This window comes from Lysobacter defluvii IMMIB APB-9 = DSM 18482 (assembly GCF_000423325.1).
GTDB classification, from domain to species: domain Bacteria; phylum Pseudomonadota; class Gammaproteobacteria; order Xanthomonadales; family Xanthomonadaceae; genus Novilysobacter; species Novilysobacter defluvii.
Genome location: NZ_AUHT01000011.1, coordinates 161979 through 217029 on the forward strand (window position 1 = coordinate 161979; position 55051 = coordinate 217029).

Annotated in this window: 49 protein-coding genes, 9 tRNA genes, 1 other RNA gene and 2 pseudogenes (2 of these 61 only partly in view); 24 read left to right on the top strand and 37 right to left on the bottom strand. The window is 71.3% G+C overall.

What is annotated here, in order from left to right; all coding sequences use genetic code 11:
- The 5 genes in view from G545_RS0110045 to G545_RS0110065 are tightly spaced (at most 50 nt apart) and all read right to left on the bottom strand, a layout consistent with a single transcriptional unit that may run on beyond the window.
- A protein-coding gene (locus G545_RS0110045) for an endonuclease/exonuclease/phosphatase family protein (protein WP_052106769.1) crosses the window boundary here: on the bottom strand, window positions 1–9 show its 5' end (the start). The gene continues 1263 nt to the left of window position 1, outside the view; only the first 9 of its 1272 coding nucleotides appear in the window; the start codon lies at window positions 7–9; the stop codon falls past the left edge of the window.
- A complete protein-coding gene (locus tag G545_RS0110050; RefSeq protein ID WP_027070270.1) occupies window positions 6–743 on the bottom strand; it encodes an arginyltransferase in 738 nt (245 codons plus the stop codon). Before G545_RS0110050 ends, G545_RS0110045 begins: the two co-directional genes overlap by 4 nt.
- Before the next feature lie 50 nt (window positions 744–793).
- Window positions 794–1627 (bottom strand): hypothetical protein, encoded by an 834-nt coding sequence (locus tag G545_RS15665; protein ID WP_052106770.1) that lies wholly within the window; start codon window positions 1625–1627, stop codon window positions 794–796.
- Between the two features lie 3 nt (window positions 1628–1630).
- The gene (tesB, locus tag G545_RS0110060) at window positions 1631–2527 is read right to left on the bottom strand and encodes an acyl-CoA thioesterase II (protein ID WP_027070271.1); all 897 of its coding nucleotides are present in this window, start codon (window positions 2525–2527) and stop codon (window positions 1631–1633) included.
- Between the two features lie 31 nt (window positions 2528–2558).
- Complete coding sequence (locus tag G545_RS0110065; protein WP_027070272.1) at window positions 2559–3164, bottom strand: N-acetylmuramoyl-L-alanine amidase; 606 nt, start codon at window positions 3162–3164, stop codon at window positions 2559–2561.
- Between the two features lie 45 nt (window positions 3165–3209).
- Between G545_RS0110065 and G545_RS0110070 the strand changes: the two genes are divergently transcribed.
- Window positions 3210–3764 (top strand): alpha/beta hydrolase, encoded by a 555-nt coding sequence (locus G545_RS0110070; protein WP_036137200.1) that lies wholly within the window; start codon window positions 3210–3212, stop codon window positions 3762–3764.
- Window positions 3761–5983, top strand: coding sequence for a bifunctional 23S rRNA (guanine(2069)-N(7))-methyltransferase RlmK/23S rRNA (guanine(2445)-N(2))-methyltransferase RlmL (gene rlmKL, locus G545_RS0110075; protein ID WP_027070274.1), 2223 nt, complete (start codon window positions 3761–3763; stop codon window positions 5981–5983). Before G545_RS0110070 ends, rlmKL begins: the two co-directional genes overlap by 4 nt.
- Window positions 5984–6015: 32 nt before the next feature.
- Here rlmKL and G545_RS0110080 read toward each other — a convergent pair whose 3' ends face one another.
- Genes G545_RS0110080 through G545_RS14410 form a run of 4 tightly spaced genes read right to left on the bottom strand, consistent with a single transcriptional unit; the run spans window position 6016 to window position 10118 of the window.
- Window positions 6016–6819 (bottom strand): ABC transporter permease subunit, encoded by an 804-nt coding sequence (locus tag G545_RS0110080; RefSeq protein WP_027070275.1) that lies wholly within the window; start codon window positions 6817–6819, stop codon window positions 6016–6018.
- Complete coding sequence (locus tag G545_RS14405) at window positions 6816–7808, bottom strand: ABC transporter permease subunit (protein WP_154656567.1); 993 nt, start codon at window positions 7806–7808, stop codon at window positions 6816–6818. The genes G545_RS0110080 and G545_RS14405 overlap by 4 nt, the downstream gene beginning before the upstream one ends.
- The gene (locus G545_RS0110090) at window positions 7805–8983 is read right to left on the bottom strand and encodes an ABC transporter ATP-binding protein (RefSeq protein WP_052106575.1); all 1179 of its coding nucleotides are present in this window, start codon (window positions 8981–8983) and stop codon (window positions 7805–7807) included. Before G545_RS0110090 ends, G545_RS14405 begins: the two co-directional genes overlap by 4 nt.
- Before the next feature lie 4 nt (window positions 8984–8987).
- Window positions 8988–10118, bottom strand: a complete 1131-nt coding sequence (locus tag G545_RS14410) for a polyamine ABC transporter substrate-binding protein (protein ID WP_081677844.1) — start codon at window positions 10116–10118, stop codon at window positions 8988–8990.
- A 235-nt stretch (window positions 10119–10353) separates the two neighbouring features.
- On the opposite strand from G545_RS14410, the gene G545_RS0110100 reads away from it, so the two are divergent.
- Complete coding sequence (locus G545_RS0110100) at window positions 10354–11085, top strand: TorF family putative porin (protein ID WP_027070277.1); 732 nt, start codon at window positions 10354–10356, stop codon at window positions 11083–11085.
- A 105-nt stretch (window positions 11086–11190) separates the two neighbouring features.
- Window positions 11191–12042 carry a pirin family protein gene (locus G545_RS0110105; protein ID WP_027070278.1) on the top strand — a complete coding sequence of 284 codons (852 nt, stop codon included), beginning with the start codon at window positions 11191–11193 and terminating at the stop codon, window positions 12040–12042.
- A 27-nt stretch (window positions 12043–12069) separates the two neighbouring features.
- On the opposite strand, the gene G545_RS0110110 is transcribed toward G545_RS0110105, so the two are convergent.
- The 7 genes and pseudogenes from G545_RS0110110 to G545_RS0110135 form a co-directional block, all read right to left on the bottom strand.
- Window positions 12070–12531, bottom strand: a complete 462-nt coding sequence (locus G545_RS0110110) for a hypothetical protein (RefSeq protein ID WP_027070279.1) — start codon at window positions 12529–12531, stop codon at window positions 12070–12072.
- A gap of 98 nt (window positions 12532–12629) precedes the next feature.
- Window positions 12630–14801: pseudogene (gene mfd, locus G545_RS16125) on the bottom strand (transcription-repair coupling factor); the annotation flags it as partial.
- 132 nt (window positions 14802–14933) lie between these two features.
- A pseudogene (locus G545_RS16130) lies at window positions 14934–16217 on the bottom strand (transcription-repair coupling factor); the annotation flags it as partial.
- Between the two features lie 99 nt (window positions 16218–16316).
- Window positions 16317–16895: a GNAT family N-acetyltransferase gene (locus G545_RS0110120; protein WP_027070281.1), complete on the bottom strand. Its 579-nt coding sequence runs from the start codon at window positions 16893–16895 to the stop codon at window positions 16317–16319.
- Window positions 16896–16954: 59 nt separating this feature from the next.
- On the bottom strand, window positions 16955–17812 hold the full coding sequence (locus tag G545_RS0110125) for a 23S rRNA (adenine(2030)-N(6))-methyltransferase RlmJ (RefSeq protein WP_027070282.1): 858 nt from the start codon (window positions 17810–17812) through the stop codon (window positions 16955–16957).
- A gap of 57 nt (window positions 17813–17869) precedes the next feature.
- A complete protein-coding gene (locus G545_RS0110130; RefSeq protein WP_052106574.1) occupies window positions 17870–18418 on the bottom strand; it encodes a phosphatase PAP2 family protein in 549 nt (182 codons plus the stop codon).
- Window positions 18396–19541 carry a glycosyltransferase family 4 protein gene (locus G545_RS0110135; protein WP_036136246.1) on the bottom strand — a complete coding sequence of 382 codons (1146 nt, stop codon included), beginning with the start codon at window positions 19539–19541 and terminating at the stop codon, window positions 18396–18398. The genes G545_RS0110130 and G545_RS0110135 overlap by 23 nt, the downstream gene beginning before the upstream one ends.
- A gap of 199 nt (window positions 19542–19740) precedes the next feature.
- Between G545_RS0110135 and G545_RS0110140 the strand changes: the two genes are divergently transcribed.
- Together G545_RS0110140 and mdoH are read left to right on the top strand one after the other, a co-directional pair.
- Entirely contained in the window at window positions 19741–21264 is a 1524-nt protein-coding gene (locus G545_RS0110140; RefSeq protein WP_027070285.1) for a glucan biosynthesis protein, read from the top strand.
- The gene (mdoH, locus tag G545_RS14415; RefSeq protein WP_231553167.1) at window positions 21264–23180 is read left to right on the top strand and encodes a glucans biosynthesis glucosyltransferase MdoH; all 1917 of its coding nucleotides are present in this window, start codon (window positions 21264–21266) and stop codon (window positions 23178–23180) included. The genes G545_RS0110140 and mdoH overlap by 1 nt, the downstream gene beginning before the upstream one ends.
- Here mdoH and G545_RS0110150 read toward each other — a convergent pair.
- From G545_RS0110150 to G545_RS0110170, 5 genes are all read right to left on the bottom strand, one after another.
- On the bottom strand, window positions 23137–24645 hold the full coding sequence (locus G545_RS0110150) for a Ppx/GppA phosphatase family protein (protein ID WP_036136243.1): 1509 nt from the start codon (window positions 24643–24645) through the stop codon (window positions 23137–23139). The genes mdoH and G545_RS0110150 overlap by 44 nt on opposite strands.
- Before the next feature lie 35 nt (window positions 24646–24680).
- Window positions 24681–26801, bottom strand: coding sequence for a polyphosphate kinase 1 (gene ppk1 / locus G545_RS0110155; RefSeq protein ID WP_081677845.1), 2121 nt, complete (start codon window positions 26799–26801; stop codon window positions 24681–24683).
- Window positions 26802–26812: 11 nt separating this feature from the next.
- Window positions 26813–28168, bottom strand: coding sequence for a phosphate regulon sensor histidine kinase PhoR (gene phoR, locus G545_RS0110160; protein ID WP_027070288.1), 1356 nt, complete (start codon window positions 28166–28168; stop codon window positions 26813–26815).
- 51 nt (window positions 28169–28219) lie between these two features.
- Window positions 28220–28927, bottom strand: coding sequence for a phosphate regulon transcriptional regulator PhoB (gene phoB, locus G545_RS0110165; RefSeq protein ID WP_027070289.1), 708 nt, complete (start codon window positions 28925–28927; stop codon window positions 28220–28222).
- A 79-nt stretch (window positions 28928–29006) separates the two neighbouring features.
- Window positions 29007–30605 (bottom strand): tetratricopeptide repeat protein, encoded by a 1599-nt coding sequence (locus G545_RS0110170; protein WP_052347313.1) that lies wholly within the window; start codon window positions 30603–30605, stop codon window positions 29007–29009.
- A 127-nt stretch (window positions 30606–30732) separates the two neighbouring features.
- Here G545_RS0110170 and grxC point away from each other — a divergent pair, with 127 nt between their 5' ends.
- The 3 genes from grxC to G545_RS0110185 all read left to right on the top strand — a co-directional run bounded on the left by grxC (window position 30733) and on the right by G545_RS0110185 (window position 33626).
- On the top strand, window positions 30733–31008 hold the full coding sequence (gene grxC / locus G545_RS0110175) for a glutaredoxin 3 (RefSeq protein ID WP_027070291.1): 276 nt from the start codon (window positions 30733–30735) through the stop codon (window positions 31006–31008).
- Between the two features lie 143 nt (window positions 31009–31151).
- A complete protein-coding gene (locus tag G545_RS0110180; RefSeq protein ID WP_027070292.1) occupies window positions 31152–32159 on the top strand; it encodes an isocitrate dehydrogenase in 1008 nt (335 codons plus the stop codon).
- 135 nt (window positions 32160–32294) lie between these two features.
- Window positions 32295–33626 (top strand): Na+/H+ antiporter NhaC family protein, encoded by a 1332-nt coding sequence (locus tag G545_RS0110185; protein ID WP_027070293.1) that lies wholly within the window; start codon window positions 32295–32297, stop codon window positions 33624–33626.
- Here the strand turns inward: G545_RS0110185 and G545_RS0110190 are convergent.
- The 6 genes from G545_RS0110190 to G545_RS0110215 all read right to left on the bottom strand — a co-directional run bounded on the left by G545_RS0110190 (window position 33615) and on the right by G545_RS0110215 (window position 35034).
- Window positions 33615–34370 carry a Bax inhibitor-1/YccA family protein gene (locus tag G545_RS0110190; RefSeq protein WP_027070294.1) on the bottom strand — a complete coding sequence of 252 codons (756 nt, stop codon included), beginning with the start codon at window positions 34368–34370 and terminating at the stop codon, window positions 33615–33617. The genes G545_RS0110185 and G545_RS0110190 overlap by 12 nt on opposite strands.
- 29 nt (window positions 34371–34399) lie before the next feature.
- Window positions 34400–34486, bottom strand: a tRNA-Leu gene (locus G545_RS0110195).
- A gap of 111 nt (window positions 34487–34597) precedes the next feature.
- Window positions 34598–34673: transfer RNA gene (locus G545_RS0110200), tRNA-Lys, on the bottom strand.
- A gap of 84 nt (window positions 34674–34757) precedes the next feature.
- A tRNA-His gene (locus G545_RS0110205) sits at window positions 34758–34834 on the bottom strand.
- Window positions 34835–34860: 26 nt separating this feature from the next.
- Window positions 34861–34937, bottom strand: a tRNA-Arg gene (locus tag G545_RS0110210).
- A gap of 20 nt (window positions 34938–34957) precedes the next feature.
- Window positions 34958–35034: transfer RNA gene (locus tag G545_RS0110215), tRNA-Pro, on the bottom strand.
- A gap of 280 nt (window positions 35035–35314) precedes the next feature.
- Here G545_RS0110215 and tig point away from each other — a divergent pair.
- The 9 genes from tig to G545_RS0110260 all read left to right on the top strand — a co-directional run bounded on the left by tig (window position 35315) and on the right by G545_RS0110260 (window position 44497).
- Window positions 35315–36613, top strand: coding sequence for a trigger factor (gene tig / locus G545_RS0110220; RefSeq protein ID WP_027070295.1), 1299 nt, complete (start codon window positions 35315–35317; stop codon window positions 36611–36613).
- A gap of 116 nt (window positions 36614–36729) precedes the next feature.
- Complete coding sequence (gene clpP, locus G545_RS0110225) at window positions 36730–37356, top strand: ATP-dependent Clp endopeptidase proteolytic subunit ClpP (protein ID WP_027070296.1); 627 nt, start codon at window positions 36730–36732, stop codon at window positions 37354–37356.
- A gap of 152 nt (window positions 37357–37508) precedes the next feature.
- Window positions 37509–38801: an ATP-dependent Clp protease ATP-binding subunit ClpX gene (gene clpX / locus G545_RS0110230; protein ID WP_027070297.1), complete on the top strand. Its 1293-nt coding sequence runs from the start codon at window positions 37509–37511 to the stop codon at window positions 38799–38801.
- A gap of 212 nt (window positions 38802–39013) precedes the next feature.
- Window positions 39014–41449 (top strand): endopeptidase La, encoded by a 2436-nt coding sequence (gene lon, locus G545_RS0110235; RefSeq protein ID WP_027070298.1) that lies wholly within the window; start codon window positions 39014–39016, stop codon window positions 41447–41449.
- Between the two features lie 193 nt (window positions 41450–41642).
- Complete coding sequence (locus G545_RS0110240) at window positions 41643–41942, top strand: HU family DNA-binding protein (protein WP_161625787.1); 300 nt, start codon at window positions 41643–41645, stop codon at window positions 41940–41942.
- Window positions 41943–41993: 51 nt separating this feature from the next.
- Window positions 41994–42068: transfer RNA gene (locus G545_RS0110245), tRNA-Val, on the top strand.
- A gap of 31 nt (window positions 42069–42099) precedes the next feature.
- Window positions 42100–42176: transfer RNA gene (locus G545_RS0110250), tRNA-Asp, on the top strand.
- 86 nt (window positions 42177–42262) lie between these two features.
- Window positions 42263–42339 (top strand) — tRNA-Asp (locus tag G545_RS0110255).
- A 181-nt stretch (window positions 42340–42520) separates the two neighbouring features.
- Window positions 42521–44497 carry a SurA N-terminal domain-containing protein gene (locus G545_RS0110260; protein ID WP_027070300.1) on the top strand — a complete coding sequence of 659 codons (1977 nt, stop codon included), beginning with the start codon at window positions 42521–42523 and terminating at the stop codon, window positions 44495–44497.
- Between the two features lie 91 nt (window positions 44498–44588).
- On the opposite strand, the gene G545_RS0110265 is transcribed toward G545_RS0110260, so the two are convergent.
- The 3 genes from G545_RS0110265 to gloB form a co-directional block, all read right to left on the bottom strand.
- Window positions 44589–45386: an enoyl-ACP reductase FabI gene (locus G545_RS0110265; RefSeq protein WP_027070301.1), complete on the bottom strand. Its 798-nt coding sequence runs from the start codon at window positions 45384–45386 to the stop codon at window positions 44589–44591.
- A gap of 63 nt (window positions 45387–45449) precedes the next feature.
- Window positions 45450–46430: a lytic transglycosylase domain-containing protein gene (locus G545_RS14420; RefSeq protein WP_154656568.1), complete on the bottom strand. Its 981-nt coding sequence runs from the start codon at window positions 46428–46430 to the stop codon at window positions 45450–45452.
- Window positions 46427–47197, bottom strand: coding sequence for a hydroxyacylglutathione hydrolase (gene gloB, locus G545_RS0110275; protein ID WP_027070302.1), 771 nt, complete (start codon window positions 47195–47197; stop codon window positions 46427–46429). Before gloB ends, G545_RS14420 begins: the two co-directional genes overlap by 4 nt.
- Window positions 47198–47300: 103 nt before the next feature.
- Here gloB and G545_RS14425 point away from each other — a divergent pair, with 103 nt between their 5' ends.
- From G545_RS14425 to dnaQ, 3 genes are read left to right on the top strand one after another with little or no spacing between them, the layout of a single operon-like run.
- A complete protein-coding gene (locus G545_RS14425; RefSeq protein ID WP_052347315.1) occupies window positions 47301–48029 on the top strand; it encodes a methyltransferase domain-containing protein in 729 nt (242 codons plus the stop codon).
- A gap of 7 nt (window positions 48030–48036) precedes the next feature.
- Entirely contained in the window at window positions 48037–48498 is a 462-nt protein-coding gene (gene rnhA / locus G545_RS0110285; protein ID WP_027070303.1) for a ribonuclease HI, read from the top strand.
- A gap of 22 nt (window positions 48499–48520) precedes the next feature.
- Window positions 48521–49252, top strand: coding sequence for a DNA polymerase III subunit epsilon (gene dnaQ / locus G545_RS0110290; RefSeq protein WP_027070304.1), 732 nt, complete (start codon window positions 48521–48523; stop codon window positions 49250–49252).
- A 12-nt stretch (window positions 49253–49264) separates the two neighbouring features.
- On the opposite strand, the gene G545_RS0110295 is transcribed toward dnaQ, so the two are convergent.
- Window positions 49265–49969, bottom strand: coding sequence for a PP2C family protein-serine/threonine phosphatase (locus tag G545_RS0110295; RefSeq protein WP_027070305.1), 705 nt, complete (start codon window positions 49967–49969; stop codon window positions 49265–49267).
- 137 nt (window positions 49970–50106) lie between these two features.
- Window positions 50107–50197, bottom strand: a tRNA-Ser gene (locus tag G545_RS0110300).
- A 136-nt stretch (window positions 50198–50333) separates the two neighbouring features.
- Here G545_RS0110300 and G545_RS0110305 point away from each other — a divergent pair.
- Window positions 50334–50768 carry a DUF6165 family protein gene (locus tag G545_RS0110305; protein ID WP_027070306.1) on the top strand — a complete coding sequence of 145 codons (435 nt, stop codon included), beginning with the start codon at window positions 50334–50336 and terminating at the stop codon, window positions 50766–50768.
- On the opposite strand, the gene G545_RS0110310 is transcribed toward G545_RS0110305, so the two are convergent.
- Entirely contained in the window at window positions 50717–51802 is a 1086-nt protein-coding gene (locus tag G545_RS0110310) for a glycosyltransferase family 9 protein (RefSeq protein ID WP_036138363.1), read from the bottom strand. The two genes, G545_RS0110305 and G545_RS0110310, sit on opposite strands and share 52 nt — an antisense overlap.
- An 18-nt stretch (window positions 51803–51820) precedes the next feature.
- Here G545_RS0110310 and G545_RS0110315 point away from each other — a divergent pair, with 18 nt between their 5' ends.
- Window positions 51821–52570 carry a 3-deoxy-D-manno-octulosonic acid kinase gene (locus G545_RS0110315; RefSeq protein WP_027070308.1) on the top strand — a complete coding sequence of 250 codons (750 nt, stop codon included), beginning with the start codon at window positions 51821–51823 and terminating at the stop codon, window positions 52568–52570.
- Window positions 52570–53340 carry an MBL fold metallo-hydrolase gene (locus G545_RS0110320; RefSeq protein ID WP_027070309.1) on the top strand — a complete coding sequence of 257 codons (771 nt, stop codon included), beginning with the start codon at window positions 52570–52572 and terminating at the stop codon, window positions 53338–53340. The genes G545_RS0110315 and G545_RS0110320 overlap by 1 nt, the downstream gene beginning before the upstream one ends.
- A 16-nt stretch (window positions 53341–53356) precedes the next feature.
- On the opposite strand, the gene G545_RS14430 is transcribed toward G545_RS0110320, so the two are convergent.
- The 4 genes from G545_RS14430 to G545_RS0110335 form a co-directional block, all read right to left on the bottom strand.
- A complete protein-coding gene (locus tag G545_RS14430; protein ID WP_052106797.1) occupies window positions 53357–53869 on the bottom strand; it encodes a hemerythrin domain-containing protein in 513 nt (170 codons plus the stop codon).
- A gap of 77 nt (window positions 53870–53946) precedes the next feature.
- An RNA gene (gene ffs, locus G545_RS15405) (signal recognition particle sRNA small type) lies at window positions 53947–54043 on the bottom strand.
- Between the two features lie 55 nt (window positions 54044–54098).
- Entirely contained in the window at window positions 54099–54722 is a 624-nt protein-coding gene (locus G545_RS15060; RefSeq protein WP_052106798.1) for a TetR/AcrR family transcriptional regulator, read from the bottom strand.
- Window positions 54719–55051 carry the end of an efflux transporter outer membrane subunit gene (locus tag G545_RS0110335; protein ID WP_081677846.1) on the bottom strand. It continues 1095 nt past the right edge of the window, so 333 of the gene's 1428 nt are visible here — the last part of the coding sequence; its start codon lies beyond the right edge, outside the window — the gene reads right to left on this strand; it ends in the stop codon at window positions 54719–54721. The genes G545_RS15060 and G545_RS0110335 overlap by 4 nt, the downstream gene beginning before the upstream one ends.

Sequence of the window (55051 nt, forward strand, 5' to 3'; positions counted from 1 at the left end):
CAGGGTCATGCAGTGTCTCCGGGTTCCAGGTCGCGCCAGGCGCGTCCGTCGTGGATCTCAAGCGGGCGGAAGCGACGCTTGTACTCCATTTTCGGATGCCCGGCGATCCAGTAGCCCAGGTACAGGTGGCGATGGCCCTGCTGGCGGGCCCACTCGAGCTGGCGCAGGATCGCCAGCGTCCCCAGCCCGCGTCCTGCCATGCCGGGCTCGTAGAACGTATAGACCGCCGACAGCGCAGACTCGACCACGTCCGTCACCGCCACCGCGAGCAGGCGCCCGTCCTCGCGCAGCTCCAGGAAGCGGCCGTCGTTCCAGCTTCCGGAGAGGAACTGGTCGAATTCCGCCGCGCCGTGGGTGTCCATGCCGCCGTCGCGGTGGCGGGCACGCAGGTAGCGCTGGTACAGGGCGAGCTGTTCGTCGGTACGGGTGGCCGGCTGCACCCGCAACTGCACCGACGCGTTGCGTGCCAGGCAGCGGCGCTGGCTGCGGCTGGGCCGGAAGCGCCGCACCGGGATGCGCGCCGCGACGCAGGCACGGCAGCCCGCGCAGTGCGGCCGGTAGAGGATGTCGCCGGAGCGGCGGAAGCCCCAGCCCAGCGCCATCGGGTACCAGCGCGGCAGGCGCGGGTCGCGCGGGTCCAGCACCAGGTCGCGGGCGGTCCGCTCCGGCCAGTACCCGCAGGAGTGCGCGCCGGTGTGGAACAGGCGCAGGTCGCCGGGGTCCTGGTACGCGTCGGTGCCCATGCGGCGCAGCATAGCCACGCCCGGTGAGGACTACATGTACGGGCGGCGGGCTAGAAACCGATCAGCCCGCGGCTCTCCACGTGCCGCAGGGTGTCGGTGACCTGCCATTGGCCGTCGATGCGGTCCACCTGCAGCGTCTTGTAGGTCGCCCAGCCACGGTGGTGGTAGGCCTCCATCTCCACCGTTGCGGACTCCTCGCCGGAGGCGCGGAAGGCGGACACGCGAAGCAGGGTGGCCGGCAGGCCGGTACCCGGGTGGAAGCTGCCCTGCTCCTCGTCGGCCACCTCGACGCAGTGGTTGGCCGGCACCAGGACCACGTCCGGGCGCCGCAGCGGGTCGATGATGGCCGGGGTCGCACTGGCCCCGTCCACGCCCAGGCACGCGATCGGGGTCCCGACCTCGTCCAGGGCCTGCGCCAGCACCGCGCGCGCGGCGCCGGGCACGGTCGCGCCGACGGTTCCGTCGAAGGGCCCCGCCGCCAGTTCCGGCTCGCGCGGCCCCTGGGTGGCGAGCTTGAACAGCAGGGTGCCGCCGATCGCCGCGATCACCAGCAACAGCCCCGTCTTGACCAGCAGCATGCGGCGGCGCGCGGGGCGGTCGGCTTCCTCCTGGCGGCTCTGGAAGGTGTACACCGGCGCACCCGCGCGCGTGGTGTCGAGCAGCCCGGCCTCGCGCAGCATCTCCCGCGCACGCGGCTGCTGGTCGGACTGGATCACCCACACCGACGCGCGCTGCGGGGCGCGGTCGCTGTAGCTGAAGTTGCTGCGGCGGTTGCCGCGGTAGGAGCGCCCGTTGGTGATGCGCACCTCGATGCCGGCGTCGCGCAGCAGCTTCGCGACCTGCTCGACGTTCTCGAGCCGCGGGCTGGAGAAGACCTCGCGCACCGCTCAGCCCTTCGCCGGGACGGCGCGCGCGGCCGCGGGATCGTCGACCACCCGGATCAGCCCCTCCTGCGCGGTGCTGGCGACCAGCCTGCCGCTGCGGTCGAAGACCTGGCCGCGGGCCAGGCCGCGGGCACCCTGCGCGCTGGGGCTGTCGATGGAGTACAGCAGCCACTCGTCCACCCGGAACGGGCGGTGGAACCACAGCGCGTGGTCCAGCGACGCCATCTGCACGTTGGGCTGGTAGTAGCTGATGCCGTGCGGGAAGGTCGCCGTGCCCAGCAGCTGGAAGTCGCTGGCATAGGCCAGCAGCGCCTGGTGCAGCTGCGGGTCGTCGCCGACCTTGTCGCACAGGCGGAACCAGACGTGCTGGTGCGGCGGGCGCCGCGGCGGGTTGAGCTCGTCGCGCGGATAGACGTGGCGGAACTCGAACGGCCCGGTGCGGGACAGCCAGCGCTGCACCTTGGTCGGCAGCGTCGCCAGCACCTTCTCGGGCACCGCATCGGCCGGCTCGATGTCCTCCGGCGGCGGGACCGTGGGCATCGGCAGCTGGTGCTCGGCGCCCTTTTCCTCTTCCTGGAACGAGGCGGCCATGAAGAAGATCACCTGGCCATGCTGGATCGCGGTGACCCGGCGCACCGAGAAGCTGCCGCCGTCGCGGGTGCGGTCGAGCTGGTAGACGATCGGCGCGTCGATGTTGCCGGCGCGCAGGAAATACGCGTGCAGCGAGTGCGCCGCGCGCGGCGAGCCAAGCGTGGCCTGCGCGGCCGCCAGCGCCTGCCCGAGCACCTGGCCGCCGAACACGTACTTGGTGCCGATGTCCCGGCTCTGGCCCCGGAACAGGTTGTCCTCGAGGCGTTCGGGGGCGAGCAGTTCGACCAGCTCGGTGGCGGGAGGGGTCATGCGCGGGGCGGGCCGGGTGGGGGACCGCGCATTATAGCGGCGCGGGTGCGGCGCCCCCGGGGAACCAGCGCGCAAGCGTGGTGCGGGCGAGCAGTTCCGGCCACGGGAACATCGGGCCCGGGTCCAGCTTGCGCCGCACCAGGGTGCCGGGCGCGTCGGTGGCCTCCACGGTGCCGGTGTCCAGGTCCTCGTGGCCGGTGATCCGCCGCAGGTTCGGACACTCGTCCTGCAGCTGCGCCAGCAGCGCCGCCAGGGCGTCGAGCTGGGCAGCAGGGTAGGGCTCCGTCATGGCCTGCCGGCGCGAGTCCCACCAGTCCGGGTAGCGCCCTGAATTCACCAGTTCGATGCCGATGCTGCGGGCGTTCCAGTCGCGCACGTGGTGGGCGGTGCGCTCCACCGGCACCCAGCAGTGCACGCTGCCGTCCCGGTCCACGTAGAAGTGGCCGCTGTTGCCGGTGCCCGACCCCGGGTGGACGATTTGCTCGCCGTACTCGCGCGCCATGGCCAGGTCGGGCAGTTCGGTGCAGTGGAGGACCACTAGGTCGATGGTGGCCGGGTCGCGCGGCTGCAGCCGGTCGGCATAGGGCAGCGGCCGATGCTGGATCTGCAGGCCGGGCGGGTGCGGGTCGGGCGGCATGCGGCGGATGCTAGCATCGCAACCCCCTCGATCCCCGGTCCCGCCATGCCTGGCCACTGCATCCTTTCCCATGGTTTCGAGAGCGGCCCGGACGCCACCAAGGTGACCGCACTCGCGGAAACCGCGGAACGGATGGGGTGGACCCACGAGCGGCCCGACTACACCGACCTGGATGCCCGGCGCGAGGCCAGCGAGCTGGGCGACGTCCCGGCGCGGCTGCAGCGGCTGCACGGCCTGGCGAAGGCCGCCGCGTCGCGTGGCCCGCTGGTGCTGGCGGGCTCCAGCCTCGGTGCCTACATCTCCGGACACGTCTCGCGGCTGGTGCCCGTGGCCGGGCTGTTCCTGATGGCGCCCCCGGTGCGGCTGGAGGAGGCGCACCCGATCGATGCCGACGTGGTGCCGACCAGCATCATCCATGGCTGGGACGACGAGCTGATTCCCGCGGCGGATGTCGTCGCGTGGGCGCACGCGCGCCGTGCCACGCTGCTGATGGTGGACGACCGGCACCGGCTGTCCGGCCACGTGGAGGCCAGTGCGCTCGCCTTCGGCGAGCTGCTGCGCCGCCTGGATTCCGGCACCGGCCCGGCGGCTGCGCGATGAAGTTCTTCGCCAGCTGCGGCAAGGGCCTGGAGTACCTGCTCGCCGACGAGCTGCAGGCCCTGGGCTGCGAGCGCGCCACCGCCACCATCGCCGGGGTGAACGTGGAGGGCACCCTGGCCGACGCGCAGCGGGCGGTGCTGTGGTCGCGCCTGGCCAGCCGCGTGCTGTGGCCGCTGGCGGAGTTCGAGTGCCCGGACGCGGACGCCCTGTATGCCGGGGTCGGCGCCGTTGCCTGGCCGGAGCACCTTGGCGCGGGCGACACCCTCGCGATCGACGCCCATGTCTCCGGCGAGGGCATCACCCACGCGCGCTACGCCACGCAGCGCGCCAAGGACGCGGTGGTGGACGTGATGCGCCAGGCCACCGGCGCCCGCCCCGACGTCGACCCCGAGCACCCGGACCTGCGCCTGAACCTGGTGGTGCGCAAGGGCCGGGCGGTGCTGTCGGTCGACCTCGGTGGCGGGCCGTTGCACCGCCGCGGCTGGCGCGCCCACCAGGGCGAGGCGCCGCTGAAGGAAAACCTCGCCGCCGGCGTGCTGCTGCGCGGCCGCTGGCCCGGGGTGTACGCCGCCGGGGGCGGGCTGCTGGACCCCATGTGCGGCAGCGGCACCCTGGTGATCGAGGCCGCGCTCATGGCCGCGGACGTCGCCCCGGGGCTGCTGCGCCATGGCGGCTTCCCGCCCTCGCGCTGGCTGGGCTTCGACGAAGCCGAATGGCAGCGTCAGCTGGAAGACGCGCGAACCCGCGAGTCCACCGGACGGGCCGCGCTGCGCCCGGTGTTCGCCGGCCGCGACATCGACCCGCGGGCGATCGCCGCCGCGCGCGACAACGAGGTGCTGGCCGGACTGGCCGGGCTGGTCGACTGGCAGGTGGCGCCGGTATCGCGGCTCGCGCTGGCTCCGCGCTCCCGCGAAGGCGGGAACCCGGGGGCGCCGGAGGATGGCGGGGACGCGTCCATGGATTCGCGCGTGCGCGGCAACGACGGTGACGCTCCCGGCCTGGTCGTCTGCAACCCGCCGTACGACCTGCGCCTGGCGGCGGATCCGGCGCTGTACCGGGAACTGGGTGACGCGCTGCGCCGCGCCGTGCCCGGCTGGAGCGCCAGCCTGCTGTGCGGCGACGCCGAGCTCGCCCACGCCACCGGGCTGCGTGCGAAGAAGAAGTACCAGCTGTTCAATGGCGCGATCGAGTGCACGCTGATCGTGGCCGACCCGGTTGCTCCTGTCCGCCCGGCGCGCGACGACGCGCCCGTGCAGCTGGGCGAGGGCGCGCAGATGGTCGCCAACCGGCTGCGCCGGAACCTGCGCCGGCTCAAGGCGTGGCGCCGGCAGGAAGGCATCACCTGCTTCCGCGCCTACGACGCGGACCTGCCCGAGTATGCCGCCGCCGTCGACGTGTACCAGACCGCCGAGCCCGTCCCGCGCACCTTCCTGCACGTGCAGGAGTACGCGGCCCCGGCCTCGATCCCGGAGGACGTGCAGCGCCGTCGCCTCAACGAGCTTCTGGCCGGCGCACGCGAGGTGTTCGGGGTCCCGCGCGAGCAGGTGGCGCTGAAGACGCGCGCCCGCGGCAAGGGCGGCAGCAAGTACGGCCGTTTCGACCAGCGTGGCGAGTTCCTGGAAGTGCGCGAGGGCGACGCGCTGCTGCGGGTGAACCTGTTCGACTACCTGGACACCGGCCTGTTCCTGGACCACCGGCCGATGCGCCTGCGCATCGCCGACGAGGCCGGGGACACCCGCTTCCTCAACCTGTTCGGCTACACCGGCGCAGCCACGGTGCACGCCGCGGTGGGGCGGGCGAGGTCGACCACCACCGTCGACCTGTCGGGTACCTACCTGCAGTGGTGCGCCGACAACCTTGCCCTCAACGGCATCGGCGGCAGCCGCCACCAGCTGGTGCAGGCCGATGCCCTGGCCTGGCTGGAGGCCGACCGCGGCCAGTACGACCTGGTGTTCTGCGACCCGCCGACCTTCTCCAACTCCAAGCGCGCCGGCGACTTCGACATCCAGGCCGTCCATGCCCGGCTGCTGCGCGCGGCGGTGGCGCGGCTGGCACCGGGGGGCGTGCTGTACTTCTCGAACAACTTCCGCCGGTTCCGGCTCGACGAGGCCGCGGTGGCGGAGTTCGCCCGGATCGAGGAGATCACGGGCTCGACCATCCCGCCCGATTTCGAGCGCAACGGCCGCATCCACCGCAGCTGGCGGCTGACCCGCGCGTAGGGGCTGCTGCGGACCCCGCGGCGGGGTGGGCGTCAGGGTACGTTGCGGGCGCGGCGGTGCATTGCGATGCCGGCCAGGCTGACGCCCAGCGCCACGGCGACCACGATGATCGTCGCCAATGCATTGATCTCCGGGGTCACGCCGAGCTTGACCTTGGAGTACACCACCATCGGCAGCGTGCTCGAGCCCGGTCCGGAGGTGAAGCTGGCGATCACCAGGTCGTCCAGGGACAGGGTGAAGGCCAGCAGCCAACCGGCCAGCAGCGCCGGTGCGATCAGCGGCAGGGTGATCACGAAGAACACCCGCCAGGGCCGCGCCCCCAGGTCCATCGCCGCCTCCTCCAGGCTCTCGTCCATGGAGGTCATGCGCGAACGCACCACCACCGTGACGTAGCAGGCGGTCAGCGTGATGTGCGCCAGGGTGATGGTCGTCATCCCCCGGCTGGGCCAGTCGAAGGCCTGCTGCAGGGTCACGAACAGCAGCAGCGAGGAAAGGCCGATCATCACGTCGGGCATGACCATGGGCGCGGAGTTCATCAGGCTCAGCAGCCCGCGCCCGGGGAAGCGCCCGAAGCGCGACAGCGCCAGCCCGCTCGCGGTGCCCAGCGCCACCGCCGCGGTGGCGGTGATGGCGGCGATGGTGAAGCTGCGCTGCACCGCGTCCAGCAGCTGTTCGTTGGCCAGCAGCTCGCCGTACCAGCGCAGCGAGAAGCCGCCCCACACCGTCGACACCCGCGAGGCGTTGAACGAGTAGGCGATGACCGAGAAGATCGGGATGTACAGGAAGGCGTAGCCGACCAGCATCGCGGTATAGAGGGCGAACGGCCGGCGGTTCATGTGTTGGCCGCCTCCCGGTCGGCCCTGCGGTTCTCCACGTACTCGAACAGCAGGGTCGGGGCGACGATCAGTACCAGCATGGCGATCGTCACCGCCGCCGCCAGCGGCCAGTCACGGTTGGTGAAGAACTCGATCCACAGCACCCGGCCGATGGTCAGCGCATCCGGTCCGCCGAGGATGTCGGGGATCACGAATTCGCCGACGGACGGGATGAACACCAGCAGCGCGCCGGCGATGATGCCCGGCATGGACAGCGGCAGGGTGATGCGCATGAAGGCGTGCCAGGGTTTCGCCCCCAGGTCCTCGGCCGCCTCCAGCAGGGTGAAGTCCAGCCGCATCAGCGTGGCCGTCAGCGGCAGGATCATGAAGGGCAGGTAGTTGTAGACGATGCCCACGTACACCGCCGCGTCGCTGTAGAGGATCCCCCAGCCCGGCTCCACCAGCCCGATGGCCGACAGCACCTGCCCGAGCAGCCCGTTGGCCTTGAGGATGCCCATCAGCGCATAGGTGCGCAGCAGCGAGCTGGTCCAGAACGGCAGCACCACCAGCACCAGCAGCACCAGCCGCATGGACGGGCGCGCCCGGGCGATCCCGTAGGCGATCGGGTAGCCGAGCAGCAGGCAGAACAGGGTCGACACCGACGCGAACAGCAGCGACTTCACGTACGCATGCACGTACAGCGGGTCGGTCAGCAGCATCGCGTAGTTGGACGCATGCAGGCGCAGCGAGACCGCGCCGTCGGCCGCGGTTTCCACCAGCTCCGTGTACGGGGGCACCTGGCCGAACACCGCCTGCGAGAAGCTGATCTTCAGCACGATCAGGAACGGGACCAGGAAGAACAGCCCCAGCCACAGCATCGGCAGGCTGGTCACCAGGAAGCGCCCGCGGCGGGTGCGGAACTCCCGGCCGACCAGGCGGAACCAGCCGAACAGGTTCCGCACCACGTCGAACCAGAACCCCCACGCGCCGGAGGCCTGCGCCGTGCTCATGCCGTCAGCACCACCGCGCTGGCCGCCTCCCAGGACAGCCACAGGGTGTCGTCCCAGTCGTAGTGTGGCTCGGAGCTGCGTTCCACATGGGTTTCCTGGACCCGGATGATCGCCCCGGAGGCGGTCTTCACCCGGTAGATCGACACGTCGCCCAGGTAGGCGACGTCGGCGACCCGGCCCTCCACCACGTTCTCGGTGGCGACGGTGCCGCGCGGCGGCGGCGCCTCGTGCACGTCGATCTTTTCCGGCCGCACCGCGATGCTGACGGAGGTGCCCTCCGGCAGCGGGTCGGTGTGGCGGGCCAGCAGCTCGGCGTCCAGGTGCTCGCACTGGATGCGCACCATCCCGGTCTCCTCGTCGCTGGACAGCACCCGGCCCTCGAACAGGTTGATGCCGCCGATGAACTCGGCCACGAACCGCGTGGCCGGGTACTCGTAGAGCACCGCCGGGGTGGAGACCTGGACGATCGCGCCGGTGTCCATGACCGCGATGCGCGAGGACATGGTCATCGCCTCCTCCTGGTCATGGGTGACCATGATGAAGGTGGTGCCCACGCGCTCCTGGATGTTCACCAGCTCGAACTGGGTGTGCTCGCGCAGGCGCTTGTCGAGCGCGCCCAGCGGCTCGTCGAGCAGCAGCAACTTGGGCTGCTTGGCCAGCGCCCGGGCCAGGGCGACGCGCTGGCGCTGGCCGCCCGACAGCTGGTGCGGCTTTCGGTTGCCCAGCTGCGGCATCCGCACCAGCTCCAGCATGTGCTGCACGCGGTCGCGGATCTCCGCCGACGGCAGCCTGTCCTGGCGCAGGCCGAAGGCGATGTTCTGCGCCACCGTCATGTGCGGGAACAGCGCGTAGCTCTGGAACATCATGTTCACCGACCGCTTGTAAGGCGGCAGGCGGGTGACGTCGACCCCGTCGATCAGGATCCGCCCGCGGTCGGGCTGCTCCAGGCCGGCGAGGATGCGCAGCAGGGTGCTCTTGCCCGAGCCGGAGCCGCCCAGCAGCGCGAAGAACTCGCCGCGGTAGATGTCCAGGCTGACGTCGTCGCAGGCGTAGACCTTGCCGAAGGTCTTGGTCACGCCCTCGATGCGCACGAACGGCTGCGCGGCCGGGTCGCGCCACGGCTCCACGGCCGCCACCGTGACCGCGGTCGGTGGCTGGCCGGTGGTGCCATTCATCGGATCAGCGGCCACTCTTGATCTGCGTCCAGGCACGCACGCGCTGGCGCTGCACGTCGTCCGGCAGCGAGACCGGGTCCACCAGGCGGGCGCGGACTTCCTCGGGCGGGTACACGCCCTCGTCGGCGGCGATCTCCGGGTCGATCAGCGCGTCGGCCGCGGTGTTGGCGTTCGCGTAGGCGACGTAGTCGGTGATGCCGGCGATCACCTCCGGCTCCATCAGGTAGTTGATGAAGGCGTGGGCGGCGTCGGGGTTGCGCGCATCGGCGGGGATCGCGATGACGTCCATCCAGCGGATCGCGCCTTCCTTCGGGATCACGTAGCGGATGTCGGGGGCCGGGTTGCCGGTGTTCTCCGCGGCCTCGGCGGCGACGTCGCGGGCCTGGCCGATGTCGCCGGAATAGCCCATCACCAGGCAGGCGTCGCCGTTGGCCAGCGCGTCCTTGTACTCGGCGTTGTTGAAGGTGCGGATGTACGGGCGGATCGCCGCGTACGCCTGGCGCACCGCCTCGATCTCGTCGGGAGACCCGGCGTTGGGGTCGCGCCCCAGCCAGATCAGGGCGGCGCCGAAGGCCTCCTGGTCGTCGTCGAGCACGGTGATGCCGCAGCTGGCGAGCCTCTCGGCATTGGCGGGGTCGAACAGCAGGTCCCAGGAGTCCAGCGGCGCATCGGGGCCGAGCGCTGCACGGACCTGCGCGACGTTCACGCCCAGGCCGGTGGTGCCCCACATGTAGGGGACCACGTACCGGTTGCCCGGGTCGATGTCGGCCAGGCCTTCCATGATGTCCGGGTCCAGGTGCTGCAGGTTCGGCAGCTTCGTCTTGTCGAGCGGCATGTAGAGGCCGGTGGCGATCTGCCGCTGCGCGAACGGGCGGGCCGAAGGGAAGACCACGTCGTACCCGGCGCCACCGGCGGTCAGCTTCGCCTCCAGCGTCTCGTTCTCCGAGTACACGTCGTAGTTGACGTCGATGCCGGTGGACTGCTCGAAGCCGTCGATCGTGTCCTCGGCGACGTAGTCCGACCAGTTGTAGACGTTCACGACCTGGCCGCCGTCCCCGCCGGCGGAGTCGCCGGAACCGCCGCCACAGGCGGCAAGGAGCAGGGCGCAGGCGAGCGGGGCAAGGCGCAGGGACACGGCGGTTCTCCGGTTGGCAAGGGCAGGGACGGCGGGTTTCACGCGATCGCCGCGCAGGTGCGGGCAGGGTGCGCCGGGACGGGTCGGGCGCGCGTGAGGGCCGCATGTTCGGAGTGGGCCGCGCGGGTGTCAACGCGTCGGGCGCTGCCGCTTCCGCGGGCACCACCGGGGGTGTATCGTGCCGCGCCCCGTCCGTGCGGCCCCGCCGCCGGCCCCCCGTTCCGGAGACCACGCAATGCGCAACACACTGTTCCCGATCCTTGCACTGTCGCTGGCCGTCGCGCCAGGCGAGGCCCTGGCCCAGTCGGGAGGCGAGCCGGCATGGAGCGTCGGCGGAAGCGTCACCGCGGCCACGGACTACGTGTGGCGGGGTGTGTCGCAGACCAACGAGGATCCGGCGCTGATGCTGGACCTGTACGCCGGGCATGAAAGCGGCTGGTACGCCGGCGCCTCCGCGGCCAACGTCGACTTCGACGACCCGGAGGACGGCATGGACTACGAGCTGGCGCCGTACGTGGGCTGGGCCGGGGAACTGGGCGCGGGCACCGAGCTGGACGTGTTCGTCTCGCGGGTGATGTACCCCGGGCACAACGACGGCTACGACATCGACTACACCGAGATCGAGGCCACCCTGGGCTTCGCGGAGTACTACCACGTCGGCGTGGCGTACTCGCCCGACATCTTCAACCTGGGCGAGCACGGCACGTACTACAGCGTCGGCGCCGGATGGCCGCTGGGCGAAAGCGGCGTGGTGCTGGCGGCGCAGGCCGGGTACTACGACCTCGACGATGCCGCCGGCGACAGCTACAGCGACTGGATGGTGGGTCTTACCCGCGGCTTCGGACCCGTCGACGTGCAGCTGCAGTACACCGACACCACCAGCTTCGGCGCCATCCTGGAGGAGAGCGTGGGTGCCCGCGAATGGGCCGATGGCCGTGCGGCACTACTGGTGACCTGGGAGTTCTGATTGGCGTAAGTCGCTCTATCCCTCCGGCGCAACGCGGCGTTCCGTTCATTGCGCCAAGGGTGGAGCGCCCCGATGTAACGGGGTGTCCATCCCCGTGGAGGTCCCATGACCACAGAATTTGCCCGTGTCGGCCGCGTCGTCCCCGGCATGCCCACCTCCGATGGCGCCGGGGTGCGGCTGACCCGGCTCATCGGTACCCCGCAGCTGCCCCAGCTGGACCCGTTCCTGATGCTGGACGAGTTCGGAACCGATCGTGCCGAGGACTACCTGGCCGGCTTCCCGGACCATCCGCATCGCGGTTTCGAGACGGTCACCTACATGCTGGATGGCCGCATGCGCCACCGCGACAACAAGGGCAACGAGGGCGTGCTGGTGCCCGGCAGCGTGCAGTGGATGACCGCGGGGCGGGGGCTCGTCCATTCGGAGATGCCCGAGCAGGAGGAGGGCCGCATGCGCGGCTTCCAGCTGTGGGTGAACCTCCCGGCGCGGCTGAAGATGACCGAGCCCCGCTACCAGGAGTTCGCGCCGGAGAAGATCCCCGTGGTGCGCCCCGCGGACGGGGTCGAGGTGAAGGTGGTCGCCGGCCGGGTGGGCGACGTGCAGGGCCCCATCGACCAGCCGGCGACCGAACCGGTCTACCTGGACGTTGCGCTGGCTGCCGGCGCGGCCTGGGAGCACGTGCTGCCGGAGGGCCACAATGCGTTCGCCTGCGTGTTCGAGGGCAGGGTTTCGGTGGGTGCCGGCGGGCAGGGACGCGAACTGGCCGCACCGACGCTGGCGGTGCTGGATGGCGGCCCGGCCGTGCGCCTGCAGGCCACGGCGGCGGAACCCGCCCGCGTGCTGCTGGTGGCCGGACGCCCGTTGGGCGAACCGGTGGCGCGCCACGGCCCGTTCGTCATGAACACCCAGCAGGAGCTGGTGCAGGCGTTCCAGGACTACCAGGCCGGACGCTTCTGATCCCGGCCGCGCCGCCCTCCGCGGCGCTTACGGTGCAGGCGCGCTTCCGGCCATCTGGCGGTCGGCGCCGAAGCGCAGGTCGCGGGTCAGTTCGAACGCGCGCTGCAGTTGCTCGCCGGTCGGGGCCTGGAACCACAGGTGCGCCATGCGCCCGTCGGGCAGCTTGATGAGCGTCTCGCGTGCGGCGATGTCCGGATGGGTCGCGATCTCGGCGCGGTACCACTGCACCTCGAAGCCGCCGACATGCCCGGTTTCCTCGCGGTTCTTGCGGTGCGGCTCGAATGGCGATTCGTCGGCGATGTAGAGGCCGAAGGCCTCGCTTCCGTCCTCGCGCAGGGCACGGCAGAAGTCCGAGGTCCCGGTCGCGCGGTGTTCCCAGGCCAGGCCCGAGTCGGCCGGCAGCTGCGGGCACCCGGGCGTGGATTGCTGTGCGTGCACGCCCGTCGCGGCCAGCAGCAGCGCGGGCAGGCAGAGTGCGGTCAACTTCATGATTTCCCCCCTGCACCCGCATTGCGCGGGTGCCGGGGCCAACACTAAGGGAAAACCCGGTCATTGACAAACCGGGCGCCTTGGGGCAGCCGCGGCCCTCAGCCCTTCCCCGGGCCAAGTGCGAGCAGGAGCCCGTGGGCGGCGGCGACGCGTGTGGCCGCGTCCGGCAGTTCCAGGGTCATGCGCAACCGGTCCGGCCCGTCCATCCGGTACTTCTTCGGCTGGCCCTGGATCAGCTGGATCACCGCCATCGGGTCGACGCTCGGCTTGTCGACGAACTCGATGCGGCCGCCGTTGGCGCCCAGGTCGATCTTGCGGATGCCCAGCTCCGTCGCCGCCAGCTTGAGCTCGGCGATCGCGAACAGGTTCTTCGCCGGGTCCGGCAGCAGGCCGAAGCGGTCGATCATCTCCACCTGCAGCTCGCGCAGGCCGGCCGCGTCGCGTGCGCCGGAGATCCGCTTGTAGAGCGTCAGCCGGGTGTGCACGTCGGGCAGGTAGTCCTCGGGGATCAGCGCCGGCACGTGCAGGTCGACCTCGGCGCCGCGCGCCTCCTGGGCATCGGCGTCGGGCAGCTTGCCCTGCCGGATCGAACGCACCGCGCGCTCCAGCAGCTCGGTGTACAGGCTGAAGCCGACCTCGGCCATCTGCCCGCTCTGGTCCTCGCCCAGCAGCTCGCCGGCGCCGCGGATCTCCAGGTCGTGGGTGGCAAGGGTGAAGCCGGCGCCCAGTTCGTCCATGGAGGCGATCGCGTCCAGGCGCTTCCGGGCGTCGCTGGTGATCGACTTGCGGTCGGGCACCACCAGGTAGGCATAGGCGCGGTGGTGGCTGCGTCCCACGCGTCCGCGCAGCTGGTGCAGCTGGGCCAGGCCGAAGCGGTCGGCCCGGTTGATGATGATGGTATTGGCGTTGGGGATGTCGATGCCCGATTCGATGATCGTGGTCGACAGCAGCACGTTGAAGCGCTGCTTGTGGAAGTCGAGCATCACCCGTTCCAGTTCCCGCTCGGGCATCTGGCCGTGGGCGATGCCGATGCGCGCCTCCGGCACCAGTGCCTGCAGCTCGCGCTGCATGCGGCCGATCGACTCCACGTCGTTGTGCAGGAAGTAGACCTGGCCGCCGCGGGCGAGCTCGCGCTCGAAGGCCTCGCGCAGCTGCGCATCGTCCCAGGGGACGACGAAGGTCTGCACCGCCAGCCGATGCGCCGGCGGGGTGGCGATGATCGACAGGTCGCGCAGGCCGGCCATGGCCATGTTGAGGGTGCGCGGGATCGGGGTCGCGGTCAGGGTGAGCAGGTGGACGTTGGCGCGCAGCGCCTTGAGCGCCTCCTTCTGGCGCACGCCGAAGCGCTGCTCCTCGTCGACGATCACCAGCCCCAGGTCCTTGAAGCGGACGTCCTTCTGCAACAGCCGGTGGGTGCCGACGATGACGTCGATGGTGCCCTCGGCGACCTTCTCCAGCTCGGCCTTGATCTCCTTGGTGCTCTTGAAGCGCGACAGCACCTCGACCCGGATCGGCCAGTCGGCGAAGCGGTCGTGGAAGTTGCGGTAGTGCTGCTCGGCCAGCAGCGTGGTCGGCACCAGCAGCGCGACCTGCTTGCCCGCCATGGCGGTGGCGAAGGCGGCCCGCACCGCGACCTCGGTCTTGCCGAAGCCCACGTCACCGCAGACCACCCGGTCCATCGGCTGGCTGGACTGCAGGTCGCGCAGCACCGCCTCGATGGCGGCGTGCTGGTCGGGCGTCTCCTCGAACGGGAAGTCGGCCGCGAACGGCTCGTAGGTGGCGCGGTCGACGTCGATCGCCAGGCCGGCACGCGCCTGGCGCTTGGCCTGGATCTCCAGCAGCTCGGCGGCGACGTCGTGGACCTTCTCGGCAGCCTTCTTCTTGGCCTTGGTCCACTGCTCGCCCCCCAGGCTGTGCAGCGGCGCGGTCTCCGGCGAGGCGCCGGAGTAGCGGTTGATCAGGTGCAGCTGGCTGACCGGCACGTAGAGGCGGTCGCCCTTGGCGTACTCGATCTCGACGAACTCGTTCTTCTCGCCGCCGGCTTCCAGCGTCACCAGCCCCCGGTAGCGGCCGACGCCATGGTCCTCGTGGACGATCGGCGCCCCGTCGGACAGCTCGCCCAGGTCGCGGATGATGGCTTCCGGCTCCCGCCCGGCCCGCTGGCGCCGGCGCGGCTGCGCAGCGCGCTCGGGGAACAGCTGGCGCTCGGTGAGGACGGTGAACTGCGGGTCGTCGAAGGCGAAGCCGTCTTCCAGTGGGGCTACGGCGATGCTGAGCTTCCCTTCTCCCGCTTGCGGGAGAAGGTGCCCCGAAGGGGCGGATGAGGGCAGCTTGCCGTGGCCGGGTTTGCGAACACCCTCACCCCGGCCCTCTCCCGCGAGCGGGAGAGGGGGAGGGGAGGGGAGGAAGGTGGCGAAGTCGGGGAGCACCTCCGGCCGCACATCCGCGGCGTGCAGGATCTCCAGCAGCGCCTCGCGCCGCCCGGGGGAGTCGGCCGCGATCAGAACGCGGCCCGGATAGCTGGCCAGGAACCCCTTGAGCGCGTCGGCCGGCACGTGGTCACGCGCCGCCAGCGGCAGCACGGGGGCGGGCTGGCTCGGAAGCACGTGCGCGCGCTCGCGCTGCGGGTGCCCTTCGCCGCAGACCTCGATGCGCGGTCCCTGGTTCAGCCGCTCGCGCAATTGCGCCGGCGGAAGGTACAGCTCTTCGGGGGGCAGCAGCGGCCGCTCCAGGTCATGCCGGCGCTGCTCGTAGCGCTCGCCGGTGTGCTTCCAGAAGGCCTCCGCGGCCTCCAGCGCGCCTTCGCCCACCACCGGCAGCAGGTTGTCGGCGAGGTAGTCGAACAGCGTGGCCGTCTCCCTGAAGAACAGGGGCAGGTAGTACTCGATGCCCGACGGCGCGATGCCGGATTTCAGGTCCTGGTACAGCGAGCTGCGGCGGGCGTCGAAGTCGAAGCGCTCGCGCAGTGCCGCCAGCACGCGGGCCAGGGCGTCGTCCTCCAGCGGCAGCTCGCGCCCGGGCAGCAGGTGGACCGCCTCGATCTTTTCCAGCGAGCGCTGGCTCTCCGGGTCGAAGCCGCGGATCGTGTCGATCTCGTCGTCCAGCAGTTCGACGCGGAACGGCTGGTCCGACCCCATCGGGAAGACGTCCAGCAGCCCGCCACGGACGGCGAAATCACCCGGGTCGAGGACCTGGGGGACGTGCCGGTAGCCCGCCGCTTCCAGGCGCCGCTTCTCGGCGTCGAGGTCCAGCCGCTGGCCCACCTTGACGTCGAACGCGCCCCCGGCCACGTGCCGGGTGGGTGCCAGGCGCTGCAGCAGGGTCTGCACCGGCACCACCACGATCCCGCGCTCCAGCGCGGGCATGCGATGCAGCGCCGCCAGCCGCTGGCTGGTGATTTCCGGGTGCGGGCTGAACTGGTCGTACGGGAGCGTTTCCCAGTCCGGGAAGGCCAGTACCGGAGTCTCGCCATCGGCGCGTGCCTGCGCCCCGAGCAGCGTGCGCAGGTCGTCCTCGAGGCGGCGTGCCGCGTGGTTGTCGCGCGTGATCGCCAGCAGCGGACCCGGGTGCGCCGCCGCGGCGGACGCGAGGTGCAGGGCAAGGGCGGTGACGGAGGCCGGCGCGCGCCACCAGGCGCGCTGCTGTGCGGCCCGCGGGAGCGGCGGGGCGGGAATGGGCAATTGCATCAGGGGTGCAGTGGGAGCCGGCCGATTTTACAGGAGCGTGCCGGAGCAGGCCGGCGCGATGGGTCCCCGCTCATCCGGGCCCGGGGAAAGGCGGGCCCCTCAGGCCTGCATCCTTTGCTCGCCAGCGGCGTCGGCGTCCCCACCCGGCGCCAGGTCCAGCTCCACGCGGACCAGCCCGCCGGCCATCGACTTGCGCTCGAAGCCCAGCGAATCGGCCAGCGAGAGCATGGGCTGGTTGTTCTCGAGCACGTCGCCGTAGATGCGCTTGAGCTTCTTGCCACGTGCCCACTTTACCAAGCGCGTCATGAGGTACCGGCCCAGCCCCTGGCCGGCGACGTAGTGGCTGACCAGGATCGCGAATTCGGCCTGCTCCCCGTCCGGGTCGGCGGTGACCCGCGCGACCGCGCCCACCAGTGCCTCGCCTGGCGGCAGCGGCTCGGCCGCGACGAGGGCGAACTCGGTCTTGGGATTGACCCGGGTGAGCCGCTCCAGCGTGTCCTCCGGGAGCGACTTCATCGACTGCAGGAAGCGTTGGCGCACCTCCTCCGGCTGCAGCAGGGAGAACGAGGCACGCAGCGGGTCGGCATCCTCGGGGCGGATCGGCCGGATCAGGACCTCTCGTCCATTGGGCAGCCGCTGGCGCTCGTGCCAGGGAGGGAGTCGTTCGCGGACAGGCATGTGCGCGATGGTGGCACAGCAGATGTAAAGGATGCCTTCATCGTCCGCCTGGAGCCCTTCTATGGCGGGGATCGCAGCCAGTCCAGCCGCCACGATGCCCCCGGCTCCCCGAGGCGCCCGGCGAGCAGGGGCAGTACCGAAGCCAGGCGCGCGTCCAGCTGCCAGGGCGGATTGAGCAGCAGCATGCCGCTGCCGTTCATGCGCAGCGGCGAGTCGTCGGGCCGCACCAGCAACTCGGCGACCAGCGCGGACTTTGCCGGAAGGCCCGGGATCCGGCGCAGGAACGGGTGCAGCGCACGCCGGCGCTTGATCGGATACCAGATCGCCCAGCAGGCTTGCGGCCAGCGCGCCAGTCCGTCGCGGGCGGCGGCCACCACGGTGTCGAACTCTTCCAGCTGCGCCTCGTAGGGCGGGTCGACCAGTACCAGGCCGCGATGGATCCGCGCCTCGGGGCCGCGCGGTGGCAGCAGGGCCCGCACCGCGTCGTAGCCGTCGCGCGCATGGACGGCCACGCGCGGATCGCCGCCGAACACCGCTTTCAGCTCCGCCGCCTCGCCCGGATGCAGCTCGCAGGTGGCGATGCGGTCGTGGCTGCGCAGGGCGTGCGCGAGCAGCCACGGCGAGCCGGGGTAGCTGGTGTCGCCGTGTGCGGTGCGGCAGGCCTGCAGCGCCTCCAGGTAGCGCGCAATCAGCGGGTGTCGGGGCGGGTCCTCGAGCAGCCGCAGTACGCCGGCGGCGGCCTCGCCGGTGCGCAGGGCCTGCGCGTCGTCCAACCGGTACAGCCCCCGCCCGGCATGGGTGTCCAGCGCGAACACGGCGGCCGGCTTCGCCAGCAGGGCGTCGCAGATCGCGAGCAGCACGATGTGCTTGAGCACGTCGGCGTGGTTGCCGGCGTGGAAGGCGTGGCGATAGTTCATCCGGCAAGCGTAGCGTGCCGCGGCGGCACCCGGGTCCCGGATCCCTGCCGGGCGCCCTCAGGCCAGCGCGCCCGCGGGCACGGCCCAGATGGCGAGGCCACCCAGCATCAGGCCCAGCGCGATGGCGACCAGGACGTCGCTCGGATAGTGCAGGCCCAGCACGACGCGCGACACAGCGACCGCAGCGGTGAAGGGCACCAGCACCCATCCCAGTACCGGGTAGAAGGCGAGGGTGACGGTGGTGAAGGCAACCGCGTGCAGGGTGTGCCCGGACGGGAAGCTGAACTCGTCCAGCGGCGCGACCCAGGCGCGGATGCGCTCGTCGGAGGCGAACGGGCGCGGTCGCCGGGTCCAGCGCTTCATCGCGCGGTAGATGGCCAGCGTGACCACCCCGGTCGCCGCGAGGCGCACGCTCACCTGCAGCCCGTCCAGGCCGTCGACCAGTACCAGCAACCCCATCAGCGCGTACCAGAACGGCCCGTCCCCGAGCCGGCTGGCCACGGCGAAGTAGTGCCGCCACCGGCTGCGGCCACACCAGCCGTTCGCGAGGACGCACAGTGCGGCGTCGCGGCTGGCGAAGCGCCTAAGCGAAGGAACGTGATCCATGCCCTGCCTCCAGTGCCAGTGACTGCAACAGCCGGTCGAAGTCGGCGGCCACGGCGGCCGGGTCCAGGCCGCCGGTCGCCCGGCGCGCCGCCACGCCCATTGCCCGGCGCAGTTCCGCCTCCGTTGCCAGATGGACGCAGGCGGAGACGAATGCGTCCTCCGCGCCCGGCGGGACCGTGACGCCATTGCGCCCGTCGGCCACGTGCTCGCCGGCGGCGCCGGTGGCGTGTGCCACCACGGGCAGGCCGCTGGCCATCGCCTCCAGGGTGACGTTGCCAAAGGTCTCGGTGAGGCTGGGGAATACGAACAGGTCGGCCGAGGCGTAGTGGCGCGCCAGGTCGGCGCCACGGCGGGTACCGGCGAAGACCAGGTCCGGGTGCCGGCGGGCGAGGGCGTCGCGCAGCGGCCCGTCGCCCACCAGCACCATCCGGGCACCCGGAAGCCGTGCCCGCACGGCGCGATGGGCACGGATCGCCAGCGCGAGGTTCTTTTCCGGTGCCAGTCGCCCGACATGCAGCAGCACCGGGTCGTCGGGACCCGCGTTCCAGCCGGCACGCAGGTCGCGATCGCGGTGGGAGGGGCGGAACTGCGCGGTATCGACGGCCCGTGCCAGGCGCCGGACCTGCCGGAAGCCGAGCGCGGCCAGTTCCTCCTGGAGCTCCCTGGTCGGAACCAGGGTCGCCTGTCCGCGGTTGTGGAAGTGGCGCATCCACGCCAGCGCGACTCCCCGCAGCAGCCCGGCACCGTAGGCACCCATGTAGTGGTCGAAACGGGTGTGCAGCCCGGTGGCCACCGGGATGCCCAGGGCGCGCGCGGCATCGAGGGCCGAGTTGCCCAGGGGGCCCTCGGTGGCGACGTACACCGCGTCGGGGCGCTCGAGCCCCCACGCGCGCCGCAGCATCGCGCCGGCGGGACGGCCCATGCGCAGGCCGGGGTAGCGCGGGAGCGGCAGGCTGCCCACCAGGCGGGTTCCCAGGGGCGCGACCTGGTTGCGCGACTGCCGTGGCCGCACCACGGTGACGCGGTGGCCACGCGCCTCCAGGCCCCCGGCCAGCGCCCGCACGGTGAGTGCGACGCCGTTCACCTCGGGAGGCCAGGTCTCGCTGATGATTGCGTAGTGCATGGCGCCCTCCAGTGCACCCAGCGTGGCGGCGGGGCATGACGCGGGGATGGCGTGGGGATGACCGTGCGGTGTCTCCCGGACGCGTTCTTCGCGCCGTCTTTACACCCGTATCGGCAAAGTTCCGCGGTTTGCTTGGGCGTACCCCGGGCACGCCGGTTTTCCCGCTTCCCAGACTGCCATTCCCCACTTTTCGCCTTTGATGAACCGACGAGACCTGCTCGCCGCCAGTTTGTGCCTGCCGATCGCCGCGCTGGGTGGCGGCGGAGCATGGGCGCGCGCCCTGGTGGAGGCCGCGCCGGCGACCGGTGGCGGGTTCGACGAGGGGACGGTGCCGTCGATTGCGCGCGGGCTCGCGGTGCGGCCGTGGCAGGCGCCGGCCGGTTCGCTGCCGTCGTGGCTGGAAGGCATGGATTACGACGCCTGGCGCGACATCCGCTTCGATCCCGCGCGCGCTCTGTGGAACGGCCAGGGGCGCGGGTTCACGGCGCAGTTCTTCCATCCCGGCTTCCTGTTCCGCGAAACGGTCCAGGTGCACGAGGTGGCGGATGGCCACGCGCGCAGGATCGACTACGCGCCGGGGCTGTTCGACTTCGGGGCCAATCCGGTGCCCCGCGGCGCCGGCGGCGCGCCCGCGGACGGGTTCGCGGGCTTCCGCCTGCATGCCGCGCTGAACCGGCCCGACTACCTCGACGAGGTGTGCGCGTTCCTGGGTGGCAGCTACTTCCGCGCGGTCGCCCGCGGACAGCTCTACGGCCTCTCCGCGCGCGGGCTTGCGCTGCGTACCGCGGACCCGGAAGGCGAGGAGTTCCCGCGGTTCACCTCGTTCTGGATCGAGCGCCCGGCGCCCGGCGCCACCCAGGTGGTGGTGCATGCACTGCTGGACAGCCCTTCGGTCGCGGGCGCCTACCGGTTCGCGATCACGCCCGGAGCGGAAACCGTCATGGACGTGCGCTCGCGCCTGTATCCCCGGGTGCGCCTGGACAAGGCGGGGATCGCGCCGCTGACCAGCATGTTCCAGTTCGACGCCAGCGACCGCGGCGGGTTCGATGACTACCGCGCGGCGGTGCACGACTCCGACGGCCTGGCGCTGTGGACCGGCGCGGGCGAGCAGCTGTGGCGCCCGCTGGCGAACCCGGCGGTGCTGCAGGAAAGCACCTTCGCCGACCGCGATCCCCGCGGCTTCGGCCTGATGCAGCGCAAGCGCCGGTTCACCGACTTCGGCGACGCCGAGGCCCGCTACGAGCGCCGGCCGAGCCTGTGGGTGGAGCCCGGGGCCGGCTGGGGCGCCGGCCAGGTCCACCTGGTCGAGATCCCGACCGCGGACGAGTACCTGGACAACATCGTGGCGTTCTGGCGCCCCGACGCGCCGCTGGAGCCGGGGCGCGAGCACCTGTTCGAGTACCGCCTGCACTGGTGCGATGCGCACGACTGGAACCCGGGCCTGGCCCGGGTGACCGCCACCGCGACCGGCGCCCTGCCCGAGGGCGGGCGGCGGTTCGTCGTCGACCTGGCGGCGACCGATGGCGACGCGGAGCCGGTGCCCGAGGTGCTTGCCGACCGCGGCCGCGTCGACAACCCCTCGCTGCAGCGCCTGCCCCACGGCGGCTGGCGCCTTGCCTTCGAACTCCACCCCGGCGGGGAGCCGGTGGTGGAACTGCGCGCCCGGCTGCTGGGCGCGTCCCTCGATCCACTTTCGGAAACATGGTTGTACCGATGGACGTAATGGAACATACGACTGACTCACCCCTGCTGCCGGCGGAGTCCCCGCTGGAGATGCCGGTGGCTTCCCTGGACGAGCACGCACCGGCACCGGTGTCCGTGCCGGGTGCGCCGCGCGACCTGGCCTGGCGCCGGCTGTTCGTGTTCGGCGGCACCGCCGCGCTGACCGGGTACTCCGTCTACCAGCTGTGGTGGGCGCTGCGTCCGGGCGGGGTGGGGGTGCTGGAATGGCTCGCGCTGGTGCTGTTCGCGGCCCTGTTCGTCTGGGTCGCGCAGAGCTTCGTTAGCGCCGTGGCAGGCTTTGCGCTGATCGTGCACGGCTACCGCCGCCCGGAGCGGCTGGGGCTGATCGAGGGCGCCGCGCTGCCGAGGCTGACGACCCGGACCGCACTGCTCGCCCCGACCTACAACGAGGACCCGGACCGGGTCATGGCGGGCCTGCAGGCGATTTATGAGTCCCTGCAGTCCACCGGCCGGCTTGAGCACTTCGACTTCTTCGTGCTCAGCGACAGCACCCGGCCGGAAATCCGCGCCCGCGAGCGGGTGGCGTTCCAGTCGCTGCGCGAGCGCACCGGTGGCCATGCCCGCCTGTTCTACCGGCACCGCAGCGAGAATACCGAGCGCAAGGCCGGCAACATCGCCGAGTGGGTGCGCCGCTTCGGTGGTGCCTACCCGCACTTCCTGATCCTCGACGCCGACAGCCTGATGACCGGCAAGTGCCTGGTGCGGCTGGCGCGGGCGATGGAGCGGCACCCGCGGGTGGCGCTGATCCAGACGCTGCCGATCGTGGTCAACGGCAACACCCTGTTCGCGCGCATGCAGCAGTTCGCCGGGCGCGTGTACGGCCAGGTGCTGGCGGTGGGGAACGCGTGGTGGCACGGCACCGAGGGCAACTACTGGGGCCACAACGCGATCCTGCGCACCCGCGCCTTCGCCGCCTGCGCCGGGCTCCCGACGCTGCGCGGGCCGCGGCCGTTCGGCGGCCACGTGCTCAGCCACGACTTCGTCGAGGCCGCGCTGCTGCGCCGCGCAGGCTGGGCCGTGCATCTGGTCGCCAACCTGGGCGGGAGCTTCGAGGAAGGCCCGCCGTCGCTGACCGACATGCTGGTGCGCGACCGCCGCTGGTGCCAGGGCAACCTGCAGCATGGCGGCGTGATCCCCGCCCGCGGGCTGCACTGGGTTGGGCGCTGGCACATGCTGACCGGCATCGGCCATTACCTGACCGCGCCGCTGTGGGCGATGCTGATCGTGATCGGCCTGCTGCTGACCGGCGCCGGCGGCGCGTTCGCGCCGGCGCAATGGGACGGGCCGGCCGGCGCGGAGCGGTTCCTGGCGGTGTTCGGCCTGACGATGGTGCTGCTGCTGGGGCCCAAGCTGCTGGGCTTCACCCTGGCGTTCTTCGATCCGTGGGCACGGCGGCGCAGTGGCGGCGCCGTCCGGATGCTGGCGAGCATGCTGCTGGAGACCGCGCTGACCACCCTGCTGGCGCCGATCACCATGTACGTGCAGACCCGCGGCGTCGCCGAGGTGCTGGCCGGGCGCGACTCGGGGTGGGAGAGCCAGCGCCGCGACGACGGCACGCTGCCGTGGCCGGTGCTGGCGCGGCGCTATGCCGGCGTGACCGGCGCAGGGGCCGTCGGGGGTGTTTGCGCGCTGCTCATCTCGCCGCCGCTGGCCCTGTGGATGTCGCCGGTGATCGCCGGGATGGTGCTGTCGATCCCGCTGGTCGCGTTCACTACCGCGCCGGGACCCTCGGCGTGGCTGCGGCGCGTCGGCCTGTTCGCCACCGCCGAGGAAACCGCGCCGCACCCGGTACTGGTACGCGCCCACCAGCTGCGCGCGCAGATCGCGCCGGCCCCCGAGCCGCTGCCCGGGGTCAGCGAGTCCGGATCCGCAGCTCCAGCCCGAGCGCTCTCATAGCGGCCGGCTCGTCCTCCAGGTCCGCGCGCAGCAGCGGACGGGCCTGGAGCCAGCGCTCCTGGAACCCGAGCTCGAGCACCTCGCCCTCCGCCCGTGCTTCCAGCAGCGGGATCGGGTCGGCCTCGTGGCCGCGGTGGATCAGCACCGCCAGCCGCAACAGCGCGGCGTTGTGCCGGGCGGCCCGCAGCAGCCGGTCCGGGAGCACGTCGAAGGCGTGCTTGGGGATCTTGCGCCGCTGGGTCCGCACCAGCGCCGCCAGGTACTGCTGCTGCTGGCGCGAGAAACCGGCGATGTCGGAGTGTTCCACCACGTAGGCGCCGTGCACGTGGTACTGGCTGTGGGCGATGGTCAGCCCCAGCTCGTGCAGCCGCGCGGCGCGCGCCAGCAGCAGCCGGTCGTCGTGGTCCAGCAGCCAGGCACCGGCGAGCTGGTCGAACAGGCGCAGGGCCGTGGCCTCGACGCGCAGGGCCTGCTCGCGATCGATGCCGTAGCGCTGGACCATGGCGTCGACCGCCGCATCGCGGGGGTCGTCGGCGCCGCCGCGGCCGACCATGTCGTGCAGCACGCCCTCGCGCATCGCCGCCTTGCTGGTCATCAGCCGCTCCAGGCCCAGCGCCTGGAAGGCGGCCTCCATCACCAGCAGCCCGCCGGCGATGATCGGCCGGCGCTCGTCGTTCAGCCCGGGCAGGTCGATGGCGTCGATCCGGCGGGCGGCCAGCAGCGCGTCGCGCACGCGCGGCAGCGCCGCCGCGGTGATCGCCCCCTTGGTCAGTCCCATCGCGGCGCAGATGGCGCCGATGGCCTTGGCGGTGCCCGACGAGCCGATCGCATCGTCCCAGCCCCGCGCCCGGAAGTGCACCGCGAACTGCTGGAACTCGGCCAGCACCTCGGTCCGGGCGTCCTCCCAGCGGCCGCGGTCCAGCCGCCCGTCGGCGAAGAAGCGGCGGGTGGTGGCGATCGAGCCGGCCTGCAGGCTCTCGCGCTCGAGCGGGTCCAGGCCGCTGCCGATGATGAACTCGGTGGAGCCGCCGCCGATGTCGATCACCAGCCGCAGCTTGCCCGGTGCGGGCGGTTGCGCGTGGGCGACGCCCAGGTACACCAGCCGCGCCTCCTCGCGCCCGGAGACCACCTCGATGGCGTGGCCCAGCGCGCTCTCGGCCGGCATCAGGAAGGCCTGGGGGACGGCGAGCCGGCGCACGGTGTTGGTCGCCAAGGCGCGTACCCGGTGCGGCGGGATGTCGCGGATCCGCTGGCCGAACCGCGACAGGCAGTCGAAGGCGCGGGCCCGCGCCTCGCGGCTGAGCGTGCCGCGGGCATCCAGGCCCTCGCCAAGGCGCACGGTCTCGCGCAGGCGGTCGACCACGCGCAACTGGCCCAGCAGGTACTGCGCCACCACCATGTGGAAGCTGTTGGAGCCCAGGTCGATGGCGGCCACCAGTTCGCCGTCCTGCAGCGGCGTGGCCATCCCGGGCAGGGGGGGCTGCCCCGAAGCGCGTGCGTTCATCCGTTGATCCGGGCCAGCAGCCAGGCCTGGGCGGAGTGCGGAGGCTGGTCGCCGGGCTCGGCCTGGACGTAGCTTCCGTCGGGCTGGAGCTCCCAGGCGTTGACGTTGTCGGCCAGGTAGTTGGCCAGTCCCTCCTCGTACACGCGATTGGCCAGCACCGGGTCCAGGATCGGGAAGCAGGCCTCCACCCGCCGCAGCAGGTTGCGCTCCAGCCAATCCGCGCTGGCGCAGAAGAGTTCCGGCGCGCCGTCGTTGCCGAACCAGTAGATGCGGCTGTGCTCCAGGAAGCGGCCGACGATCGAGCGCACCCGGATGTTCTCGCTCACGCCCGGGATACCGGGGCGCAGCGTGCAGGCGCCGCGGACGATCAGGTCGATCGACACCCCCGCCTGGGAGGCGCGGTACAGCGCCCGGATCACCGCCGGTTCGTTGAGAGCGTTCATCTTGGCGATGATGCGGCCGGGCCGTCCCTCGCGCGCGTGCGCGGTCTCTCGCTTGATCCGCCGCAGCAGCCCGCGGTGCAGGGTGAAGGGCGACTGCATCATCTGCTGGAGCCGCGGCGGCGGCGACAGGCCCGACAGCTGCTGGAAGATCTGCTGCACGTCCCCGGCCACCTGCGGGTGCGCGGTCATCAGCCCGATGTCGGTGTACGCGCGCGCGGTGCCGGCGTGGTAGTTGCCGGTCCCCAGGTGCACGTAGCGGCGCAGCCGGCGGCCCTCGCGCCGCACCACCAGCATCATCTTGGCGTGGGTCTTGAAGCCGAACACCCCGTACACCACCTGGATGCCGGCTTCCTGCATGCGGTTGGCGAAGCCGAGGTTGGCCTCCTCGTCGAAGCGCGCGCGCAACTCGACCACCGCGGTGACGTCCTTGCCATTGCGCGCGGCCTGGATCAGGGCCTCGACGATCTGCGAGCCCTCGCCGGAGCGGTACAGCGTCTGCTTGATCGCCAGCACCGACGGATCCTCGGCGGCCTGCCGGACCAGCTCGAGCACCGGGCTGAAGGAGTCGAACGGGTGGTGCAGCAACACGTCGCCGGCGGCGATCGTGTCGAACATGGCGTCCGAGCCGGGCAGGGAGCGCGGCTGGAAGGAGGGGAACTTCAGGTCGGGGCGGTCGGCCAGCTCGTACACCTTGATGACCCGGTTGAGGTTCACCGGGCCATCGATGTGGTAGACCGCGTCCTCGCCCAGTCCGAACTTCTCCAGCAGGCTGCGTACCAGGGCGGTTGGGCAGTCACGCGCGATCTCCAGCCGTACCGGTCGCAGGAAATCACGGCCGACCAGTTCGTCGCGCAGGGCCATGGCGAGGTTGTCGACCTCCTCCTCGTCGAACTCCAGTTCCGCGCTCCGGGTGAGCCGGAACTGGTACGCCCCATGGACGGTCATCCCCGGGAACAGCTCGCCGACGAAGGTCGACAACAGCGAGGAAAGGAACACGAAATCGTGCGGCCCGCCGCTGACCTTCTCCGGGATCTGGATGATGCGCGACAGCGAGCGCGGCGCCCGCACGATGGCGTACTGGCCCTCCCGGCCGAAGGCGTCGCGGCCCTCCAGGCGGACCACGATGTTGAGCGACTTGTTGAGCAGCTTCGGGAACGGGTGCGCCGGGTCCAGGCCCAGCGGGGACAGCACCGGCATCACCTTGCTGCGGAAGTAGGCGCGCAGCCAGCGGGTCTGGCGGGGATCCCAGCGCTCGCGGCCGAACACGCGCACGCCGGCGCGGGTGAGCTCCGGGCGCAGTACTTCCCGCCAGCACCGGTACTGTGCCTGCACCAGGGCGCGGGCGCGTTCGTGGATCTGCGCCAGCAGGGCCGCGTGCGAAAGCCCGTCCGCGCCCGGCGGCAGGCCAAGCTCCTGGGCCCGCAGCAGGTTGCCGACGCGGATCTCGAAGAACTCGTCGAGGTTGGTGCTGCTGATGCACAGGAAGCGCAGCCGCTCCAGCAGGGGGACCTTGGGGTCCAGTGCCTGGGCCAGCACGCGGGTGTTGAAGTCGAGCTGGGCCAGCTCGCGGCTGGCGTACAGCGCCGGGTCGTGCAGCGGCCCGTCGCCGTCGGCGTCGCTGTACAGGCCGGCGTCGACATCGGCTTCGGCGTCCACGGGTCGCCGTGCATCCATCCTGCGGGGGCTCAAGTGCGTGTCTCCGGCTTTGCCGGCGCGGTGCCGGCGGACTCACGCGACCTTACCCGCGCGGCACCGAAATGGCAGGAGAAGGTACTGCCCACGCCCACCTCGCTGCGGATCTCCAGCCGCGCCTGGTGCAGGTGCAGCGCATGCTTGACGATCGCCAGCCCGAGGCCGGTCCCGCCGCTCTCGCGCGAGCGGCTGGCGGAGACGCGGTAGAAGCGCTCGGTCAGGCGGGGCAGGTGGGCGGGCGCAATCCCGTAGCCGGAGTCGACCACTTCCAGCACCACTTCGCCGCCTTCGCCATGGCGCCAGCGGATCACCAGCTCGCCCTCGTTCCCGGTGTGGCGCACGGCATTGGAGACCAGGTTCGAGAACGCGCTATGCAGTTCGCGCGCGCCGCCCCACAGGTCCACGCCGGCCTGGTCCTCGATGCGGATCCGGTGCCGCCCCTGGCCGAGTGCCGCCGCCTCGCGGCGCAGGGTGTCGAGCATTGCCGCCATCGCGATCCGGTCCTCGCCGGGCAGCTGTTCGGCCGACTCCAGGCGCGACAGCGTCAGCAGGTCCTCGACCAGTTGCGCCATGCGCTGGGACTGCTGCTGCATCTCCCGGATCATCGGCTGGCGCTCCGGGTCCTCCTCGTCATCCATCATGTCCAGGTAGCCGTGCAGCACGGTGAGCGGGGTGCGCAGCTCGTGGCTGACGTTGGCGACGAAGTCGCGCCGCATCCGCTCCAGCCGCAGCAGGCGGGTCACGTCGCGGGCGACCAGCAGCCACAGTGACTCGGAGTAGGGGATCAGCTTCAGGCTCAGGGTCGCGCCGCCGCCGGGCGAGGTGACTTCCAGCGGTTCGGCGTGGCGGCCGGCGGCCAGCCAGTGCGACAGCGACAGCGGCTTGAGGCATTCGGCCAGCGGGGCGCCCAGCGCGGCCGGGTATTGCAGTCCGAGCATCGAGGTGCCGGCCTCGTTGAACCACATCACCCGCTGGCTGTTGCGCTCCACGACCACCACCGCGTCCGGCAGCGCCGCGGCCACGGCGCGGTAGGCGCGCAGCATCTCCAGCAGCCGGGTCTTGCGGCCGCGGGTCTCCACCTGGCTGCGGTGGAGCAGGCGTTCCAGCTCGCTCCAGGCCCCGCGTCCGCGTCCGAGCGCGCGCGTGGGCAGAGGCTGCCGGCGGCGCGCGGTCAGCCGCTCCAGTACGCGCTGCAGCCGCCAGTAGTGCCAGCCGATGACCAGCAGGGCGGCCACCGCGAGTGCTTCCCAGGCATGGCCGGCAAGCGCGCCGCCCAGTGCCGCGAGGGCCAACAGCAGCGCCAGCATCGCGACGGTGCGTGACCAGGCCTTGTAGATCTCCGGTGGCATGGCGCCAGTATCCGCTATGGGGCCGGGCGAGGACGCGGGTGGCGGCGCCGGTCAGGCGTCGATCGCGCCCGAGAACCGGTACCCGGCCCCGCGCACGGTCTGCACCATCCCGTCGAGGCCGAACGGCTCGAGGGTCTTGCGCAGGCGGCGGATGTGCACGTCGATGGTGCGCTCCTCCACGTACACGCTGCCGCCCCAGACGTGGTCGAGCAGCTGAGAGCGCGAATACACCCGGTCGGTGTGGGTCATGAAGAAGTGCAGCAGGCGGTACTCGGTCGGGCCGATCTGGACCGGCTGTTCGCCTTCGGGCGAGTCGGCGAAGACCCGGTGCGCGGCACCGTCGATGCGCAGGCCGCCGACGGTGACGCTGCCATCCTCGTCATCCTCGCGCGAGCGGCGCAGCACCGCACGGATCCGCGCCAGCAGCTCGCGGGTGGAAAAGGGCTTGACCACGTAGTCGTCGACCCCGGACTCCAGCCCGGCGACGCGGTCGTTCTCCTCGCCGCGCGCGGTGAGCATGATGATCGGGATCTCGCGGGTCAGCGCCTCGCGGCGCCAGCGGCGGGCCAGTTCCAGCCCGCTGGTGCCGGGCAGCATCCAGTCCAGCAGGATGAGGTCGGGCACCTTGTCGGCGATCGCGACCTGGGCCTGCTGGGCGTCGCCGGCATGGACGGGTTCGTACTCACCCTTGCGCAGCGCGAAGGCCACCATGTCGCGGATGGCGGGCTCGTCCTCGACGATCAGGATGCGCTTGTGCATTCAATCACCAACGGGCAGGAGGGCACCGCCAGTACACTACCGTTCGGTGACAGCCGCATGACAACGGCAACAGGCGGGTTCAGCGCCGGTCGAGCACCTCGTCGCGGATGCCCTGGCGGTGCAGTTCCAGGACCAGCGGCGTGATGCGGGCGATCCGCGCCTCGATCCGCTCGCGGGCGTAGTAGTCCAGGTCCTCGCGCCGCTTGAGCGTGTTGAGCTGGACCAGGGCCTGCTCGGCGCGCCCGCCCAGCAATGCCGCCTCGGCCCAGGCCTCGCCGGCGCGCACCGGGTCGCCGGCGACTTCGCTCGCGCGGGCGAAGGTGCGCTGGAATGCCAGGCTTTCGGCGGCGCCGGTCGCCATCGGGCGCAGCAGCGCCTGGGCGCGGCGGCCGTCCTCGGGGGTGTCGCGGGCGATGAGGGCCTCGGCCCAGCCCAGGGCCACCGCGCGGTTGTTCGGCGCCCGCCGCGACAGCGCCTGGAAGTGGCGGTCCGCCTCGGCGGCCTTGCCGGCGCGGGCGAGCGCCTCGGCCAGGGCCAGTTCGATCCAGATGTCGCGGGGGTTGCCGGCCAGCAGTTCCTCCAGGATGCCGACCGCCTCGCCGGGCTGGCTGGAGCGCAGCAGTGCCTGGGCCAGGCCGTAACGCGCGGCGTCGTCCAGCGGGCCGGCGGCCTCCATCTGCTCGTATTCGCGGATCGCTTGGCGCGGGGTTTCGGCGGTGAGTACGCGCAGGCGCTCGCGGGCCAGCTCGAAGCGCCCGGTCCCGCTGGACGCCGCGCGGTCCGCGTCCGTGGCACCAGGCCGGGGCACCACGCCCAGCCCGGCGGGGAGCAACGGGTTGCCGCTGCCGAAGGGACCGCTGGTGAACACCGGCGCGCGGTCGGCGAGCTGCTCGGCGCGGCTCTTCGCCTCGCTGATGCGGGTGGTGGTGACCGGATGGGTGCGCAGGTAGTCGGGGAACTCGTAGGCACCCGCCGCGTTGACACGGGAGAGTGTCTGCATGGTGCCGAAGAAGTCCGCCATCGCATGCGGGTCGTAGCCGCTGCGGGCCAGCGTCCGGATGCCGACCCGGTCGGCCTCGTGCTCGTTGGAGCGGGTGTAGTTGATGCGCGCCTGCTGGCTGAGGCCCATCGCCGCGACCATGGCCGCCTGGGTGGCCTCGCCCGAGGAGCTGCCGCCCGCCGCCTGCGCGGCGACGATGGCGCCCAGCATCGCGAGCAGGATCGGCATCTGGTCGCGCTGGGCCCGCTCGACCCCGCGGAGCACATGCTGCTGGCTGACGTGGGCGATCTCGTGCGCGAGCACGCCCGCGACCTCGTCCTCGCGCTCGGCGGCCAGCACCAGGCCGGAGTTGACCCCGATGTAGCCGCCCAGGGTGGCGAACGCGTTGACCTGGCGTTCCCTGAGCATGAAGAAGGTGTACGACTGGTCGGGTGTGTCGCTGTTGGCGCCCAGCCGTCCGCCCAGTGCCGACAGCCACTCGTCGACCAGTGGATCGTCCAGCACGTAGTCGTAGTGGCGCAGCTGCGCCAGCATCATCTGCCCGTACTGGGCCTGCTGGTGGGGCGTGAGCAGTTCGCCGGCCGACGAGCCCATGTCCGGCAGGCGCTCCTGCGCCACGCCGGCGGGGGCGGCCAGCGCGACGACGAGGGCGGCGGTCAGCAGGCGGGTGCGGCGCAATGGGTGCTCCAGTGTCCGGGACGTTCGGTTCGGATGGGCACGGGTGGAAATCCGCACCGGTGGACCCATCTTGGTGTCATTCGACCACAGCCGGCGCCCCGAGTTCACGACAGGAGGGAAACACCCCATGAACGCAAGCGAGCAACCCGCCATCACCATCTATTCCACGGCCGTGTGCCCGTACTGCGTGGCGGCCAAGAACTTCCTGCAGAGCCAGGGCCGCACCTGGACCGAGGTGCGCATCGACCTGGACCCCGCCGAGCGCGAGAAGATGATGGCGCTCACCCGGCGCACCAGCGTTCCGCAGATCTTCATCGGCGAGACCCACGTCGGCGGCTACGACGACATGATCGCCCTGCACCGGGCCGGCAAGCTCGCACCCCTGCTGGACGGCGCCGGCTGAGCGCCCGGGAGGGGCTCCGCGGGCCCGCCGGCACGGACCCCGGCAACTGCACCGGGGACGGGCGTCTGGCATAATCGGGCGGTTCACACACGCCGCCGTACGTTCCCTTCGCGCCGGTGGCCACCAGCTGGAATCCCCCACAAATGACGCAAACCATCACGGTCATCCGCGGCGACGGCATCGGCCCGGAAATCATGGACGCCACCCTGCACGTGCTCGACGCGCTGCAGGTGGGCCTGGACTACGAGTTCGCCGATGCCGGCGTGGTCGCCCTGGAGAAGACCGGCGAGCTGCTGCCGGCCGCGACCCTTGATTCGATCAGCCGCAACCGCGTCGCGCTCAAGAGCCCGCTGACCACCCCGGTCGGTGGTGGCTTTTCCTCGATCAACGTCGAGCTGCGCCGCCGCTTCGACCTGTACGCCAACGTGCGCCCGGCGCGCTCGTACCCGAACACCAAATCGCGCTTCGAGTCCGGCGTGGACGTGATCACCGTCCGCGAGAACACCGAGGGCGCCTACAGCGCCGAGGGGCAGGAGGTGTCGGAGGACGGCAGCAAGGCCGTTTCGATCGCGACCGTGACCCGCAAGGGTTCGGAGCGGGTGGCGCGCTATGCCTTCGAGCTGGCCCGCAGCACCGGCCGCAAGAAGGTGACCATCGTCCACAAGGCGAACATCCTCAAGTCCACCTCGGGCCTGTTCCTCAAGGTCGCCCGCGAGGTCGCGGCCGAGTACCCGGACATCGAGGCCCAGGACATGATCGTCGACAACTGCTGCATGCAGCTGGTCATGCGCCCGGAGCAGTTCGACGTCCTGGTGACCACCAACCTGTTCGGCGACATCATCTCCGACCTGTGCGCCGGCCTGATCGGCGGCCTGGGGCTGACCCCCGGCGCCAACATCGGCAAGGACGCGGCGATCTTCGAGGCCGTGCACGGCACCGCGCCGGACATCGCCGGGCAGGGCAAGGCCAACCCGTGCGCGCTGCTGCTGGGCGCTGGCCAGATGCTCGACCACCTGGGCCTGGCCGAGCATGCCGAGCGCCTGCGCGGCGCGATCGTCGCCACCCTGGAGGCGCGCGACAGCCTGACCGGCGACCTGGGCGGCAGCGGCACCACGATGGGCTTTGCCAGGGCGATCGCCAGCCGCGTCTGACCGGCATCACCGCGAAGTGACCTCCAGCGGGGCGCCCGGGTGGCGCCCCGCTGCTTTTTTGCGTTCCGTCCGTGCGCCTCGACAGGGCGGGGAGGCGGCGGCACACTCGCCTGCCCACTTCATCCGTATGAAGCGATGAACGAGCAGGCCCCGGTTCCCCCCGCTCCCAGCGCACTCGCACTCGTGCCCCTGCTGGTGTTCCTGGCGCTGTTCTTCGGCGCCGGGCTGTACTTCACCCTCGGGGGCGAGGACATGGGCTTCTACCAGCTGCGGGCGCCGGTCGCGGTCCTGCCCGCGCTCGCCCTGGGCGCACTGCTGCTGTGGCGCCGCGGCACCCGGCCGCTGGACACCCTGCTGGAGGGCATGGGCCAGCCGAACGTGATGCTGATGGTGCTGGTGTTCCTGCTCGCCGGCGCCTTCGCCAACGTCACCCGGTCGATCGGGGCGGTCGACGCGGTGGTCGCGCTCGGCCTGGGCGCGCTGCCGCCGCAGTTCCTGCTGCCCGCGCTGTTCCTGGTGGCGGGCTTTGTGTCGCTGGCCATCGGCACCTCGATGGGCACCATCGCCGCGGTGGTGCCGGTGGCGGTCGGCATCGGCGACGCGGCCGGCATGGACCCGGCACTGGTGATGGGGGCGGTGGTGGGCGGTGCGATGTTCGGCGACAACCTGTCGATCATCTCCGATACCACCATCGCAGCAACCCGCAGCCAGGGCGCGCGGATGCACGACAAGTTCCGCGACAACCTGCGGCTCGCGGTGCCCGCCGCGGTCGTCACCGCCGTCCTGCTCGCGATGGCGGGCGAGGTTGCGCCGGTGGAGGCCCCGCAGGCCACCGCCACCTGGCTGGTCCTGCCGTACCTGCTCGTGCTCGGGCTGGCACTGGCCGGGATCAACGTGGTGCTGGTGCTGGCGATCGGGCTGGTCGTAGCGGGCCTGATGGGAGCGTTCGCGCCCGGCGGCTACGATCCGGCCAGCTTCGCGATCGACATCTACGACGGGTTCGGGTCGATGGTGGAGATCACCCTGCTGTCGATCCTGATCGGCGGCCTTGCCGCCATGACCCGGGCCAGCGGAGGACTGGAGTGGCTGTCGCGGGCGATCGCGCGTTTGGCGCGGGGCGGCCGTGGGCCGCGGATGGGCGAGGCCAGCATCGCCGCGCTCGCCGCCGGCAGCGACGTGCTGACGGCGAACAACACCGTCGCCATCCTGGTGAGCGGGGACCTGGCCCGGGACATCGCCCGCCGCCACGGGATCCCGCCCCGGCGCGCGGCGAGCATGCTCGACGTCGCCGCGTGCATCGCCCAGGGCGTGCTGCCCTACGGCGCGCAGATCCTGCTGGCCGGCTCGCTGGCCGGCATCTCGCCGCTGCTGGTGGCCGGGAAGGTCTGGTACTGCTGGGTACTGGCGGGCGCCGCCGCGGTGGCCATCGCCTGGCCGCGGCGGCGCGGCGCGCCGTCAGTCGCGTGACTGCAGCTTGGCCAGCAGCCGCAGGAACTCGACGTACAGCCACACCAGGGTGACCATGATCCCGAAGGCGCCGTACCACTCCATGTACTTGGGCGCGCCGTGCTCCACACCGGATTCGATGAAGTCGAAGTCCAGCACCAGGTTCAGCGCCGCGATGACCACCACGAACAGGCTGAAGCCGATCCCGATCAGCCCGCTCTCGTGGATCATCGGGACCTGCACCCCGAAGAAGCCGGCCACCATCGAGGCCAGGTAGACGAGCATGATCCCGCCGGTGGCGGCGAACACGCCCATCTTGAAGTTCTCGGTCGCGCGGACCAGCCCGCTGCGGTAGGCGAACAGCATCGCGAACAGGGTGCCGAAGGTCAGCAGCACCGCCTGCATGACGATGCCTTCGTAGAGGTGGTTGAACATCGCCGAGATCGCGCCCAGGAACAGGCCTTCCACCAGCGCGTAGGCCGGCGCGGTCACCGGCGCCCACTCCTTCTTGAACACCGTCACCAGCGCCAGCACCAGCCCGCCGATCAGTCCGCCCCACATGTAGGGCGCCGCACCCACGATCCCGGAGGGGGTGGACACCTGGCTCCAGGCGAAGGTCGCCGTCGCCACCGCGAGCAGGAGCAGGAAGCCGGTCTTGTTGACCGTCCCGTTGAGGGTCATGGCGCCATCGGCCCCGCGCACGATCGAGCCGCTGCCGAGGTCCAGGAAGGTCGACTCCTTCAGAGCCGGGTTGCCACTACGGATCATGCGATTCCCCTTGGTCGTCCAGGTGGTGGTGCGAAAGGGGGGACTCGAACCCCCACGAGGTCTCCCTCACTGGAACCTAAATCCAGGGCGTCTACCAGTTCCGCCACTTTCGCGTGCATTGCCGCGACCGATTGTAGGTGCGCGGCGGGCCGGCCGCCACGCACGCGGTGAGCAGCCGGCGGGGCAACAAAAAGGGCCCCTGGCGATGCCAGGGGCCCCGGATTTGGTGGGCCGTCAAGGATTCGAACCTTGGACCAATTGATTAAGAGTCAACTGCTCTACCAACTGAGCTAACGGCCCGGGCTGGAAATTGTAACAGGCAATGCGCCCAGCAACGCAATACCTTTTTTGAACGAAACCGCGCCGGGCGCGCTTCCTGAAGGGTGGGGTGGATGAGGGGATTCGAACCCCCGACCACTGGAATCACAATCCAGTACTCTAACCAACTGAGCTACATCCACCACGGGTGCCGCATTGTCGCATGATCTGGCGCGCCCGGCAGGACTTGAACCTGCAACCACCGGCTTAGAAGGCCGGTGCTCTATCCGGTTGAGCTACGGGCGCCCGGTACTGCGTCCGCCGGATGGTCGGGGCAGAGGGATTCGAACCCCCGACCCTCTGGTCCCAAACCAGATGCGCTACCAGGCTGCGCTATGCCCCGATCCGGGCTTCCATGGCGCGCCAGCGCCGCGAAAGGCCGGTAATTCTGCGCACCCGCCGTCCCGGTGTCAATCATCCGCGCCCGCGTGCGCGCGCTGCCGCCGCCACCGTGGCGCTGGCGGCGGTGGCCGGATTGCGCCAGACTATGCCGTTCGCCGGGAGCAGGGCAGCATCCGCCTGCCCGCGTGCGGTGCCCGCGTGGCGTCCGCCGGCGTGCCAGCCAATCCATCCCAGACAACACTATTCGTGCCGCGGCCGCCGCCGCGGCGGCAGGAGTCGATATGCAAGCCACGGTCGAATCGCTCGGTGACCACGAACGCCGCATGACCTTCAGTCTCCCGGCCGACCGGTTGAAGCAGCAGGTCGACCAGCGCCTGGGCGAGATCGCCCGCACCACGCGCCTGAAGGGCTTCCGCCCGGGCAAGGTGCCGCGCAGCGTGATCGAGCAGCGCTTCGGCAAGCAGGTCCGCGACGAGGTGCGCGAGCAGCTGCTGCGGGAGTCGTTCAACCAGGCCGTGCGCGAGAACGAGCTGCAGCTGGCCGGCAACCCGGACATCCAGCCGGCCGGCGACGACGCCGACGACGGCCGCTACGTGGCCACTTTCGAGCTGGTGCCCGACTTCGGCGACATCGACGTCGAGAAGCTCGAGATCGTGCGCCACACCTCGGAGGTGGGCGAGGACGACATCGACACGATGATCGAGAACCTGCGCGCCCAGCGCCGCACCTGGAGCGCGGTCGAGCGTGGCGCGAAGGCCGGCGACGCCGTCGAGCTGGAGACCTGGTCGCAGGTCGGCGACGAGCGCGTGCCCGCCGAGGGCACCGAGCGCGGCACCAGCATCGTTGGCGCCGGTTCGATGCTGCCGGCGCTGGAGTCGGCCCTGGAGGGCATGAAGGCCGGCGAGGAGAAGCAGGTCGAGGTCGAGTTCCCGGCCGACTGGCGCGCTCCGCAGTTCGCCGGCAAGACCGCCCAGGTGCACCTCAAGGCCGTGAAGGTGTCCGAGCCGGTGCTGCCCGAAGTGGATGCCGACTTCATCCGCAGCTTCGGCGTGCGCAGCGGCGACCCCGAGCAGTTCCGCAAGGACATCCGCTCCAACCTGGAGCGCGAGCTCAAGGGCGCGCTGATGGCCCGCCTGCGCCGCGAGGTCAGCGAGAAGCTGGTCGAAGCCTACGGCTCGGTCGAGATGCCGCCGAAGCTGGTCGAGTCCGAGGCCCGCAACATGGCCTTCCAGGCCGCCGAGCAGGCGCGCCGCCAGGGCCGCCAGGTCGAGCTGCCGGAGAACGCGCACGAGAACTTCATGGACGGCGCCCGCAAGCGCGTGCTGGTCGGCCTGCTGGTGGGCGAGGTCGCCCGCCGCAATGAGCTGCGGCTGGACCCGGCGCGCGTCAACGAGACCCTGAACCTGATCGCCTCCACCTACGAGGAGCCGCAGCAGGTCATCGAGCTGTACCGTCAGGATCCCAAGCTGATGCAGGGCCTGCAGGGCCGCGTGATGGAGGAGCAGGTGATCGACTGGATCGCCGAGCGCGCCCGCCACACCGACCAGGCGCTGCCGTTCGCCGAGGCGATCCGCCAGTAGCACCGCTGAACGGCGGCCGGCGCCCGTAGCCGGCCGCCACGCCCCGGCCTTGCGGCGCCGGGGCGCAGGCCCCAGATTGGCGGCCGGACACACTTGATATTGCAGGCCACGACCGAATGGACAACCAGACCAAAGCCCTGAACCTCGTCCCGATGGTGGTCGAACAGACCAGCCGCGGCGAGCGCGCGTACGACATCTACTCGCGCCTGCTGAAGGAGCGGGTGATCTTCCTGGTCGGGCCGGTCAACGACGCCGTGGCCAACGTGATCGTCGCCCAGATGCTGTTCCTCGAGGCGGAGAACCCCGAGAAGGACATCAGCCTGTACATCAACTCGCCCGGCGGGGTGGTGACGGCCGGCATGGCGATCTACGACACCATGCAGTACATCCGCCCCGACGTGAGCACCATCTGCGTCGGCCAGGCGGCGTCGATGGGCGCGTTGCTGCTGGCCGCAGGCGCCAAGGGCAAGCGCTACGCGCTGCCGAACTCGCGGGTGATGATCCACCAGCCGCTGGGCGGTTTCCAGGGCCAGGCCACCGACATCGAGATCCACGCCCGCGAGATCCTCTCGCTCAAGCAGCGGCTGAACGAGGTGCTGGCCAGCCACACCGGCCAGGCGCTGGAGACGATCGCCCGCGATACCGAGCGCGACAACTTCAAGAGCGCCGAGGCCGCCCGCGAGTACGGGCTGGTCGACGAGGTGCTGGAGCGCCGCCCGGACGAGACCATCCAGGCGGGCTGACGCCCCGCGGTACGCGCAAGTAATTGATTGAACAGCAAAACAACGGTACCCGCAGCGCCCCCGGGGCGTCCGCGGGTGCTGTGCTATTCTCGGCCCGCGACACCCCGGGGATGCGCGCTGCGCTCCCCTGAAAGCTGACATCAGGCAACCGAATGACCGACGACCGACAGGGCCGCAGCACCGGCGACAGCACCAAGATCCTCTACTGCTCCTTCTGCGGGAAGAGCCAGCACGAGGTGCGCAAGCTGATCGCCGGCCCGAGCGTGTTCATCTGCGATGAATGCGTGGAGCTGTGCAACGACATCATCCGCGAGGAGCTGGAGGAGAAGGCCCAGTCCGGCCGTAGCCACCTGCCCAAGCCGCGCGAGATCCTCGAGGTGCTCGACCAGTACGTCATCGGGCAGTCGCGCGCCAAGAAGACGCTCGCAGTGGCGGTGTACAACCACTACAAGCGCATCGAGAGCCGCCAGAAGAGCGACGACATCGAGCTGGCCAAGTCCAACATCCTCCTGGTCGGGCCCACCGGCTCGGGCAAGACGCTGCTGGCCGAGACGCTCGCGCGCATGCTCAACGTGCCGTTCACCATGGCCGACGCCACCACGCTGACCGAGGCCGGTTACGTGGGCGAGGACGTGGAGAACATCATCCAGAAGCTGCTGCAGAAGTGCGACTACGACGTCGAGAAGGCGCAGCACGGCATCGTCTACATCGACGAGATCGACAAGATCTCGCGCAAGTCCGACAACCCGTCGATCACCCGCGACGTGTCCGGCGAGGGCGTGCAGCAGGCGCTGCTCAAGCTGATCGAGGGCACCCAGGCCAGCGTGCCGCCGCAGGGCGGGCGCAAGCACCCGCAGCAGGAATTCCTGCAGGTCGACACCCGCAACATCCTGTTCATCGTCGGCGGCGCCTTCGCCGGGCTGGACAAGATCATCGCCAAGCGCAGCACCGAGGCCGGCGGCATCGGCTTCGGGGCGAAGGTCCGCAGCGGCGAGCGCAAGGCCGAGGTCGGCAAGGTGCTGGCTCAGGTCGAGCCCGAGGACCTGGTCAAGTTCGGCCTGATCCCCGAGTTCGTCGGCCGCCTGCCGGTGGTGGCGACGCTGGAGGAGCTCGACGAGGAGGCGCTGGTGCGCATCCTGACCGAGCCGAAGAACGCCATCACCAAGCAGTTCCGCAAGCTGTTCGAGATGGAGGGCGTGGAGCTGGAGTTCCGCCCGGACGCGCTGAAGGCGATCGCCCGCAAGGCGATCAAGCGCAAGACCGGCGCCCGCGGGCTGCGGACCATCGTCGAGTCGGTGCTGCTGGACACCATGTACGACCTGCCGTCGCTGGAGAACGTCAGCAAGGTGGTGGTGGACGAGTCGGTCATCGACCACAAGAGCGAGCCGTACCTGATCTACCAGACGCCGCCGGCGGCCCCGCAGAAGGCGGCGGCCGGCGACTAGCCCGCGATCGCCGTCCCCGCGCAAAGCCTTGCCCGTCAGCCGCCTGCAACCCAGGCGGCTGACTGCTTTCATGCGCCGGAAAGCCGCGTTGCGGCAGGGTGGGTTGCAACGAAATCGCGCGCCCCCATAACCGTGCTGGACCCCTCCCGACGGGAGGCGCAACCGAATTCCCCGGCTGGCGGAGACCCGCAGGCCGCACCCCGGAGCCACCCATGACCGAATCCACCCGCCATACGCTCGAACTGCCGGTCCTGCCGCTGCGGGACGTGGTGGTGTTCCCGCACATGGTCATCCCGCTGTTCGTCGGCCGCGACAAGTCGATCCAGGCACTCGACCGCGCCATGGAGGGTGACAAGCAGATCCTGCTGGTCGCGCAGAAGGCGCCCGAGGTCGACGAGCCCGGCGCGGAGGACCTCTACGCGACCGGCACCCTGGCCCAGGTGCTGCAACTGCTGAAGCTGCCCGACGGCACCATCAAGGTGCTGGTGGAGGGCGTCGCCCGGGCCGACATTTCCGGCGTCGTCGAATCCGGCGGCGCGCTGGTCGGCAACGCCCGCGTGGTCGAGTCCGAGCTGGACCGGCCCGAGCGCGAGGTGCAGGCGGTCATGCGGTCGCTGATGGGCCTGTTCGAGCAGTACGTGAAGACCAACCGCAAGCTCCCGCCCGAGCTGCTGCAGACGCTGTCCGGGGTCGACGACCCGGGCCGGCTTGCCGACACCATCGCCGCGCACCTGGGCGTGCGCGTGGCCGACAAGCAGCAGCTGCTGGAGGCCCACCGCATCGGCGAGCGCATGGAGATGCTGATCGGCCTGGTGGACGGCGAGATCGACGTCCAGCAGCTGGAGAAGCGCATCCGCGGCCGCGTGAAGTCGCAGATGGAGAAGAGCCAGCGCGAGTACTACCTCAACGAGCAGATGAAGGCGATCCAGAAAGAGCTCGGGGAGATGGACGATGCGACCAACGACATCGAGGAACTGACCCGGAAGATCGCCGGGGCGGGGATGCCCAAGGAGGTCGAGGCCAAGGCACGCAACGAGCTCAACAAGCTCAAGCAGATGTCGCCGATGTCGGCCGAGGCCGCGGTGGTGCGCAACTACCTCGACTGGCTGCTGGGCGTGCCGTGGAAGAAGCGCAGCAAGGTCCGCCGCGACCTCAAGGCCGCGCAGGAGGTCCTCGACGCGGACCACTACGGCCTGGAGAAGGTCAAAGAGCGGATCCTGGAGTACCTGGCCGTGCAGAGCCGGGTGCGCAACATGAAGGCCCCGATCCTGTGCCTGGTCGGCCCGCCGGGCGTGGGCAAGACCTCGCTCGGCCAGTCGATTGCCAAGGCGACCAACCGCAAGTTCGTGCGCATGTCGCTGGGCGGCGTACGCGACGAGGCCGAGATCCGTGGCCACCGCCGCACCTACGTGGGCTCGATGCCGGGCCGGATCGTGCAGAACCTCAACAAGGCCGGCACGAAGAACCCCCTGTTCGTGCTCGACGAGATCGACAAGATGTCGATGGACTTCCGCGGCGACCCGTCCTCGGCGCTGCTGGAGGTGCTCGACCCGGAGCAGAACCACAGCTTCAACGACCACTACCTGGAGGTCGACCTGGACCTGTCGGAGGTGATGTTCGTCGCAACTTCCAACTCGCTCAACATCCCCGGCCCGCTGCTGGACCGCATGGAGGTCATCCGCATCCCCGGCTACACCGAGGAGGAGAAGCTCTCCATCGCCACCCGCTACCTGCTGCCCAAGCAGCTCAAGGCCAACGGCCTGAAGGAGGGCGAGCTGAAGGTGGCCGAGGGCGCGCTGCGCGACATCATCCGCTACTACACCCGCGAGGCCGGGGTGCGGAACCTCGAGCGCGAGGTCTCGCGGATCTGCCGCAAGGTGGTCAAGGAGATCGCCCTGGCGGGTCCGCAGAAGAAGGCGAAGACCGTCAGCGTCACCGCCAAGAACCTGGACAAGTACCTGGGCGTGCGGCGCTTCGACTTCGGCCGTGCGGAAGAGCAGAACGAGATCGGCCTGGTGACCGGCCTGGCGTGGACGGAGGTGGGCGGCGACCTGCTGCAGATCGAGTCCACCATGGTCCCGGGGAAGGGCCAGCTGATGCTGACCGGCCAGTTGGGCGACGTGATGAAGGAGTCCGCCTCGGCCGCGCTGAGCGTGGTCCGCGCACGCACCGAGCGGCTGGGCATCGACCTGGAGTTCCTGCAGAAGCACGACGTGCACGTGCACGTGCCCGAGGGCGCCACGCCCAAGGACGGCCCCAGCGCCGGCATCGCCATGGCCACCGCGCTGGTGTCGATGCTGACGAAGAACCCGGTGCGCTCGGACGTGGCCATGACCGGCGAGATCACCCTGCGCGGGCGCGTGCTGCCGATCGGCGGGTTGAAGGAGAAGCTGCTGGCGGCGCTGCGTGGCGGGATCACCACGGTGGTCATCCCGTCCGAGAACGAGAAGGACCTGGTCGACCTGCCCGCGAGCGTGAAGGACGGCCTGGAGATCATCTCCGCCAAGTGGATCGACGAGGTGCTCGACGTGGCGCTGGAGCGCCCGCTGGGCGCCCCGGGCGGCAAGAAGGCGGGGGGCAGCGAAGTGGAGGACGTGCCGGTCCCGCGCCGGCGCAAACAGCAGCCGCAGCCCGACGTCAAGCACTGAACGCCCATTTGCGCCGTATCCGGTCACCCCGCAAAGGCCCGTGGTTGCTTGCTTTCAGCTTGCGTGGGCCATACCTCGCTGGTATAACGAGCGACACCGCGCGCTCGGGCTTCAGTAGGGGGTGGAGTGCCGCGGCAACGCCGCTCGGTCGCTTTCCGCGCGTGGAAGGCACCGGTTCCAAGAGCAATGCGGAATGGTCCGCACCAGGGAGTCCTATCGAATGAACAAGGCTGAGTTTGTATCTGCCGTCGCCGAAGCTTCGGAGCTGTCCCGCGCCGACGCCGCCCGTGCCGTCGACGCTGTGGTTGGCACCATCACCGATGCACTGAAGAAGGGTGAGAACGTCACCCTGGTCGGCTTCGGCACCTTCGAGGTGCGCGAGCGCGCCGCGCGCCAGGGCCGCAACCCGAAGACCGGCGAGGCCATCAAGATCAACGCCTCGAAGAATCCGTCCTTCAAGGCTGGCAAGGCGCTGAAAGACGCTGTAAACTAAGCGGCTCGCCCCACCGGTGCAGCAGGTCACCGCCGCATCGATCCCGGGTCCGGGTGCTTAGCTCAGTGGTAGAGCGTCTCCCTTACAAGGAGAGGGTCGGGGGTTCGAAACCCTCAGCACCCACCAGCACCGGACGAGGGGCAAGGTTTCAAGGCGCGGAGCGGTAGTTCAGTTGGTTAGAATGCTGGCCTGTCACGCCGGAGGTCGCGGGTTCGAGTCCCGTCCGCTCCGCCAGTCGTACCCGAAGGCGCCGGTCCTGCCGGCGCCTTCGACATACAAGTGAGGGGTCCCGGTTTTCGCGGGACAAGCAGTTCAAGCGCGGAGCGGTAGTTCAGCTGGTTAGAATGCTGGCCTGTCACGCCGGAGGTCGCGGGTTCGAGTCCCGTCCGCTCCGCCACATGCAAGAAGGGACGCCCGCAGGGGCGTCCCTTTTTCTTTGGTCCGCTTTTCAGTGGTGCGCGACGCCCGCGCGGGCGTCCGTTTTCCCCTACGCGGCGCGCGCGGGCACCGGCAGCGTCCCGGAGCGTCCGGTGAACAGGTAAACTGCCCGGCTTACGCCTGCCCGACCAGACCCGAACATGCTGCAGAAACTCCGCGAAAAGACCACCGGCTGGATCGCGACCGTGATCGTCGGCCTGCTGATCATCCCCTTCGCCTTCTTCGGGCTGGAGCAGTACATGGTGGGCGGCGCGGCGAACACCGCGGCCGTGGTCAAGGCGCCGCCTGCCTGGTGGAACTCCGCGCCGTCCTTCTGGCCGGTGTCCATGCTGTGGGGCGAAGAGGAGATCACCGTCGACGAGTTCCGCAACCGGCTCGACCAGGTGCGCCAGCAGCGTCGCGAGATCGAGGGCGAGGCCTTCGACGCGCGGGCATTCGAGGAGCTGCCCAGCCGGGTACAGGTGCTGCAGGGCCTGGTCGACGAGCGCCTGCAGTCCATCGCCGCGCGCCAGGCCGGGCTGCGGGTGGGCGACGCCATGGTCCGCGAGACGATCCAGGCGATCCCGGCGTTCCAGGTCGACGGGCGCTTCGACCCGCAGCGCTACCGGCTTGCGCTGGCCTCCCAGGTTCCGCCGCAGTCGCCGCGCCAGTTCGAGGACGGCCTGCGCCAGGCGCTGCAGGGGGCATTGCTCGCCGAGGCCCTGGCCGGCAGCGAGTTCGTCACCGCGGGCGAGCTCGAGCGGATGGTGCAACTGCTGGGCGAGCGGCGCGACGTGAGCGTGCTGGTGGTGCCGCCCGACGAGGGAGCCGCCGCGGAGCCGGTGACCGACGAGGAAGTGCAGGCCTGGTACGAGGCCAACACCCGGGACTACCTCGCGCCCGAGAACGTCACCATCGAGTACATCGTGGTGGACGCGGCCGAACTCGAGGCCCCGGCGCCCGCCGACGAGGCCACGCTGCGCCAGCGCTTCGCCGAGGAGGCCGAGGGCGTTGCCGGGCAGGCTCGGCGCCAGGTTTCGCACATCCTGGTCGAAGTGCCGGCCGATGCGTCCGGCGAGGCGGTGGAGGCGGCACGCGCCGAGGCCGCCGGGCTCGCCGCGCAGGCCCGCGACGGCGACTTTGCCGCCGTGGCGGCCGCGCACAGCGACGACCCCGGTTCCGCCGAGGCCGGTGGAGACCTGGGCTGGGTCGAGCCGGGGACCCTGCCGCCCGCCCTCGACGTGGCGCTGGAATCCATGCAGCCGGGCGACGTGAGCGAGCCGGTGCGCAGCGACTTCGGCTGGCACGTGCTGCTGTTGCGCGACGTGGAACAGCCGGAGGGGGAGACCTTCGAGCAGGCCCGCGAGCGCCTTCTCGCCGAGCAGGCCGCGGCCGACCGCGAGGCCGCGTTCGAGGACGTCAGCCGGCGCGTGGTGGACGCGATCCTGCAGTCGCCGGCCTCCCTGGACGCGGCGGCCGAGGCGGCCGGGACGCAGGTGCAGGTCCTCGGGCCCTTCACCCGCGATGCGGTCGAGGGCCTTGCAGCGGAGCCGGCCATCCGTGCCAACGCGTTCTCCGAAGCGCAGGTCCAGGACCGGATGATCAGCGACACCATCAGCCTTGGCCCGGACCGCGCAGCCTGGCTGCGCGTCATCGACCACAATCCGGAACAGCCGCGTCCGCTCGAGGAGGTGCGCGCGCAGGTGGAGGACGCGATCCGCGCCGAGCGCCTGCGCGAGGCCGCCGGCGCCCGCGCGGCCACGCTGGAGGCGCGCCTGGCCGAGCTCGGCAGCCTGGCGCTGCTGGCCGAAGCCGAAGGCCTGGAGGCGCCCGAGTCGGTGCCCCAGGTGCCGCGCGGCGCGCCGTTGCTGGCACCCGGCATCTCGGAGGCGATCTTCGCCGCCCGCGCGCCGGCCGAGGACGCGATCTCGAGCGGCCACCAGGTCCTGGACGACGGCAGCCTCGTGCTGTTCACCGTCGACGCGGTGACCCCGGGCGACAGCGCGGACATTCCGCCGGCACAGGCCGCCGCGCTGCGTGAACAACTCGCCCAGGCCGCCGGCATCGCCGATGTCCAGGCGATCGTCGAGGCACTGCGGGAGCGCTACGAGGTGGAGCTGTTCGAGCAGAACCTCTGACCGCGCCCCGGGCGGTCACGCGGACAAGCAAAAGCCCGGCTCCAGGCCGGGCTTTTGCTTTGGACAATGCGTGCGCCGTGGCGCCGCGGCCTCAGTCCTCGCTGCCGACGCCGCTCATCCCGAGGATGTTGTAGCCGGAGTCGACGTAGGTCACCTCGCCGGTGATGCCGGAGGCCAGGTCCGAGCACAGGAACGCGGCGGTGTTGCCCACGTCCTCGATGGTCACCGTGCGGCGCAGCGGGGCGTGCGCCTCGAAATGGCCCAGCATCTTGCGGAAGTTCGCGATGCCCGCGGCGGACAGGGTCTTGATCGGGCCGGCGGAGATCGCGTTGACGCGGGTGCCCTCCGGGCCGAGGTTCAGGGCCAGGTAGCGCACCGTGGCCTCCAGGCTGGCCTTGGCCACGCCCATGACGTTGTAGTTCTGCAGCGCCCGCACCGCGCCCAGGTAGCTCAGGGTCAGGATCGAGCCGTTGCGGCCGGCCATGAGCGGACGCGCGGCCTTGGCCATCGCCGCCAGCGAGTACGCGGAGACCTCGTGGGCGGTGTTCCAGTTCTCGCGGGTGAGCCCGTCGAGGAACTCACCCTCGATCGCCTCGCGAGGGGCGTAGGCGATCGCGTGCACCAGGATGTCGAAGCCACCGTCCCAGCGCTCGCCCAGCTGCTCGAAGCAGTCGGTGACCTGCTCGTCGCTGGTCACGTCCAGCGGCAGGACGATGTCGCTGCCGAAGCCGGCGGCGGCCTTCTCCACGCGCGGGCGCAGCTTGTCGTTGAGGTAGGTGAACGCCAGTTCGGCGCCCTGGCGGTGCATCGCCTCGGCGATGCCACTGGCGATCGAGCGGTCGCTGGCGATGCCGGTGATGAGTGCACGCTTGCCTTGCAGGAAACCCATGGATGCTCCTCGATGGTCCGTTCGCGGCCGGCCGGCCGCGCAGGCTGATAGTCTAGCGTGCGCTCAGTGGCTGCCGCCGGCCGCGCCCGGGGGCGTGGCGGCGTCCGCGGTGCCGGGAAGGGCCGGTGCCGCGGCCAGCAGGCGGGCGGGCCGGCCATCCGGGCGGGCGATGCGCCCGCCCTCGTACACGGGGTTGAGGCGGCGCAGGGTCGCGGCGTCCTGCTCGTGCCGCGCGGCCCACTCGCGCACCCGGGTCACGTCGTCGGGGAGCTCCACCGCCTGCAGCCGCGGCACCGGATCGGCCATCGCCGCCTGCCAGGCGCGGGCTTCGCCGGCCTCGAGCATCACGCAGGTGAGCGCCTGGAGCTTGGAGACGTAGGCGCGGGTGACGCGTGGCACCCCCTGCAGCTTTTCGAGGTCCACGTCGCGCGCCTGCTGGCCGCTGCGGCGCAGGGCGCCGAGCACGCGGTACTCGCCGGCGTTGTAGGCCATCGCCGCCAGCCGCCAGTCGCCGGCGAACATCCCGTGCAGGGTCTTGAGGTAGCGGACCGCCGCCTGGGTGGAGTCGACCGGCGAGAGCCGCCCGTCGTAGCCGGCCCGGATCGGGATCTCGTGGTTGCGGGCGGTCAGCTTGATCATCTGCCACAGCCCGGCCGGGCCGGAGGGACTGCGGGCATCGGCGCGGTATCCGCTTTCCACGAACGGGATCAGCGCGTACTCGGTCGGGAGGTGCGCGGCGCGCACCGCGTCGACCACGTAGCCGAACAGCGCCAGCGACTCGTCCGGGCTGGCCGCGAGCTGCTCCGGGGCCTTGGCGAAGTGTGCCTGCCAGCGCTTGCTTGCACCGGCGGGGCAGGACGGGTCGGCGAGCCCCTCGCGGAAGCTGGCGTAGATCGCCAGGCCACTGCGGGTGTCGATCGCCGCCGGTGGCGCATCCACCGCGGGGTCCGCCGTTTCCGCCGCCGCGGCCGGGACGCCGGATACCGCCAGCGCCAGGCCGAGCAGCACGCCACGGGCCCGTCGGCCGCATGGGCGCAGCCTCATGCGCGGAACCCGTCCTTCCAGGCCCGCAGGGCGGCAAAGGTCTCCACCGGTCCGCCCTGCCCGGTGCCGGCGTGGCGTGCGGCGGCCGCGGCCACCTGCGGCTGCCCGCAGCGCAGGAACGGATTGCAGGCCAGCTCGTCGGAAAGCAGCGAGGGCAGGGTGGGGCGATCGGCGTTGCGCATGGCGTGGACCTCTTCCGTACGCCGCGCCAGTGCCTCGTTCCCGGGCTCGACGGCCCGCGCGAAGGCGGCATTGGCCAGCGTGTATTCGTGGCCGCAACACACCCGGGTGGTACCGGGCAGGGCGGCCAGGCGGGACAGGGAGCGGTGCATCCCGGCCGGCGTACCCTCGAAGAGGCGCCCGCAACCGAGGCTGAACAGCGTGTCGCCGCTGAACAGCACACCCCCGTCGTCGGGGGCATGGAAGGCGATGTGGCTGCGGGTGTGGCCGGGGATCGCGAGCACGCGGAACGCCAGTCCGGCCGCCTCCACCACGTCGCCGTCGTCCACCCGCCGGGTGGCGTGCGGGATGCGCTCGTCCACGGGCGCCACCACCTCCAGGTCCGGCCAGCGCTCCAGCAGGGCGCCGACGCCACCGATATGGTCCGCGTGGTGGTGGGTGAGCAGGATCACGTCGGGCCGGGGCCCGGCAGCGGCCGCCGCCAGCACCGGCCCGGCCTCGCCCGGATCGACGACCACCACCTGGCCAGCCCGCTGGAGCAGCCAGATGTAGTTGTCGTCGAAGGCGGGCAGGGGGTCGAGCCGCATGATTCCTCCGGGCTGCTGCGCCGCGGTGCCGGGACCGGCTGCCGCCATGGCGCAGAAAGGGCAGAATCGGGGAAACCGCTCCCGGTGCCGCAAGTCCGCGACCATGCCCGCGCTGCTCCCCCATCGTCAAGCCGGTGCTCCGCCGCCGCGTGACCGCCAGGCCGGCCTGGACTGGTTCCGGGGCGAGGCCGGCCAGGCCCTCCTGGCGAGCGAGGGCGAGGCGGTGCGGCGCGTGCTGGCGGCCTGCCCGGCGCGCCCGTGGATGTGGCTCGGCGTACCGGCTGCCGTCGCGCCGGTGCCCGGCCGCGGCCTCGTTCTGCGCCCCGCGGCCGGCGGCGGCTGGCACGGCTCGTTGAGGTGCGGGCTGCCCCTGCCGCTGGCGAGCGAGTCGCTGGGCGCGATCCTCCTCCAGCACGTGCTCGACGACGAGGACGCGGACCCGGGACTGCTGCAGGAGTGCATGCGCGTGCTCGCGCCCGGCGGGACGCTGTGGCTGGCGGGGCTGAACCCGTGGGCGCCCTACCGCCTGCGGTGGGCGGGCACCGGGTTGCGTGCACGTACGCCGGGTGGGTGGCAGCTCGCGCTGCGACGGGCGGGCCTGCCGGCCGGTGCCGTGCAGCTGCAATGGCTCGGGCCGGTGTGGGATCCGTGTCCCGGCCCCGGGGGCGTCGGTGCCCGGGACCTGCTGCGCGGCGGGCTGGCACTCACCGCCAGCAAGCGGGTGCAGGCCGGCGTGCGCGAGGGCGCCTTGCGGGTGCTGCGCTGGCGGCCGCGGGCGGCCCCGGTCGCCGGCTCCACCGGCCATGCCGCGGGTACGGCGGCTCGGCGATAATGCCCGGATGACCGCAACCCCCAAACCCGTCGAGATCCACACCGATGGCGCGTGCCTCGGCAACCCGGGACCCGGCGGCTGGGCCGCGCTGCTGCGCTACCGGGGCAAGGAACGGGAGCTCTCCGGCGGCGAGCCGCACACCACCAACAACCGCATGGAGCTGATGGCCGCGATCATGGCCCTGGAAGTGCTCCGCGAACCCTGCCGGGTGACGCTGCATACCGATTCCCAGTACGTGCGCCAGGGCATCACCCAGTGGATGGCCGGGTGGATCCGCAAGGGCTGGAAGACCTCCGGCGGGGGCGCGGTCAAGAACCAGGACCTGTGGGAGCGCCTGCAATCGGCGGCTTCGCGGCACCAGGTGGACTGGCGCTGGGTCAAGGGGCATTCGGGCGACCCGGACAACGAGCGCGTGGACGGACTGGCCCGCCTCCAGGCCCAGGCGCAGCGCGCCCGGGCCCCGGCCTGACCCGTCCGGTAGAATGCCGCGCATGCGCCAAGTCATCCTGGACACCGAGACCACCGGCCTGAGCTGGGAGCGCGGCAACCGAGTGGTCGAGATCGGCTGCGTCGAGTTCGTCGAGCGCCGCCCGACAGGCCGCACCTACCACCAGTACATCAACCCGGACCGGGAGTTCGAGCAGGGCGCACAGGAGGTCACCGGCCTGACCCTGGACTTCCTGGCCGACAAGCCCCGCTTCGCGGAGATCGTCGACGAGTTCCTGGAGTTCATCGACGGCGCCGAGCTGGTGATCCACAACGCCGCCTTCGACGTCGGGTTCCTGGACAACGAGCTGCGCCTGGCCGGGGCCCACTACGGCTGCCTGGCCGACCGCTGCCGGATCGAGGACTCCCTCGCCCTCGCACGCGAGCGTTACCCGGGCCAGCGCAACTCGCTCGACGCGCTGTGCCGGCGCCTGGGAGTCGACAACACCCACCGCCAGCTGCACGGGGCGCTGCTGGATGCACAGCTGCTGGCCGAGGTCTACATCGGGCTGACCTCGGGGCAGGAGGAGATCGGCTTCGGTTCGGCCGAGGACGCCGGTGCCGCGGTGCTGGTGCGTTATGACAGCAGCCTGCCCAGGCCGCGCGTCGCCATCCAGGCGGCCGAGCTGGTGGCGCACGAGGCCCGGCTGGAGGTGCTGCGCGCCCGTGCGGGGCAGGCGCTCTGGGACCGCTACGCCGAGGCACGGGTGCGCGAGGCGGAGGCGCTCCCGGCCTGATGGCCGGCCCGGTCAGTGGTTGCGGACCAGCACCACGGTGATGTTGTCCGAGCCGCCGGCATCCAGCGCCGCCGCCACCAGGGTGTCGACGCACTCCTGCGCGCTGCAGTCGCCCAGGCCCAGCACGCGTGCGATCTCGGCATCGCCGACCTCCTCGGTGAGTCCGTCGCTGCACAGCAGCAGCTGCATGCCAGGGCGCAGCTCGCCGGTCATGGTCTCCACGTTCAGCTCGCGCGGGTCGGTCACGCCCAGTGCCTGGGTGACCACGTTCCGCTGCGGGTGGCTGCGGGCCTGCTCATGGGTGATGGCGCCACTGGCCACCAGTTCCTGCACGTAGCTGTGGTCCTGCGACAGCTGCGCGAGCTTGCCGTCTCGCCACAGGTAGATGCGGCTGTCGCCCACCCAGGCCACCTCGAACCGCCGCCCGGACACGCGCGCGGCGACCACCGTGGTGCCCATCGGCAGCGCGTCGTGGCGGGTGCGCGAGGCGCGGATGATCTCCTCGTCGGCCAGGCGCACCGCCTGCGGCAGCGGGGTTCCGGCGCGCACCTCGCGCACGATGGCCTCGCGTGCCAGGGCACTGGCGACCTCGCCGTAGTCGTGGCCGCCCATGCCGTCGGCGACCAGCCACAGGCCGAGTTCCCCGTCGCCGTAATAGCTGTCCTCGTTGAGTTCGCGCCGCAGGCCGACGTGGGTCAGGTGTCCGAATTCAATCATGTGCGGGCAGCATGGACCGTCGCGGCAGCGGGCGGGTTGGCAACATGAACGGAATGATCGGGGCCGGGGGGCCAGCGCACAAGCGGCAAAACCGACGATCCCGGCGCCGGGCCGGGATCGTCGGTTGCTCGCGAATCTGGCGGAGAGGGGGGGATTCGAACCCCCGAGGCGCTATAAACGCCTGCCTGATTTCGAGTCAGGTACATTCAACCACTCTGCCACCTCTCCGGTGGGCCGCGCCGCGCATGCCGCGGCGGGCGCGTAATGATACGGGCCAGGAAGGGGCGCGACAAGCGGCGCCGGGCCTCGGCCACGTCCCCGGGCAGCCGCTACACTGGGCTCCCGCCCGCAACCGGCCCCCGCGATGTCCGAAATCCTGGTCCCCGTATCCTTCGGCGAGCTGCTCGACAAGATCTCGATCCTGCAGATCAAGTCCGAGCGCATGACCGATGCCGCCAAGCTGGCCAACGTGCGCAGGGAGCTGTCCGCGCTGGAGAAGAGCTGGATGGCGCACCCGGCGGCCGGGACCGACGTTGCACGGCTTCGGGCCGAGCTCAAGGCCGTCAACGAGCGTCTGTGGGAGATCGAGGACGAGGTGCGGCTGAAGGAGAAGGCCGGGGAATTCGACGAGGCCTTCGTACAGCTGGCGCGCAGCGTGTACTTCCAGAACGACGAGCGGGCGCGGATCAAGAAGCAGATCAACCTGGCGCTGGGCTCGGCCTTCGTCGAGGAGAAGTCGTACCGGGACTACCGGGGCGGGGCGGGCGCGCCCGCGGCCGCCGGGAAGTCCGACCGGTAGCGTTCGAACGCCGCGATCGCGTCCTCGGCCGTGACCAGGTCCATGACGCCTTCGCGCTCGATCCGGGTGCCCCAGCGCAGCTCGGCCGCCGGCTTGCCCAGGTACCGCCGCGCGGCATCGTCGTAGCGGTCCACGCAGTAGCGCCGGTCCGAGTACGGACCGCTGCGCGCCGGGTTGGTCGCCGCGTGCAGGCCCAGCACCTTCGTCCCCATGGCGTTGGCGATGTGCATCGGCCCGGAATCCGGGGTGGCCAGCAGGCTGGCGCGGGCCAGCAGCGCCGGGAGCTGCTTGAGCGTGTCCTTGCCCACCAGGTCCAGCACGGGGCCCTCGACACTGGCGACGATGGCGTCCGCCGTGTTTCGCTCCAGTTCGCTGCGGCCGCCGCACAGCACGACCCTCCAACCCTGGCGCAGCGCGTGGCTGGCCAGGGCGGCGAAGCGTTCGGCCGGCCAGTTGCGCAGTACGTGGCTGGAGCACGGCGAGATCATCAGGACCGCGCGGCCATCGTCCTCCCACTGGGCCCTGGCCCACTCGTGGGCTTCGGCGGGGACCGGCAGGTCCCAGCGCACGCTGTCCTGGCGCAGCCCCAGCGGCTCGCAGAAGCTGCCGATCGCATCGAGCACGTGGATGCCGGGACGGTCCGGGATGCGCGTATTGATGAAGAGCCCGTGGCCGTCCTTGGAGCGCGACCGGTCGTAGCCCACGCGGGTACGGGCCGGTACGAAGGCCGACAGCAGGTTGGCGCGCGCCGCGACCTGCATCTGGAGGAGGACATCGAACCGCCCGTGCTCCCGGCGCAATGCCGAACCGACCGCGCGCATGCCGCGCAGCCCGCTCTTCTTGTCGTACTCGACGAAGCGCACGCCCTCCAGCCCCTCGAGCAGGCGGTGCTCGCCACGGCCGATCAGCCAGGTGAGCGGCAGGCCCGGCCAGCCCGACTGCAGCGTGCGCACCAGCGGCACGACGTGGGTGACGTCGCCCAGGGCGGACAGCCGGAGCAGGCAGAGCGACGCAGGTGCGCGGACGTTTGTAATTGTTAGACTCCGGCGGATATGACCGGCTACGACGCCACCGAGGGATTGACGCCGTTCCGTGAGGATCGTGGCTACGGTGCGATTCTGTTCGACACCACGCGGGTACGACAAGCCGAGCCCGAATGGTTCCGGCCGTCGTGGTGGGAAGAGCGCGCGCGGCCGGTCGAGAGCGGTGGCCGCGGCGGCGCCTGGTTCATCGACGCACCCTTCGGCCAGCTGGTGCTGCGGCGCTACCTGCGCGGCGGGATGGCGGCGCGGATCAGCCGCGACCGCTACCTGTGGAACGGCGCCATGCGCACCCGCAGCTTCGCCGAGTTCCGCCTCGCCCGCGCGGTGATCGAGCGCGGGCTTCCGGTGCCGCGGCCGGTCGCCGCCTGCTACGTGCGCGAGGGCGCCACCTACCGCGGCGCGATCCTGGTCGAGCGGCTGCCGGGGGTGCGCACGCTGGCCGACCGCATGCACGTCGCCGGCGACGGCGCCCCGTGGGAAGAGGCGGGGCGGCTGGTGGCGCGGGCCCACCGCGCCGGCCTCGACCATGCCGACCTCAACGCCCACAACCTGATGTTCGACCAGCGCGGGCGGGGCTGGGTGATCGACCTGGACCGGGGCCGCCTGCGCATCCCCGACACCCGCTGGCGCGAGCGCAACCTCCAACGGCTGCGCCGTTCGCTGCTCAAGCTGCGCGGCGAGCGCAGCACGGAACAGGTGCTTGCCGACTACGCGCGCCTGCGCCGCGCCTACGACGGGGCATGGGAGCGGGGCTGCTGATGGACCATCCGGCCGACCGCTGGCACCTGCAACTGCATGGCGTCGGCAACGCCAACGCCGTGGAACTCGGCTCGGCCATGGCCACGATCGAGCGCAACGGCCGGCCCTGGCTGACCATCGACTGCGGCGGCGAGGGGCTGACCGCCTGCCTGGAGCACTACGGCGCGGCGCCCGAAGCCCTGTTCGTCACCCACACCCACCTGGACCACGTCGCCGGCTTCGAGCGGCTGTTCGTGAAGTCGTGGTTCGACCCGTTGCGTCGCGGGCGGGTCAGGCTGTACGTGCCGGCGCCGGTGGTCGCGCTGCTGCACAGGCGCGTGGCCGACTACCCCAACGTGCTCGCCGAGGGCGGGGTGAACTTTTGGGACGCGTTCCAGCTGGTGCCGGTGGGCGAGGCGTTCTGGCACGGCGGGGTCAGGCTCGAGACGTTCCCGGTGCGCCATCACTGGCCGGACACCTCGTTCGGCCTGCGCCTGCCCGGCAGCCTGGTGTGGACGGGCGATACCCGCCCGATCCCCGAGGTGCTGGAGGTGATGGCGGGGCAGGGCGAGCTGGTCGCCCACGACTGCGGGCTGCAGGGCAACCCGTCGCACAGCGGCATCGACGACCTGGAACGGGAATATCCACCGTCGCTGCTGCAGCGCTGCCTGTTCTACCACTACGCGAGCGCGGAGGATGGGCGGGTGCTGGAGCAGCGCGGTTATCGCGTGGGCCGGCCCGGGGAGCGGGTGGAACTGCCGCCCGATCGCGCGCTGCGGGCGCGGGACTGATCCCGCGCCGCCGCGGTCACGGCTGGTAGAGGACGTAGAGCTCGGATTCCTCGCGGGCGATGCGCTGGGCCAGAAGGCGCCCGACCTCGCCGTGCTCGCGGATGAACTGCGCCTGCGTCGCCGGCCCGACCGGCTGCTGGCGGTAGCGGCGGACGAACTCCACGACCGCCCGCGCGATCGAGTTCATCTCCTTGCGGAAGCCGCGGATGAGCTCGTAGTTGACCTCGTCTTCCGCCATCGACTGCTCGACGTACACATAGAAGCGCACGTTCTCGGTCAGCAGGTGGGCCTCGAGGCGGATCTTGAACTCCTGCAGGGCCGCGTCGACCCCATGGAAATCACCGGCCGCGACGCGTTCGCCCAGTGCCGTGTACATCGCCACCAGCTCCTGGTGGTCGTCCTTCAGTCCATCCACCAGGCCCGGGTCGTAGCGGATGGTCCGCCCCGCATCCTGCCCAGCGTCCGGCGTTGCCGTGCGCGCGGTGTCCGTGTCCGGCTTCCCGCCGAACAGTCGCTTCAAAAGGCCCATTGCATTCCCCCTGGAGACGGGATGGTTGTACCCGGTGCCGCCGGGACCGGCAAGTCCACCGCCTGGAAATGGCGGTGGCCCCGCCGACTTGCCTCGGCGCCCGCGTCAGTCGATACCGTTGCTGCCTTCCGGCCCTGGCGGGGTTTTCGACCTAGCGTCGCGAGGGGCCAACGGGGCCACCATGGACACCCGGCGGCAGGCCGCCGGGTAGCACGCAATCATCGCATACTCATTCGGCCGGGTCGAACCTGAGCAGCGCCGGGACCACCTTCTCGAGCGCTGCCCGCAGGTCGTCCGGGTCCGTTCCCGGGTCGCGCACGATGTACACGGCAAGCCCGGCGATCAGCGAGCGCATCGCGATGCCGCGGACCCGCAGCTCGGCCGGCGAGGGACGGGCGCCCTGCGAGTGGGCAACGCCCTCCAGCCAGCCCCGGAAGTCGTCGGCGCTGATCCGGTCCGCCTGTCTCAACGCCTCGGCGATCTCCGTGTTGCGGCTCGCTTCCGCGCTCATCTCCAGGAACAGCACCGGGTCGAGGTCACCCGGCTCGTTCTTCTGCCACAGCCGGGCCAGACGCGGCACCAGGTCGCCGGCGTCCATCCCCGTCTGCAGCGCGGCGATGTCGCGCCGCGCCTGGCGCAGCTGGCGGTCGATGATCGCCAGCACGATCGCGTTCTTGTTCTCGAAGTAGCGGTAGATCAGGCCCGCGCTGACCTGCGCGGTCTCGGCGATGTTGGCGATGGTGGCCGCATGGAAGCCGTGCTCGGTGAAGCACTGGCGCGCCGCATCCAGGATGCGGTCGCGCTGCGCCTCGGCACGTTCCCTGGCGCGGCAGCCCGGGTCGTTCGTGTTCACGGTGCGCGCTCGATCCAGCCGCCGCCCAGCACCCGGTAGAGGGTCACCCGGTTGGCCTGCTCGGCAAGTTGCACCTGCACCAGCGACTGCTCCGCCTGGTAGTGGGTGCGCTGCGCGTCGAGCAGCTCCAGGTAGCTCACCAGCCCGGCGTCGTAGCGCGCCTGCGACAGCTCCAGCGTGTTGCCCGAGGCCTCCACCAGGTCCTTGAGCGCGTCGCGCTGGCGGGCAAGCGTGGAGCTGAGCGCCAGCGCGTCGGCCACCTCGCGGAAGCCGGCCTGGATCGACCGCTCGTAGTCGGCCAGCGCGATGTCGCGGTCGGCCTGCGCCAC

Excerpts from the sequence above, each read along its gene's own strand:
- grxC (WP_027070291.1), top strand. The coding sequence starts at position 30,733 with ATGAACGCAAGCGAGCAACCCGCCATCACCATCTATTCCACGGCCGTG.
- G545_RS0110295 (WP_027070305.1), bottom strand. The coding sequence starts at position 49,969 with ATGATTGAATTCGGACACCTGACCCACGTCGGCCTGCGGCGCGAACTC.
- ppk1 (WP_081677845.1), bottom strand. The coding sequence starts at position 26,801 with ATGGATGCACGGCGACCCGTGGACGCCGAAGCCGATGTCGACGCCGGC.
- G545_RS0110090 (WP_052106575.1), bottom strand. The coding sequence starts at position 8,983 with ATGAATGGCACCACCGGCCAGCCACCGACCGCGGTCACGGTGGCGGCC.
- phoR (WP_027070288.1), bottom strand. The coding sequence starts at position 28,168 with ATGCCACCGGAGATCTACAAGGCCTGGTCACGCACCGTCGCGATGCTG.
- rlmKL (WP_027070274.1), top strand. The coding sequence starts at position 3,761 with ATGAAGTTCTTCGCCAGCTGCGGCAAGGGCCTGGAGTACCTGCTCGCC.
- G545_RS0110140 (WP_027070285.1), top strand. The coding sequence starts at position 19,741 with ATGAACCGACGAGACCTGCTCGCCGCCAGTTTGTGCCTGCCGATCGCC.
- mdoH (WP_231553167.1), top strand. The coding sequence starts at position 21,264 with ATGGAACATACGACTGACTCACCCCTGCTGCCGGCGGAGTCCCCGCTG.
- rnhA (WP_027070303.1), top strand. The coding sequence starts at position 48,037 with ATGACCGCAACCCCCAAACCCGTCGAGATCCACACCGATGGCGCGTGC.
- G545_RS0110315 (WP_027070308.1), top strand. The coding sequence starts at position 51,821 with ATGACCGGCTACGACGCCACCGAGGGATTGACGCCGTTCCGTGAGGAT.
- G545_RS0110065 (WP_027070272.1), bottom strand. The coding sequence starts at position 3,164 with ATGCCGCCCGACCCGCACCCGCCCGGCCTGCAGATCCAGCATCGGCCG.
- lon (WP_027070298.1), top strand. The coding sequence starts at position 39,014 with ATGACCGAATCCACCCGCCATACGCTCGAACTGCCGGTCCTGCCGCTG.
- G545_RS0110185 (WP_027070293.1), top strand. The coding sequence starts at position 32,295 with ATGAACGAGCAGGCCCCGGTTCCCCCCGCTCCCAGCGCACTCGCACTC.
- G545_RS0110305 (WP_027070306.1), top strand. The coding sequence starts at position 50,334 with ATGTCCGAAATCCTGGTCCCCGTATCCTTCGGCGAGCTGCTCGACAAG.
- gloB (WP_027070302.1), bottom strand. The coding sequence starts at position 47,197 with ATGCGGCTCGACCCCCTGCCCGCCTTCGACGACAACTACATCTGGCTG.
- tesB (WP_027070271.1), bottom strand. The coding sequence starts at position 2,527 with ATGACCCCTCCCGCCACCGAGCTGGTCGAACTGCTCGCCCCCGAACGC.
- G545_RS0110100 (WP_027070277.1), top strand. The coding sequence starts at position 10,354 with ATGCGCAACACACTGTTCCCGATCCTTGCACTGTCGCTGGCCGTCGCG.
- G545_RS0110125 (WP_027070282.1), bottom strand. The coding sequence starts at position 17,812 with ATGAACTATCGCCACGCCTTCCACGCCGGCAACCACGCCGACGTGCTC.
- G545_RS0110110 (WP_027070279.1), bottom strand. The coding sequence starts at position 12,531 with ATGAAGTTGACCGCACTCTGCCTGCCCGCGCTGCTGCTGGCCGCGACG.
- G545_RS0110130 (WP_052106574.1), bottom strand. The coding sequence starts at position 18,418 with ATGGATCACGTTCCTTCGCTTAGGCGCTTCGCCAGCCGCGACGCCGCA.
- G545_RS14430 (WP_052106797.1), bottom strand. The coding sequence starts at position 53,869 with ATGGGCCTTTTGAAGCGACTGTTCGGCGGGAAGCCGGACACGGACACC.
- G545_RS0110070 (WP_036137200.1), top strand. The coding sequence starts at position 3,210 with ATGCCTGGCCACTGCATCCTTTCCCATGGTTTCGAGAGCGGCCCGGAC.
- G545_RS0110105 (WP_027070278.1), top strand. The coding sequence starts at position 11,191 with ATGACCACAGAATTTGCCCGTGTCGGCCGCGTCGTCCCCGGCATGCCC.
- G545_RS0110050 (WP_027070270.1), bottom strand. The coding sequence starts at position 743 with ATGGGCACCGACGCGTACCAGGACCCCGGCGACCTGCGCCTGTTCCAC.
- dnaQ (WP_027070304.1), top strand. The coding sequence starts at position 48,521 with ATGCGCCAAGTCATCCTGGACACCGAGACCACCGGCCTGAGCTGGGAG.
- G545_RS14405 (WP_154656567.1), bottom strand. The coding sequence starts at position 7,808 with ATGAGCACGGCGCAGGCCTCCGGCGCGTGGGGGTTCTGGTTCGACGTG.
- G545_RS0110180 (WP_027070292.1), top strand. The coding sequence starts at position 31,152 with ATGACGCAAACCATCACGGTCATCCGCGGCGACGGCATCGGCCCGGAA.
- G545_RS0110320 (WP_027070309.1), top strand. The coding sequence starts at position 52,570 with ATGGACCATCCGGCCGACCGCTGGCACCTGCAACTGCATGGCGTCGGC.
- G545_RS0110080 (WP_027070275.1), bottom strand. The coding sequence starts at position 6,819 with ATGAACCGCCGGCCGTTCGCCCTCTATACCGCGATGCTGGTCGGCTAC.
- phoB (WP_027070289.1), bottom strand. The coding sequence starts at position 28,927 with ATGCACAAGCGCATCCTGATCGTCGAGGACGAGCCCGCCATCCGCGAC.
- G545_RS14420 (WP_154656568.1), bottom strand. The coding sequence starts at position 46,430 with ATGAGGCTGCGCCCATGCGGCCGACGGGCCCGTGGCGTGCTGCTCGGC.
- G545_RS0110265 (WP_027070301.1), bottom strand. The coding sequence starts at position 45,386 with ATGGGTTTCCTGCAAGGCAAGCGTGCACTCATCACCGGCATCGCCAGC.
- G545_RS0110240 (WP_161625787.1), top strand. The coding sequence starts at position 41,643 with ATGGTCCGCACCAGGGAGTCCTATCGAATGAACAAGGCTGAGTTTGTA.
- G545_RS0110260 (WP_027070300.1), top strand. The coding sequence starts at position 42,521 with ATGCTGCAGAAACTCCGCGAAAAGACCACCGGCTGGATCGCGACCGTG.
- G545_RS0110120 (WP_027070281.1), bottom strand. The coding sequence starts at position 16,895 with ATGCCTGTCCGCGAACGACTCCCTCCCTGGCACGAGCGCCAGCGGCTG.
- G545_RS0110135 (WP_036136246.1), bottom strand. The coding sequence starts at position 19,541 with ATGCACTACGCAATCATCAGCGAGACCTGGCCTCCCGAGGTGAACGGC.
- clpP (WP_027070296.1), top strand. The coding sequence starts at position 36,730 with ATGGACAACCAGACCAAAGCCCTGAACCTCGTCCCGATGGTGGTCGAA.
- G545_RS14425 (WP_052347315.1), top strand. The coding sequence starts at position 47,301 with ATGCCCGCGCTGCTCCCCCATCGTCAAGCCGGTGCTCCGCCGCCGCGT.
- clpX (WP_027070297.1), top strand. The coding sequence starts at position 37,509 with ATGACCGACGACCGACAGGGCCGCAGCACCGGCGACAGCACCAAGATC.
- G545_RS0110150 (WP_036136243.1), bottom strand. The coding sequence starts at position 24,645 with ATGGCCACGCCGCTGCAGGACGGCGAACTGGTGGCCGCCATCGACCTG.
- tig (WP_027070295.1), top strand. The coding sequence starts at position 35,315 with ATGCAAGCCACGGTCGAATCGCTCGGTGACCACGAACGCCGCATGACC.